The sequence below is a fragment of the Streptomyces sp. NBC_01092 genome, assembly GCF_045039535.1.
GTDB lineage: Bacteria > Actinomycetota > Actinomycetes > Streptomycetales > Streptomycetaceae > Streptomyces.
Genome location: NZ_CP108659.1, coordinates 1,940,112 through 1,997,782 on the forward strand (window position 1 = coordinate 1,940,112; position 57,671 = coordinate 1,997,782).

The 57,671-nt window shown below is 68.8% G+C and carries 47 protein-coding genes and 3 rRNA genes (2 of these 50 cut by a window edge); 22 read left to right on the forward strand and 28 right to left on the reverse strand.

Annotated elements, in window-relative coordinates; genetic code table 11:
* From OG254_RS08520 to OG254_RS08580, 13 genes are all read right to left on the reverse strand, one after another.
* Positions 1–968, reverse strand: the 5' portion of a protein-coding gene (locus OG254_RS08520) for a DNA polymerase IV (RefSeq protein ID WP_405579066.1). 454 nt of this gene lie to the left of the window's left edge; only the first 968 of its 1,422 coding nucleotides appear in the window; it begins with the start codon at positions 966–968; its stop codon lies off the left edge, out of view.
* Between the two features lie 121 nt (positions 969–1,089).
* Positions 1,090–1,752 (reverse strand): MerR family transcriptional regulator, encoded by a 663-nt coding sequence (locus OG254_RS08525; protein ID WP_351201681.1) that lies wholly within the window; start codon positions 1,750–1,752, stop codon positions 1,090–1,092.
* Positions 1,753–2,017: 265 nt separating this feature from the next.
* A complete protein-coding gene (locus OG254_RS08530) occupies positions 2,018–2,491 on the reverse strand; it encodes a bifunctional nuclease family protein (RefSeq protein WP_004002801.1) in 474 nt (157 codons plus the stop codon).
* Between the two features lie 85 nt (positions 2,492–2,576).
* Positions 2,577–3,314: a MerR family transcriptional regulator gene (locus OG254_RS08535; RefSeq protein ID WP_405579070.1), complete on the reverse strand. Its 738-nt coding sequence runs from the start codon at positions 3,312–3,314 to the stop codon at positions 2,577–2,579.
* 42 nt (positions 3,315–3,356) lie between these two features.
* Positions 3,357–4,262, reverse strand: a complete 906-nt coding sequence (locus OG254_RS08540) for an FHA domain-containing protein (protein ID WP_351201677.1) — start codon at positions 4,260–4,262, stop codon at positions 3,357–3,359.
* A 61-nt stretch (positions 4,263–4,323) separates the two neighbouring features.
* A complete protein-coding gene (locus tag OG254_RS08545) occupies positions 4,324–5,175 on the reverse strand; it encodes a DUF881 domain-containing protein (RefSeq protein ID WP_405579073.1) in 852 nt (283 codons plus the stop codon).
* Positions 5,176–5,180: 5 nt separating this feature from the next.
* Positions 5,181–5,513 carry a small basic family protein gene (locus tag OG254_RS08550; protein WP_003988855.1) on the reverse strand — a complete coding sequence of 111 codons (333 nt, stop codon included), beginning with the start codon at positions 5,511–5,513 and terminating at the stop codon, positions 5,181–5,183.
* Positions 5,510–6,412 (reverse strand): DUF881 domain-containing protein, encoded by a 903-nt coding sequence (locus tag OG254_RS08555; RefSeq protein WP_405579076.1) that lies wholly within the window; start codon positions 6,410–6,412, stop codon positions 5,510–5,512. The genes OG254_RS08550 and OG254_RS08555 overlap by 4 nt, the downstream gene beginning before the upstream one ends.
* 109 nt (positions 6,413–6,521) lie before the next feature.
* A complete protein-coding gene (locus tag OG254_RS08560; RefSeq protein WP_405579079.1) occupies positions 6,522–9,017 on the reverse strand; it encodes a sugar phosphate nucleotidyltransferase in 2,496 nt (831 codons plus the stop codon).
* A 115-nt stretch (positions 9,018–9,132) separates the two neighbouring features.
* On the reverse strand, positions 9,133–9,741 hold the full coding sequence (locus tag OG254_RS08565) for a CDP-alcohol phosphatidyltransferase family protein (protein ID WP_405579081.1): 609 nt from the start codon (positions 9,739–9,741) through the stop codon (positions 9,133–9,135).
* A gap of 109 nt (positions 9,742–9,850) precedes the next feature.
* Positions 9,851–9,967, reverse strand: a 5S ribosomal RNA gene (gene rrf, locus OG254_RS08570).
* A gap of 86 nt (positions 9,968–10,053) precedes the next feature.
* Positions 10,054–13,173 (reverse strand): 23S ribosomal RNA (locus OG254_RS08575).
* A gap of 310 nt (positions 13,174–13,483) precedes the next feature.
* Positions 13,484–15,009 (reverse strand): 16S ribosomal RNA (locus OG254_RS08580).
* The 16S, 23S and 5S rRNA genes sit together here, the layout of an rRNA operon.
* A 558-nt stretch (positions 15,010–15,567) precedes the next feature.
* Here OG254_RS08580 and OG254_RS08585 point away from each other — a divergent pair.
* Together OG254_RS08585 and ptsP are read left to right on the forward strand one after the other, a co-directional pair.
* Entirely contained in the window at positions 15,568–16,017 is a 450-nt protein-coding gene (locus OG254_RS08585; RefSeq protein ID WP_405579084.1) for a PTS glucose transporter subunit IIA, read from the forward strand.
* An 81-nt stretch (positions 16,018–16,098) separates the two neighbouring features.
* A complete protein-coding gene (gene ptsP, locus OG254_RS08590; protein ID WP_405579087.1) occupies positions 16,099–17,769 on the forward strand; it encodes a phosphoenolpyruvate--protein phosphotransferase in 1,671 nt (556 codons plus the stop codon).
* A gap of 79 nt (positions 17,770–17,848) precedes the next feature.
* On the opposite strand, the gene OG254_RS08595 is transcribed toward ptsP, so the two are convergent.
* The 3 genes from OG254_RS08595 to OG254_RS08605 form a co-directional block, all read right to left on the reverse strand.
* The gene (locus OG254_RS08595; RefSeq protein ID WP_405579090.1) at positions 17,849–18,736 is read right to left on the reverse strand and encodes a hypothetical protein; all 888 of its coding nucleotides are present in this window, start codon (positions 18,734–18,736) and stop codon (positions 17,849–17,851) included.
* Positions 18,737–18,920: 184 nt separating this feature from the next.
* Positions 18,921–20,888 (reverse strand): acetoacetate--CoA ligase, encoded by a 1,968-nt coding sequence (locus tag OG254_RS08600; RefSeq protein WP_405579092.1) that lies wholly within the window; start codon positions 20,886–20,888, stop codon positions 18,921–18,923.
* A 177-nt stretch (positions 20,889–21,065) separates the two neighbouring features.
* Positions 21,066–21,470: a tyrosine-type recombinase/integrase gene (locus tag OG254_RS08605; protein ID WP_405579095.1), complete on the reverse strand. Its 405-nt coding sequence runs from the start codon at positions 21,468–21,470 to the stop codon at positions 21,066–21,068.
* Positions 21,471–21,487: 17 nt separating this feature from the next.
* Here OG254_RS08605 and OG254_RS08610 point away from each other — a divergent pair, with 17 nt between their 5' ends.
* The 6 genes from OG254_RS08610 (at position 21,488) to OG254_RS08635 (ending at position 23,607) form a co-directional block, all read left to right on the forward strand.
* Positions 21,488–21,772: a WhiB family transcriptional regulator gene (locus OG254_RS08610; RefSeq protein WP_405579098.1), complete on the forward strand. Its 285-nt coding sequence runs from the start codon at positions 21,488–21,490 to the stop codon at positions 21,770–21,772.
* A complete protein-coding gene (locus OG254_RS08615; protein WP_405579101.1) occupies positions 21,769–22,077 on the forward strand; it encodes a hypothetical protein in 309 nt (102 codons plus the stop codon). The genes OG254_RS08610 and OG254_RS08615 overlap by 4 nt, the downstream gene beginning before the upstream one ends.
* 80 nt (positions 22,078–22,157) lie before the next feature.
* Positions 22,158–22,334 carry a hypothetical protein gene (locus tag OG254_RS08620; protein WP_405579103.1) on the forward strand — a complete coding sequence of 59 codons (177 nt, stop codon included), beginning with the start codon at positions 22,158–22,160 and terminating at the stop codon, positions 22,332–22,334.
* Between the two features lie 230 nt (positions 22,335–22,564).
* On the forward strand, positions 22,565–22,732 hold the full coding sequence (locus OG254_RS08625) for a hypothetical protein (RefSeq protein WP_405579106.1): 168 nt from the start codon (positions 22,565–22,567) through the stop codon (positions 22,730–22,732).
* A gap of 93 nt (positions 22,733–22,825) precedes the next feature.
* A complete protein-coding gene (locus OG254_RS08630; protein WP_405579109.1) occupies positions 22,826–23,329 on the forward strand; it encodes a hypothetical protein in 504 nt (167 codons plus the stop codon).
* Between the two features lie 5 nt (positions 23,330–23,334).
* Entirely contained in the window at positions 23,335–23,607 is a 273-nt protein-coding gene (locus OG254_RS08635; protein ID WP_405579111.1) for a hypothetical protein, read from the forward strand.
* A 296-nt stretch (positions 23,608–23,903) separates the two neighbouring features.
* On the opposite strand, the gene OG254_RS08640 is transcribed toward OG254_RS08635, so the two are convergent.
* Complete coding sequence (locus OG254_RS08640; protein WP_405579113.1) at positions 23,904–24,236, reverse strand: DUF6233 domain-containing protein; 333 nt, start codon at positions 24,234–24,236, stop codon at positions 23,904–23,906.
* 225 nt (positions 24,237–24,461) lie between these two features.
* Here OG254_RS08640 and OG254_RS08645 point away from each other — a divergent pair, with 225 nt between their 5' ends.
* From OG254_RS08645 to OG254_RS08665, 5 genes are all read left to right on the forward strand, one after another.
* Positions 24,462–24,998, forward strand: coding sequence for a hypothetical protein (locus OG254_RS08645; protein WP_405579116.1), 537 nt, complete (start codon positions 24,462–24,464; stop codon positions 24,996–24,998).
* 555 nt (positions 24,999–25,553) lie between these two features.
* Positions 25,554–25,802 (forward strand): hypothetical protein, encoded by a 249-nt coding sequence (locus OG254_RS08650; protein WP_405579119.1) that lies wholly within the window; start codon positions 25,554–25,556, stop codon positions 25,800–25,802.
* 604 nt (positions 25,803–26,406) lie between these two features.
* The gene (locus OG254_RS08655) at positions 26,407–26,601 is read left to right on the forward strand and encodes a hypothetical protein (protein WP_405579121.1); all 195 of its coding nucleotides are present in this window, start codon (positions 26,407–26,409) and stop codon (positions 26,599–26,601) included.
* Positions 26,602–27,544: 943 nt separating this feature from the next.
* A complete protein-coding gene (locus OG254_RS08660; protein WP_405579124.1) occupies positions 27,545–27,928 on the forward strand; it encodes a hypothetical protein in 384 nt (127 codons plus the stop codon).
* On the forward strand, positions 27,888–28,283 hold the full coding sequence (locus tag OG254_RS08665; RefSeq protein WP_405579127.1) for a phage minor capsid protein: 396 nt from the start codon (positions 27,888–27,890) through the stop codon (positions 28,281–28,283). The genes OG254_RS08660 and OG254_RS08665 overlap by 41 nt, the downstream gene beginning before the upstream one ends.
* A gap of 364 nt (positions 28,284–28,647) precedes the next feature.
* On the opposite strand, the gene OG254_RS08670 is transcribed toward OG254_RS08665, so the two are convergent.
* The gene (locus OG254_RS08670; RefSeq protein ID WP_405579130.1) at positions 28,648–28,881 is read right to left on the reverse strand and encodes a helix-turn-helix transcriptional regulator; all 234 of its coding nucleotides are present in this window, start codon (positions 28,879–28,881) and stop codon (positions 28,648–28,650) included.
* Between the two features lie 473 nt (positions 28,882–29,354).
* On the opposite strand from OG254_RS08670, the gene OG254_RS08675 reads away from it, so the two are divergent.
* A complete protein-coding gene (locus OG254_RS08675) occupies positions 29,355–31,733 on the forward strand; it encodes a TIM-barrel domain-containing protein (RefSeq protein ID WP_405579133.1) in 2,379 nt (792 codons plus the stop codon).
* On the opposite strand, the gene OG254_RS08680 is transcribed toward OG254_RS08675, so the two are convergent.
* The gene (locus OG254_RS08680) at positions 31,724–32,260 is read right to left on the reverse strand and encodes an NUDIX domain-containing protein (protein ID WP_405579136.1); all 537 of its coding nucleotides are present in this window, start codon (positions 32,258–32,260) and stop codon (positions 31,724–31,726) included. The two genes, OG254_RS08675 and OG254_RS08680, sit on opposite strands and share 10 nt — an antisense overlap.
* 47 nt (positions 32,261–32,307) lie before the next feature.
* On the reverse strand, positions 32,308–33,117 hold the full coding sequence (locus OG254_RS08685; protein ID WP_405579139.1) for a M15 family metallopeptidase: 810 nt from the start codon (positions 33,115–33,117) through the stop codon (positions 32,308–32,310).
* 168 nt (positions 33,118–33,285) lie between these two features.
* Here OG254_RS08685 and OG254_RS08690 point away from each other — a divergent pair, with 168 nt between their 5' ends.
* The 5 genes from OG254_RS08690 (at position 33,286) to glpK (ending at position 39,475) form a co-directional block, all read left to right on the forward strand.
* A complete protein-coding gene (locus OG254_RS08690) occupies positions 33,286–33,711 on the forward strand; it encodes a Zn-ribbon domain-containing OB-fold protein (protein WP_405594901.1) in 426 nt (141 codons plus the stop codon).
* A complete protein-coding gene (locus OG254_RS08695; protein WP_405579142.1) occupies positions 33,708–34,898 on the forward strand; it encodes a lipid-transfer protein in 1,191 nt (396 codons plus the stop codon). The genes OG254_RS08690 and OG254_RS08695 overlap by 4 nt, the downstream gene beginning before the upstream one ends.
* A 167-nt stretch (positions 34,899–35,065) precedes the next feature.
* Positions 35,066–36,715: an EAL domain-containing protein gene (locus OG254_RS08700; protein WP_405579144.1), complete on the forward strand. Its 1,650-nt coding sequence runs from the start codon at positions 35,066–35,068 to the stop codon at positions 36,713–36,715.
* Positions 36,716–37,215: 500 nt separating this feature from the next.
* The gene (locus OG254_RS08705; protein WP_405579147.1) at positions 37,216–37,941 is read left to right on the forward strand and encodes an MIP/aquaporin family protein; all 726 of its coding nucleotides are present in this window, start codon (positions 37,216–37,218) and stop codon (positions 37,939–37,941) included.
* A gap of 22 nt (positions 37,942–37,963) precedes the next feature.
* Complete coding sequence (gene glpK / locus OG254_RS08710) at positions 37,964–39,475, forward strand: glycerol kinase GlpK (RefSeq protein WP_405579150.1); 1,512 nt, start codon at positions 37,964–37,966, stop codon at positions 39,473–39,475.
* Between the two features lie 125 nt (positions 39,476–39,600).
* Here glpK and OG254_RS08715 read toward each other — a convergent pair whose 3' ends face one another.
* Genes OG254_RS08715 through OG254_RS08735 form a run of 5 tightly spaced genes read right to left on the reverse strand, consistent with a single transcriptional unit; the run spans position 39,601 to position 47,556 of the window.
* Positions 39,601–40,206: an ATP/GTP-binding protein gene (locus OG254_RS08715; RefSeq protein ID WP_351196454.1), complete on the reverse strand. Its 606-nt coding sequence runs from the start codon at positions 40,204–40,206 to the stop codon at positions 39,601–39,603.
* Entirely contained in the window at positions 40,187–43,837 is a 3,651-nt protein-coding gene (locus OG254_RS08720) for a hydantoinase B/oxoprolinase family protein (RefSeq protein ID WP_405579154.1), read from the reverse strand. The genes OG254_RS08715 and OG254_RS08720 overlap by 20 nt, the downstream gene beginning before the upstream one ends.
* Before the next feature lie 24 nt (positions 43,838–43,861).
* The gene (locus OG254_RS08725) at positions 43,862–44,257 is read right to left on the reverse strand and encodes a DUF742 domain-containing protein (protein WP_405579157.1); all 396 of its coding nucleotides are present in this window, start codon (positions 44,255–44,257) and stop codon (positions 43,862–43,864) included.
* 9 nt (positions 44,258–44,266) lie between these two features.
* Complete coding sequence (locus tag OG254_RS08730; protein WP_147997260.1) at positions 44,267–44,704, reverse strand: roadblock/LC7 domain-containing protein; 438 nt, start codon at positions 44,702–44,704, stop codon at positions 44,267–44,269.
* The gene (locus OG254_RS08735) at positions 44,701–47,556 is read right to left on the reverse strand and encodes a nitrate- and nitrite sensing domain-containing protein (RefSeq protein ID WP_405579160.1); all 2,856 of its coding nucleotides are present in this window, start codon (positions 47,554–47,556) and stop codon (positions 44,701–44,703) included. The genes OG254_RS08730 and OG254_RS08735 overlap by 4 nt, the downstream gene beginning before the upstream one ends.
* Positions 47,557–47,978: 422 nt before the next feature.
* Between OG254_RS08735 and OG254_RS08740 the strand changes: the two genes are divergently transcribed.
* The 3 genes from OG254_RS08740 (at position 47,979) to OG254_RS08750 (ending at position 51,543) form a co-directional block, all read left to right on the forward strand.
* Entirely contained in the window at positions 47,979–48,626 is a 648-nt protein-coding gene (locus OG254_RS08740) for a hypothetical protein (protein ID WP_405594903.1), read from the forward strand.
* Positions 48,627–48,723: 97 nt separating this feature from the next.
* A complete protein-coding gene (gene solA / locus OG254_RS08745; protein ID WP_405579162.1) occupies positions 48,724–49,884 on the forward strand; it encodes an N-methyl-L-tryptophan oxidase in 1,161 nt (386 codons plus the stop codon).
* Positions 49,885–49,962: 78 nt separating this feature from the next.
* A complete protein-coding gene (locus OG254_RS08750) occupies positions 49,963–51,543 on the forward strand; it encodes an APC family permease (RefSeq protein WP_405579165.1) in 1,581 nt (526 codons plus the stop codon).
* 61 nt (positions 51,544–51,604) lie between these two features.
* On the opposite strand, the gene OG254_RS08755 is transcribed toward OG254_RS08750, so the two are convergent.
* The 3 genes from OG254_RS08755 to OG254_RS08765 form a co-directional block, all read right to left on the reverse strand.
* Positions 51,605–56,329 (reverse strand): hypothetical protein, encoded by a 4,725-nt coding sequence (locus tag OG254_RS08755; RefSeq protein ID WP_405579167.1) that lies wholly within the window; start codon positions 56,327–56,329, stop codon positions 51,605–51,607.
* Positions 56,330–56,400: 71 nt separating this feature from the next.
* A complete protein-coding gene (locus tag OG254_RS08760; RefSeq protein WP_351196439.1) occupies positions 56,401–57,282 on the reverse strand; it encodes a hypothetical protein in 882 nt (293 codons plus the stop codon).
* 145 nt (positions 57,283–57,427) lie between these two features.
* A protein-coding gene (locus tag OG254_RS08765; protein ID WP_405579170.1) for a hypothetical protein crosses the window boundary here: on the reverse strand, positions 57,428–57,671 show its end. 1,283 nt of this gene lie beyond the right edge of the window; the window shows 244 of its 1,527 coding nt (coding positions 1,284–1,527); its start codon lies off the right edge, out of view — the gene reads right to left on this strand; it ends in the stop codon at positions 57,428–57,430.

The window sequence follows — 57,671 nt, forward strand, 5'->3', positions numbered from 1 at the left end:
CGCGCAGCAGCCTCCCGGACCACAGCCGGATCATCCGTCGGCCCCCGCAACGTCTCGGACCGCGTCAAGGTCGAAAAGTCATACCGCCGCACCTTCAGCACGATGGTCCGCCCCGACAACCCGGCCCCCCGCAACCGCCGTACACACCGATCGGCCAGCCGCTGAACCTCCACCCCCACCCGAACCCGGTCATGAATGTCCACGTCATACGTGTCCTCGACGGACACCGACTTGGCCTCCCGCTCGGCCACGACGGGCCGCTCGTCATGCGCCAACGCCATCGCGTACAGCGCATGCCCATGCGCCTTCCCCAGCATCCGTACGAGCTCGTCCTCACCCGCCTCAGCGATCTCCTCGACCGTATGGATCCCGGCCCGCCGCAGATGGTCCCCGGTCGCCGGCCCCACCCCCGGCAACGTCCGCACCGACATCGGCCCCAGCAACGCCCGCTCGGTCCCCGGCTCGATCAGCACCAGCCCATCGGGCTTGGCCTGCTCCGAGGCGATCTTCGCGAGCATCTTGGACGCGGCCAGCCCCACCGACCCGGCGAGCCCGCTGGCGGCCCGTATGTCGGCGCGCAGCTTCGCGCCCACCAGCCGCGCCGACGCCTCGTCCCAGGCCGCTTCCCCGGCCTCCAGATCCACGAACGCCTCATCCAGGCTCAACGGCTCCACCAGCGGCGACAGCTCCCGCAGCAGCCTCATCACCAGCTCGCTGATGTCGCGGTAGATCCCGAAGCGCGGCACGAGATACGCGGCGTTGGGCGCCAGCCGACGCGCCTGGGCCATGGGCATCGCCGAGTGAACCCCGAAGACCCGGGCCTCGTAGGACGCCGTGGCGACGACTCCCCGCGGTCCGAGCCCACCCACGATCACGGCTTTCCCACGCAGGCTCGGCTTGGATGCCTGTTCCACCGAGGCGTAGAAGGCATCCATGTCGAGATGCAGGATCGTGGGCGCGTTTCTCACATCTCCGATGCTGCCTCACGCCACTGACAATGCCCCGCCACGACCACCTGTTTGCGGCCACCAGCCGCCCGGCCGCTCCCGCCCGACGACCACGAGGAGCTCCAGGCGGGGCGAAGCCTGCTCAGACCGCCCGGTTACGCCGCCGAGCCAGCTCGTCCGCCGGGTTGGGCCCGACGAGCGTCTCCCCGGTGTCGATCCGCTCCCCGTGCAGCTGCGACAACGCGCTCTCGACGTCCCGCCACACCACGCCCACGGCGATCCCGAAGATCCCCTGCCCACCCTGGAGCAGCGCGTGCACCTCGTCCGGCGAGCTGCACTCGTACACGGTGGCGCCGTCGCTCATCAGCGTCATGCGCTCAAGATCGCGAAAGCCCTGCTGCCGCAGGTGCTGTACGGCGGTACGGATGTTCTGGAGCGACACACCGGTGTCGAGGAACCGCTTGACGATCTTCAGGACGACGACGTCCCGGAAGCTGTACAACCGCTGCGTCCCGGACCCGTACGCGGGCCGCACGCTCGGCTCGACGAGCCCGGTGCGCGCCCAGTAGTCCAGTTGGCGGTAGGTGATGCCGGCGGCCGCACATGCCGTCGGACCTCGGTAGCCGATCTGCTCGGACTCCATGGACGCCGCCCCTCCGCCGCTGCTCGGCGCGACCGTCGGCCGCTGCAGAGCGTGATCGGCAGCACCGCCCTGAACAGCGCTGCTGTGAAGCGGGTACGGACCGCTCGCCCCGAGACTGCGTCCGGGGGCACCCCCAGCCGTACCGTCGCCGCTGCTTCTCACGCCGACCTCCGTCCTTGACCTGCCTTCTCGACGGTAGGCAGTCACCAGGGGTGCGTCAACGATCGCCACACTCGGCACGCCGAGTGATAATCACCCTAGGAGTGGTTTCCCGCACCCCACCGCGGGGAAAGGCTAGCCGAATGCGCTCGGAGCGGGCTTCGGGACGCTCTCGCTCGCCGCTGGCAAATGCCGGCATTTGAGCCGTAACCGGCTGTGGGCCGGTCCTCCACGGACCGCGAGTCCGCCAGGCACCGCCCACACCGCCTCACTGACTGCTGGTGCCGAAGTCCTCGGGCGAGATCTGGTCGAGGAACTCGCGGAACTTCTCCACCTCGTCCTCCTGCTCGTCCGGGATCGCAATGCCGGCGTCGTCGAGCACCCCGTCGCTGCCGTAGATGGGCGTTCCGGTGCGCAGGGCCAGCGCTATGGCATCGGACGGACGGGCGCTCACCTCGACGCCGCTGGCGAAGACCAGCTCCGCGTAGAAGACGCCCTCACGCAGGTCCGTGATGCGTACTTCGGTGAGCTCCTGGCCGACGGCCTCCAGCACGTCCTTGAACAGGTCGTGGGTCAGCGGTCGCGCGGGGGCCATGCCCTGCTGGGCGAAGGCGATCGCCGTCGCCTCCCCCGGCCCGATCCAGATGGGGAGGTAACGGTCGCCTCCCACTTCGCGCAGGAGCACGATCGGTTGGTTGGAGGGCATTTCGACCCGGACACCTACGACATCGAGCTCGTTCACACAGCAACCCTAGGCCGTGCTCGGGACGTTTGGGTAGTCGGGCCGGGAACGGGTGGCCGATCCGGCCTTTCCGTGCATGCCCCGCTCAGGGCAGCCGCACCCCGAGCGCCGTCTGCACCAGCGCGGCGTGCAGCTTCACCGTGAGCCCCGCGAGCTCCTTGGCGCGCGCCTCGGCGTGAGCCCTGGTCTGCGGGTTGCGGTGCCGCCTCAGCGGCGCCACGACCTGGTCCACGAGTCCGGCCTCACGGTCGGCGGCGGCCTTCATCACCCGAAGGTGCCTCGGCTCGATCCCGAACCGCCCCAGCTCGGCCACGAGCGCGGCCACGGTGACGGTCTCCGCGTCGTAGACCCCGTCCGACAGTGGAGCGATCAGGCCGTACGACTCCCACTCCGCGAGCTCCCGCTCGTCGAGCTCGGCCGCGGCCAGCAGCTCGGCCCGCCCGATCCGGGCCGCTGCGGGGGCCTCCACGGGCTCCAGGACCGTTTCTCCATCCCGCTGCCGACACACGGTCGGAAGCGGTGCCGCCTCGCCGCGCTCCATGGCGTCCAGATGCTCCCGGATCACCTTGAGCGGCAGATAGTGGTCCCGCTGCATCCGCAGGACGTGACCGAGCCGCTCAACGTCCTGCGCACTGAACTTGCGATACCCCGAGGGGGTTCGCTGTGGCTCCACGAGACCTTCCGACTCCAGGAAACGGATCTTGGAGATGGTGATGTCAGGGAATTCCTCGCGCAGCACCGTCAGCACCCTGCCGATGCTCATCAGCCGACCGTCCGTGGCGGCGGCGCCGTAGCCGGCACCGCCGCTCGGTGTTTTCAGCATGGACCTTCCCTGGGTCTCCCCGGACGGGCTCCGGGGGAGGGATCAGTAGCCCCGCTGGCTCGCGTAGAAGACCAGCCGGTACTTGCCGATCTGCACCTCGTCGCCGTTGTTCAGAGCGACCTGGTCGATCCGCTCACGGTTGACGTACGTGCCGTTGAGGCTGCCGACGTCGGCCACCGTGAACGAGCCGTCCTGAGCGCGACGGAACTCCACGTGACGGCGCGAGACCGTCACGTCGTCCAGGAAGATGTCGCTCTGCGGGTGGCGACCGGCCGTGGTCAGATCGCCGTCCAGGAGGAATCGGCTGCCCGAGTTCGGCCCGCGGCGCACCACCAGGAGCGCGGAGCCCAGCGGCAGCGCGTCGACGGCCGCCTGAGCCTCGGGCGACAGCGCCGGGATCGCAGTCTGACCGGTGGCCTCGGCGTCGTAGGCCTCAAGACCGGAGATGGAGATCGTGGACGTCGTCTCGGACGGACGCTCGGGCGTCGCACCCGCCCGCAGCGGGGCGCCGCAGTTGGAACAGAAGCGGCTGTTCTCCGCGTTGCGGTTACCGCACCTCGTACACACCAGGGCCGACATCGGGGAAAACCCTCCACCCGTACTTGAGGTTGACGGTTGCCCGAAACCTATGCCGCCGGACTGCCCAGGGTCAACTGACGGCGCGCCCTGACCTCCGGAAATGTCACCGCCCGGCCCAGGCACCTGGTCCCTGAACAGCGGGCGCTGGCCCTCATCGTCCCCCTGTGCGCGGTGCCGAGCGGTCGCGTTGTCGCTACCCTCTCGCGCGCTCTTGCCGAACAACTTCGCAAACAACTTCACGGGCGATTCCCCTTGACCGAAACAGACCCGCCCGTGGGGCAGGACGAACCCTGACTGCTCTTTCTGGCCGACTCGGACATACTCACAACGTCCGTCTGCACCAGACAGTTTCCACCACGCACCACCCATTCGGTGCGCCGACCCCCCGCAACCTCATGCCCTCCCCGGACGACCCCCATGCACCGCCGGTTCACTGGGAGGACGACCGAGCGTAGTCAGGGCGCTCCGCCGCTCGCAAGGCGTCCACGACGATCTTGTCCGACCGCTCGATGGTCACGGTGGCCTGCTCCTTCTCGAGGGTCTGCACCACGCCTCCAGGGATGTTGAGCGCTGGTTCGAGGTCCTGCGGCTTGCCGATGACCTTGAAACGATAGGGCGCGTTGATCTTGTTCCCGTCGACGCTCACGCTGTTGCCGGAATCGGTGAGGTAGGTGCCGGCGACGACGCGTACGCCGTTCACCTGGATCGCCTCCGCGCCGGCGGCGCGCAACTCCTGGATCGCGTCGAGCAGCATGTCCGCCTCGACCGTTCCCTTCGTGTCGTCGATGGTCATCGTGATGCCAGGCCCTTGAGCGGCCACGGTGCCCGCCAGAATGCCGAGTTGCCTCTCCTTCTCGACCGTCTGCTTGCGGGCCTCCTCGGCCTGGTTCGAACTGTTCTCCAGCTCGTCACGCTGCTTCTCGAGACCTTGCTTCTCGTCCTCTAGACGCTGAGTACGGTCGTCCAGTTCATCGAGGATGCGAACGAGATCTTCCTGACGTGCGCCACGCAGGGCACTGTCGCTGTCGCTGTTCGACGCGACCTGGACGGCCAGACCGAACCCGAGGCCGAACAGCAGCAGGGCGACGATGAGTTGGGCCCGGGTGACGCGAGGCGGCCACAGCCCCTGCGCGAGCCGCTGCCGACCGGTGAGCCCTGTTCGCTGGTCCTCGGGCGCGACCGCGCTCTCAGGGGCGTCCGAGGCCTCGCCCGCGCCCGCTGCCACCTCTTCGGGCAGCTCCTTGCGCAGTCGGTTGTCCGGGGTCTCTTCCTGGTTGCTCATCGGCCTCACGCCCGGAACACGTGCCGGCGAATGGCCGCGGCGTTCGAGAAGATCCGGATGCCGAGCACCACGACGACACCCGTGGACAGCTGGGCCCCCACGCCCAACTTGTCGCCCAGGAAAACGATCAGCGCGGCCACGACCACGTTGGACAGGAACGACACGACGAAGACCTTGTCGTCGAAGATGCCGTCGAGCATGGCCCGCAGACCTCCGAAGACGGCGTCCAGAGCCGCCACGACGGCGATCGGCAGGTAAGGCTCGACGACCGCCGGAACCTCAGGCCGGACCAACAGTCCGGCCACGACTCCCACGACGAGGCCCAGTACGGCGATCACGATGTGCCCTTCTCGGTTTTCTCGGTGTTCGGCTGTGCTGTACGTACGATCACACTCGGTGCCGCGGGCAGCCGGAGGTCTTCCTGCACGGAAATGCTGGTCCGGATGCCGAAGTTCTCCTGCAAGGCGTGCAGGTACAGCCCGTCGGCACTGTCCTGGAACCTGGCGCTCAGCCGCTCCCCGTCCCCCACCGCGAGCACCGTGTACGGCGGCACCAACGGCTTGTTGTCGACCAGTATTGCGTCACCCGCCGCCCTGATCGCCGAAAGGGCCGTAAGCCGCTGTCCATTGATCGAGACGGCTTCCGCGCCCGACTCCCACAGCCCGTTGACCACACGCTGCATGTCGCGGTCGCGCACCCGCCCGGTGTCGGTGAAACCGGTCGCCCCTCGTGGGTCGGCGTCGCCGTCCGTGCCCGCTTCCTTGGCGTCGTTCACGACCAGCTTCACGCCGGGTCCGTGCACCTCGACCGCGCCCGCGAGGATGCCCACGAGCTCGGCCTGATCGCCCCCGGTCGTCTTCAGGGCCTCGCGCTGCCGTGCGCTCACATCGGCGCGCAGATCGTCGACGGTCTCCTCCAGCTCGTCCGCCGCCGTTGTCTCACGGTCGATGCGGTCGATCAGCTCTTCGCGCTCCTTGGCCACGACGGGCGCCGCCACGCGCGCCTGCGCCGCTCCCACGGTCACCACGAGCGCCGCGAGCACCAGCCCGGCGGCGAGCCCCAGCTTCGCCCTCAGCGTCTTGGGCAGACCCCCGTCACCCGCGGCCTCCTTGCGGGCGGCGGCCTCGGCGTACCCCTCGTCGAGGCTGTGATCCATGACGTTGGTGAGCAGCGACATGGAGGCGTCCGGGCGCGCAGGGGGCGTAGATGTGCTCCGAACGGGGGGCGGCTGCGGCATGCCGCACATCGTCGCACGTCGCGACCACTACCTCCGAATGGCCCCACCGGCGTGCCGGACAGGCCCCTTTCGGGGACACCTGCCCGGCACGCGCGTGTGGTCCGTGCAATTACCGGCCGGCGCTGTCCACGACCGCCGACCACTCGTCGAGCAGTTCCTGGGCGGACGCGTCGTCCGGCCCTTCGGCCCACAGATGGGTGACCGCCTCAGCCGGGTCAGGCAGCACCATCACCCACCGCCCGTCGGTCTCCACGACCCGCACTCCGTCGGTCGTGTCGACAAAGCGATCTCCGGCCTCCTCGACAACCCGCCGCATGACGAGTCCCTTGACGGCCCACGGGGTCGCAAGATCGCGCTTGATGACATGCGCCCGCGGAATCCGCGCGTCGATCTGGCTGAGCGTGAGCTGCGTCCGCGCCACCAGGCCGATCAGCCGTACGAAGGCCGCCGTACCGTCGAAGACGCTGCTGAACTCCGGGATGATGAACCCGCCCCGGCCGTCGCCACCGAAGATCGTCGTGTCGTCGCGACCGACACGGGTCAGGTCATCGGGCGAGGTCGTCGTCCACTCCACCTGCGTCCCGTGATACGCCGCCACCTGCTCGGCGATCCTCGTGGTGGTCACCGGCAGCGCCACACGCCCGCTGCGCCGCTCCGCGGCCACCAGGTCGAGCATGACCAGCAGGGCCCGGTCGTCCTCGACGATCCGTCCCTTCTCGTCCACCAGCGACAGCCGCTCGCCCACCGGGTCGAACCGCACGCCGAACGCGGCCCGCGCGGACGCCACGATCTCTCCCAGCCGCACCAGCCCCGACCGCCGCGTGTCCTCCGACTCCGTGGGCCTGGACTCGTCGAGACCGGGGTTGATGGTCAGCGAATCCACGCCGAGCTTGCCGAGCAGACTCGGCAGCACGAGCCCGGCACTGCCGTTCGACGCGTCGACGACGACCTTCAACCCGGACTCCGCAATCCCGGTCGTGTCGACATTCCGCTGCAACGACCCGGTGTACGAATCGAAGACACTGGCCGGGAAATGCAGATCCCCGATCTCGCCCGGGAACGCACGCCGGTACTCCTGCCGCGCGAAGACCCGGTCCAGCTTCCGCTGACTGGCCTGCGACAGGTCGGCCCCCTGCCCGTCGAAGAACATGATGTCCACGGAATCCGGCACTCCGGGCGTCGTCCGGATCATGATCCCGCCGGCACTGCCCCGCGCGGTCTGCTGCCGCGCCACGGGCAGCGGTACGTTCTCCAGGTCTCGTACGTCGATGGCGCTGGCCTGGAGCGCCGAGATGACCGCCCGCTTGAGCGCCCGAGCACCACGGGAGTGGTCGCGGGCCGTGGTGACGGTGGAGCCCTTCTTCAAGGTCGTCGCATAGGCGCCGGCGAGGCGCACGGCGAGTTCCGGTGTGATCTCCACGTTCAGGATTCCGGAGACACCACGGGCACCGAAGAGATGCGCCTGCCCTCTCGACTCCCAGATCACCGAGGTGTTGACGAAGGCGCCGGCCTCGATGGTCTTGAACGGATAGACACGCACGTTGCCCTGAACGATCGATTCCTCGCCGATCAGGCACTCATCACCGATGACCGCGCCGTCCTCGATCCGAGCGGCGCGCATGATGTCGGTGTTCTTTCCGACCACGCACCCGCGCAGATTGCTGTGCTGCCCTACATACACGTTGTCGTGCACGACAGCCTTGTGCAGAAAGGCTCCGCTCTTCACGACCACGTTCGAGCCGATGACGGTGTGTTCGCGGATTTCCACGCCGGCTTCGACCTTGGCGTAGTCCCCGATGTACAGCGGCCCACGAAGCACCGCGTCGGGATGCACCTCGGCGCCTTCCGCCACCCACACACCCGGAGAGATCTCGAAGCCGTCGAGCTCGACGTCGACCTTGCCCTCCAGGACGTCAGCCTGCGCCTTCACGTAGCTCTCGTGAGTGCCTACGTCCTCCCAATACCCCTCCGCGATATAGCCATAGATCGGCTTGCCTTCCTTCATCAACTGCGGGAAGACATCCCCGGACCAGTCCACGGGTACGTCGGCCTCGACATAATCGAAGACCTCGGGCTCCATGACATAGATGCCGGTGTTCACGGTGTCCGAGAAGACCTGGCCCCAGGTCGGCTTCTCGAGGAAGCGCTCGACCTGGCCTTCCTCATCGACAATCGTGATGCCGAATTCCAGCGGATTGGGCACTCGGGTCAGACAGACGGTGACGAGCGCACCCTTTTCCTTGTGGAAGTTGATCAGCTCGGTGAGGTCGAAGTCGGTCAGGGCATCACCGGAAATGACGAGGAAAGCATCGTCCTTCAACGCCTCTTCGGCGTTCTTGACGCTTCCGGCGGTACCGAGTGGCTTCTCCTCGTTGGCATAGCTGAGCTCCATTCCGAGCTCTTCACCATCACCGAAGTAGTTCTTGACCAGCGAAGCCAGGAACTGAACGGTCACGACGGTCTCATTCAGCCCATGCCTTTTGAGCAGCCGTAGAACGTGCTCCATGATCGGCCGGTTGACCACCGGCAGGAGCGGCTTGGGCATGCTTGAGGTCATGGGGCGAAGGCGCGTGCCTTCGCCTCCGGCCATCACGACGGCCTTCATGTCGGAAGCGTCCTCCTCGAAGAGATGACGGTCTAGCCGACTTCACCCGTCCAGATTGTCCCGCACTTTTCCACCGCGGGCCATCGGGCCACTACGCCCGCTTCAATCCGCGAGTTCACTCGGCCATGGCGTCCGCACGGACCAGGCGGCGGACCTGAACCACGTAGAGAACTCCTGCCCACCAGTACAGCGTTGTACCCCATCCGGCGAACGCCCATCCGAAAATAGCAGCGAGTGACGGGATCCAACCAGTTCCGTCACTGAGCAGCAGCAACGGGAAGGCATACATCAGGTTGAACGTAGCTGCCTTCCCAAGGAAGTTCACCTGCGGCGGCGGATAGCCATGACGCCTGAGGATGCCCACCATCACCAGCAGAACCAGCTCGCGCGCCAGAAGTGCAGCGGTCAACCAGAGCGGCAGAATCTCGCGCCAGGTGAGACCGACCAAAGTCGAAAGAATGTAGAGCCGGTCCGCCGCCGGATCGAGGAGCCGGCCGAGGCTGCTGACCTGGTTCCAACGCCGCGCCAGCTTGCCGTCCAGGTAGTCGGTGACGCCGCTCAGGGCCAACACCAGAAGGGCCCAGCCATCACTCTTCGGCCCGCCGAACTCAGGCCTCAGAATCAGCCACAGGAACAGCGGCACGCCAAGGAGCCGCGCCATGCTGAGGATGTTGGGGATGGTGAGGACCCGGTCCGTCTGGACACGGGTCTCCTGGACCTCCACCCGGGAGCCTCCTGTGGGAAAAGTACCTACGATGCCCCCTGACCCTACCTCAACGCAAAAAAGCTCTGGCCCTCGGGCTAGTTGCCCAAGAGCCAGAGCTCTAAAAGGAGTTCGGCGGCGTCCTACTCTCCCACAGGGTCCCCCCTGCAGTACCATCGGCGCTGTAAGGCTTAGCTTCCGGGTTCGGAATGTAACCGGGCGTTTCCCTCACGCTATAACCACCGAAACACTATGAAACTGTGACCGGAAACCCCCAACCCTGGGGGGACGTCGGTCGTTGCTTCAGAACCAACACAGTGGACGCGAGCCTCTATGGACAAGCCCTCGGCCTATTAGTACCGGTCACCTCCACACGTTACCGTGCTTCCAGATCCGGCCTATCAACCCAGTCGTCTACTGGGAGCCTTACCCCATCTAGTGGGTGGGAATACTCATCTCGAAGCAGGCTTCCCGCTTAGATGCTTTCAGCGGTTATCCCTCCCGAACGTAGCCAACCAGCCATGCCCTTGGCAGAACAACTGGCACACCAGAGGTTCGTCCGTCCCGGTCCTCTCGTACTAGGGACAGCCCTTCTCAATATTCCTGCGCGCGCAGCGGATAGGGACCGAACTGTCTCACGACGTTCTAAACCCAGCTCGCGTACCGCTTTAATGGGCGAACAGCCCAACCCTTGGGACCGACTCCAGCCCCAGGATGCGACGAGCCGACATCGAGGTGCCAAACCATCCCGTCGATATGGACTCTTGGGGAAGATCAGCCTGTTATCCCCGGGGTACCTTTTATCCGTTGAGCGACGGCGCTTCCACAAGCCACCGCCGGATCACTAGTCCCGACTTTCGTCCCTGCTCGACCCGTCGGTCTCACAGTCAAGCTCCCTTGTGCACTTACACTCAACACCTGATTGCCAACCAGGCTGAGGGAACCTTTGGGCGCCTCCGTTACTCTTTAGGAGGCAACCGCCCCAGTTAAACTACCCATCAGACACTGTCCCTGATCCGGATCACGGACCCAGGTTAGACATCCAGCACGACCAGACTGGTATTTCAACGACGACTCCCCCTGAACTGGCGTCCAGAGTTCACAGTCTCCCAGCTATCCTACACAAGCCGAACCGAACACCAATATCAAACTGTAGTAAAGGTCCCGGGGTCTTTCCGTCCTGCTGCGCGAAACGAGCATCTTTACTCGTAGTGCAATTTCACCGGGCCTATGGTTGAGACAGTCGAGAAGTCGTTACGCCATTCGTGCAGGTCGGAACTTACCCGACAAGGAATTTCGCTACCTTAGGATGGTTATAGTTACCACCGCCGTTTACTGGCGCTTAAGTTCTCAGCTTCGCCATGACGAATCATGACTAACCGGTCCCCTTAACGTTCCAGCACCGGGCAGGCGTCAGTCCGTATACATCGCCTTACGGCTTCGCACGGACCTGTGTTTTTAGTAAACAGTCGCTTCTCGCTGGTCTCTGCGGCCACCCCCAGCTCACCGAGTAAATCGGATCACCGGACATGGCCCCCCTTCTCCCGAAGTTACGGGGGCATTTTGCCGAGTTCCTTAACCATAGTTCACCCGAACGCCTCGGTATTCTCTACCTGACCACCTGAGTCGGTTTAGGGTACGGGCCGCCATGAAACTCGCTAGAGGCTTTTCTCGACAGCATAGGATCATCCACTTCACCACAATCGGCTCGGCATCAGGTCTCAGCCTCATGTGCGACGGATTTACCTATCGCACGGCCTACACCCTTACCCCGGGACAACCACCGCCCGGGCTGGACTACCTTCCTGCGTCACCCCATCACTCACCTACTACAGGTCTGGTCCGTCGGCTCCACCACTCCCCTTTGCCCGAAGGCTCCAGGGCGGCTTCACGGACTTAGCATCGCCTGGTTCAATGTTTGACGCTTCACAGCGGGTACCGGAATATCAACCGGTTATCCATCGACTACGCCTGTCGGCCTCGCCTTAGGTCCCGACTTACCCTGGGCAGATCAGCTTGACCCAGGAACCCTTAGTCAATCGGCGCACACGTTTCTCACGTGTGTATCGCTACTCATGCCTGCATTCTCACTCGTGAACCGTCCACAACTCGCTTCCGCGGCTGCTTCACCCGGCACACGACGCTCCCCTACCCATCACAGCGGGCGTTGGCCCTCATGCTGCAATGACACGACTTCGGCGGTACGCTTGAGCCCCGCTACATTGTCGGCGCGGAATCACTAGACCAGTGAGCTATTACGCACTCTTTCAAGGGTGGCTGCTTCTAAGCCAACCTCCTGGTTGTCTGTGCGACTCCACATCCTTTCCCACTTAGCGTACGCTTAGGGGCCTTAGTCGATGCTCTGGGCTGTTTCCCTCTCGACCATGGAGCTTATCCCCCACAGTCTCACTGCCGCGCTCTCACTTACCGGCATTCGGAGTTTGGCTAAGGTCAGTAACCCGGTAGGGCCCATCGCCTATCCAGTGCTCTACCTCCGGCAAGAAACACACGACGCTGCACCTAAATGCATTTCGGGGAGAACCAGCTATCACGGAGTTTGATTGGCCTTTCACCCCTAACCACAGGTCATCCCCCAGGTTTTCAACCCTGGTGGGTTCGGTCCTCCACGAAGTCTTACCTCCGCTTCAACCTGCCCATGGCTAGATCACTCCGCTTCGGGTCTTGAGCGCGCTACTATATCGCCCTATTCGGACTCGCTTTCGCTACGGCTTCCCCACACGGGTTAACCTCGCAACACACCGCAAACTCGCAGGCTCATTCTTCAAAAGGCACGCAGTCACGAGATACGTGCAAGCACGTATCCGACGCTCCCACGGCTTGTAGGCACACGGTTTCAGGTACTATTTCACTCCGCTCCCGCGGTACTTTTCACCATTCCCTCACGGTACTATCCGCTATCGGTCACCAGGGAATATTTAGGCTTAGCGGGTGGTCCCGCCAGATTCACACGGGATTTCTCGGGCCCCGTGCTACTTGGGTGTCTCTCAAACGAGCCGCTGATGTTTCGACTACGGGGGTCTTACCCTCTACGCCGGACCTTTCGCATGTCCTTCGCCTACATCAACGGTTTCTGACTCGTCTCACAGCCGGCAGACTGTGAAAGAGAGATCCCACAACCCCGCACACGCAACCCCTGCCGGGTCTCACACGTATACGGTTTGGCCTCATCCAGTTTCGCTCGCCACTACTCCCGGAATCACGGTTGTTTTCTCTTCCTGCGGGTACTGAGATGTTTCACTTCCCCGCGTTCCCTCCACTTGCCCTATGTGTTCAGGCAAGGGTGACAGCCCATGACGACTGCCGGGTTTCCCCATTCGGACACCCCCGGATCAAAGCCTGGTTGACGACTCCCCGGGGCCTATCGTGGCCTCCCACGTCCTTCATCGGTTCCTGGTGCCAAGGCATCCACCGTGCGCCCTTAAAAACTTGGCCACAGATGCTCGCGTCCACTGTGCAGTTCTCAAACAACGACCAGTACACCGTCACACACCACTTTCGTGGTGCTACACCGGCGCCGGCAACTGAAGGCAGCCATAACGGCCGTGCCCTCAGACACCCAACAACGTGCCCGGCACACCCGCCTCTTCTTCATCCATTCCACGCCGAAGCAGTACTAGGAAGAGAAGACGATCAAGTGTGCCGAATAATCAACGTTCCACCCATGAGCAACCACCGTCGAACGTTTGCCGACGTAGTGGCCTCTGACCTCGTCCCGAAGGACTCGGTAAGAAGTGCTCCTTAGAAAGGAGGTGATCCAGCCGCACCTTCCGGTACGGCTACCTTGTTACGACTTCGTCCCAATCGCCAGTCCCACCTTCGACAGCTCCCTCCCACAAGGGGTTGGGCCACCGGCTTCGGGTGTTACCGACTTTCGTGACGTGACGGGCGGTGTGTACAAGGCCCGGGAACGTATTCACCGCAGCAATGCTGATCTGCGATTACTAGCAACTCCGACTTCATGGGGTCGAGTTGCAGACCCCAATCCGAACTGAGACCGGCTTTTTGAGATTCGCTCCACCTCACGGTATCGCAGCTCATTGTACCGGCCATTGTAGCACGTGTGCAGCCCAAGACATAAGGGGCATGATGACTTGACGTCGTCCCCACCTTCCTCCGAGTTGACCCCGGCGGTCTCCTGTGAGTCCCCATCACCCCGAAGGGCATGCTGGCAACACAGAACAAGGGTTGCGCTCGTTGCGGGACTTAACCCAACATCTCACGACACGAGCTGACGACAGCCATGCACCACCTGTACACCGACCACAAGGGGGGCACTATCTCTAATGCTTTCCGGTGTATGTCAAGCCTTGGTAAGGTTCTTCGCGTTGCGTCGAATTAAGCCACATGCTCCGCTGCTTGTGCGGGCCCCCGTCAATTCCTTTGAGTTTTAGCCTTGCGGCCGTACTCCCCAGGCGGGGAACTTAATGCGTTAGCTGCGGCACCGACGACGTGGAATGTCGCCAACACCTAGTTCCCACCGTTTACGGCGTGGACTACCAGGGTATCTAATCCTGTTCGCTCCCCACGCTTTCGCTCCTCAGCGTCAGTAATGGCCCAGAGATCCGCCTTCGCCACCGGTGTTCCTCCTGATATCTGCGCATTTCACCGCTACACCAGGAATTCCGATCTCCCCTACCACACTCTAGCTAGCCCGTATCGAATGCAGACCCGGGGTTAAGCCCCGGGCTTTCACACCCGACGTGACAAGCCGCCTACGAGCTCTTTACGCCCAATAATTCCGGACAACGCTTGCGCCCTACGTATTACCGCGGCTGCTGGCACGTAGTTAGCCGGCGCTTCTTCTGCAGGTACCGTCACTTTCGCTTCTTCCCTGCTGAAAGAGGTTTACAACCCGAAGGCCGTCATCCCTCACGCGGCGTCGCTGCATCAGGCTTTCGCCCATTGTGCAATATTCCCCACTGCTGCCTCCCGTAGGAGTCTGGGCCGTGTCTCAGTCCCAGTGTGGCCGGTCGCCCTCTCAGGCCGGCTACCCGTCGTCGCCTTGGTGAGCCATTACCTCACCAACAAGCTGATAGGCCGCGGGCTCATCCTTCACCGCCGGAGCTTTTAACCTCCACCCAGGAGAGTGGAAGTGTTATCCGGTATTAGACCCCGTTTCCAGGGCTTGTCCCAGAGTGAAGGGCAGATTGCCCACGTGTTACTCACCCGTTCGCCACTAATCCCCACCGAAGTGGTTCATCGTTCGACTTGCATGTGTTAAGCACGCCGCCAGCGTTCGTCCTGAGCCAGGATCAAACTCTCCGTGAATGTTTACCCGTAATCGGGTGCACACATCACGAGAGCGGAACAGTCGAGCGGAATAGGCCCGACCGTTCACAGCGTCCTCGCTGTGTTTATTTCAAAGGAACCTCGTCCCAACCGGAAGACCGGCCGGAGACGGGGTATCAACATATCTGGCGTTGATTTTTGGCACGCTGTTGAGTTCTCAAGGAACGGACGCTTCCTTTGTACTCACCCTCTCGGGCTTTCCTCCGGGCGCTTCCCTTCGATGTCCCAAACTCTATCAGTGTTTTTCCGACTCCCTGACCACCGTCCTGCAGACATGCAGAAGATGACCCCGAGATAGGATCTGACAAGTTTGGTACTGCTGGGCAAGGACGCCTAGTTGCGTCACTCAGTCCCAAGCAGGAGTACGACTGTACACGCGGCCGTCGAGCACGTGCAAATCGATTTGCGGTATGGTCTAGACCACTCTGGAGTGCCCACACGGAACCGGCACTTCATGTGACATACCCTGCTGAACAGTGTGCCGTCCGGCACAGGCAGCGACGGCCCATAACGATCTCCACCCCTGGGAGGTTTCCCATGACCAACGTGACGTCCCCACTGGCAGGACGCGCCGTCGGACTGGCGTCCGTACCGGATCCCGTCTTCTCCGGGGCCATGGTCGGCCCGGGCACCGCGATCGACCCCGTGCGTGAGCCCTCCGAGGCCGTGTCGCCCGTGGACGGGGTCATCGTCTCTCTCCACCCGCATGCCTTCGTCGTTGTCGACGAACAAGGTCATGGGGTACTCACCCACCTCGGTATCGACACCGTGCAGCTCAATGGCGGGGGCTTCGAGCTGCTCGTGAACAAGGGCGACACCGTGACGCGTGGTCAGGGCATCGTGCGCTGGAACCCGGCGGCCGTAGAGGCAGCCGGCAAGTCCCCGGTGTGCCCGATCGTCGCGCTCGAGGCCACGGCCGAGGCCCTCTCCGATCTGCGTGACAACGGCGATGTGAAGGCCGGCGACAGCCTCTTCATCTGGAAGTGACTTCGGTGCCGTCGTATGACGGTGAGTAGGAACGACAACCACCGCGGCGGCGGGACCCGCCGCACTATCGGAGACGGTGAGATGGAGACAACGCTGCGAGGCGTCGGCGTGAGCCACGGTGTGGCCATCGGCGAGGTTCGGCACATGGGAACGGCGGTTCTCGAGCCGCCTGCCAAGCAGATTCCGGCCGAGGACGCGGAGCGTGAACAGGGGCGCGCCCGCCAGGCGGTGGAAGCTGTGGCAGCCGACCTGATGGCGCGCGGCAATCTGGCGGGGGGCGAAGCCCAGGCGGTGCTCGAGGCGCAGGCCATGATGGCCCAGGATCCCGAGCTGATGGCGGACGTGGACCGTCGTATCGCTGTGGGAAGCACGGCCGAGCGTGCCGTGTACGACGCCTTCGCCGCGTATCGCGAGCTGCTGGCCGGTGCCGGTGAATACCTTGCCGGTCGCGTGGCCGACCTCGACGATGTGCGGAATCGTATCGTCGCTCGCCTGCTCGGGGTCCCGATGCCGGGTGTCCCGGACAGCGACGAGCCCTATGTCCTCGTGGCGCGCGACCTGGCCCCGGCCGACACGGCGCTGCTGGACCCGACCCTCGTGCTCGGCTTTGTCACCGAGGAGGGCGGGCCGACCAGCCACAGCGCGATTCTGGCGAGGGCGCTCGGTGTGCCGGCCGTGGTCGCGCTGCCGGGTGCCGGTGAGCTCGCCGAGGGCACGGTCATCGCGGTCGACGGCAGCACCGGCGACATCTTCGTGGACCCGAGCGCCGAGAAGAAGGCGGAGCTCCAGGCCGCTGCCGCCGAGCGCAAGGCCGCGCTCGCGGCGTCGACGGGGCCGGGTGCCACTGCCGACGGCCACAAGGTGCCGCTGCTGGCGAACGTCGGCGGACCGTCGGACGTTCCGGCCGCCGTCGAGGCGGGTGCCGAGGGCGTCGGTCTGTTCCGTACCGAATTCCTCTTCCTCGACGACAGCAAGAAGGCACCGTCGGAGGAGAAGCAGGTCGAGGCCTATCGGCAGGTTCTCGAGGCCTTCCCCGAGGGTCGGGTAGTCGTACGGGTCCTGGACGCGGGTGCGGACAAGCCGCTGGACTTCCTGACGCCGGCCGATGAGCCGAACCCTGCGCTGGGTGTGCGTGGTCTGCGGACGCTGCTGGACCACCCCGACGTGCTGCGGACTCAGCTGATGGCGCTCGCGAAGGCGGCGGAAGGGCTGCCCGTCTACCTCGAGGTGATGGCCCCGATGGTGGCAGACCGGGCCGACGCCAGGGCGTTCGCGGACGCGTGCCGTGCGGCTGGGCTGCAGGCCAAGTTCGGCGCGATGGTGGAGATCCCGTCGGCCGCGCTGCGGGCGCGTTCGATCCTTCAGGAGGTCGAGTTCCTGTCCTTGGGGACGAACGACCTCGCGCAGTACACCTTCGCCGCGGACCGTCAGGTGGGTGCGGTGTCCCGCCTTCAGGACCCGTGGCAGCCCGCGCTGCTCGACCTGGTCGCGCTGTCCGCGGAGGCGGCGAAGGCAGAGGGCAAGAGCTGTGGTGTCTGCGGTGAGGCCGCGTCCGACCCGCTGCTGGCGTGTGTGCTGACCGGTCTGGGTGTCACCTCCCTGTCCATGGGTTCGGCGTCCATTCCTTATGTGCGGGCGACGCTGGCGAAGTACACGCTGGCGCAGTGTGAGCGTGCCGCTGCTGCCGCGCGGGCGGCGGACAGCGCCGAGGAGGCGCGCAACGCCGCTCAGGCGGTTCTGTCCGGCGAATAGGGCGAGTAAGTCGGACTGCACGGCAACACGCAGTTTGTGTGGGGCGCTCCACCTGCGGGTGGGGCGCCCCTCCTGCGTTTCAGTGGTGGTGTCCAGGTGGCGCCTGCGTGCCTCCGAGGTCCGGAGGCACGCAGTAGTCGACGCCCGATTCCGGGGAGATCAGGTCTCCGGAATCGATGTCGGTGCAGTAGGCGTCGAAGACCTCGCCCGCGGTGAGGGGTTCCAGTCCATCCCCGCGCAGGCGCCATCCGTAGATGCGGTCGGTGGTGCCGGGCGCGCTGGTCCGCATCACGAGTCCGCCGGGACTCAGGGTGGCGAGTCCGAGGGCGAGAACGGTGGTGAACTCCAGGGCTTCGTCGAGGTGGGCCGCACCTTGGCCGTCCTCGTCGGCGTGCAGGACCGAGACGAGGGTTTCCGGGGGTCCGGTGACACTGCAGACGAGGTGCCGGCTGCCCGGTGGGGCCGTGTCGAGGATCCGTACGAGGAGGTCGGCGGCGCGTGTGAAGGCCGCGCGACCGATGTCCTCGCCGCAGGTCGCGCAGGCGCCGAGGCGTGCCAGGAGGATCGAGGCGTACTCCCACGTGGCTTGTCGGACGGCTTCGTCGACGAGGGCAGGGACGACATCCGACAGCGGCCGGCCGTCGTAGGGGATGGTGGGCCCGGTGGTCGCGAGTTCGGCTGTGAAGCGGGTGCGGCTAGACGGGGCGTCGGGGTCGAGGCCGGTTTCCGCGCAGAACTCCGCGTACTCCTGCGGGTCGAAGAGGGCGATCGTCGTATGGCTGCCTTGGGAGGCGCGGGTCCTGAGGAGTGCCTCCACCTGTTCCAGATAGATCTTGTGGTCGTCGAAGGTGAAGCTGCGGTAGCGCCGCATGGCACGGAAGTCGTGCTCGTCGGTGAGCAGGCCGATCGTGCCGGCGATCTCGCGGCGCAGGACGCGTCGCATCGTCAGGTGGTCGGTGTGTGCCATGTTTCCCCCTTGTGCGCAGTCGATCAATGCTCACTCACAGTAACCGGCGGCACTGACAACGGCGTCGGGGTGAGGTGCACATCGATCCGACCGGTACGCATTCGCGCAGGTCGGGGGATGGTTTTCGGTGCGGTCGGCCTCGGGTTTCGCCCGGGTGCGGTGGGTCCGAGGCCGCTCCGGTCGGTCAGGCGCGTTTGCGGGCGAGCTCCTCGTAGAAGTGGAGGAGGTCGAGGTTGTCGATGGAGCCCGGGTTGACCGCCTTGTCCAGGGGTGTGCCCTGGAGGAGGCGCTTGACGGGGACCTCGATGCGCTTGCCGGTGAGGGTGTGCGGGACCCCGGGGACTTCGATGATCTCGTCGGGGACGTGGCGTGGTGAGAGCTGTTCGCGGATGGTCTGCTTGATGCGGTTCAGGAGGGTCTCGTCGAGCACGGCGCCCGGGGCAAGGTGTACGAACAGGGGCATCCAGTAACCGCCGTCGGGCTGTTCGATGCCGATGACGAGGGATTCCTTGATCTCGGGGAGGCGCTCCACGGCTTCGTAGATGTCGGCCGACCCCATGCGGACGCCTTGGCGGTTGAGGGTCGAGTCGGAGCGGCCGTGGATGACGACGGACCCGCGTGAGGTGATGGTGATCCAGTCGCCGTGGCGCCATACGCCGGGGTAGGTGTCGAAGTAGCTGTCGTGGTACCGGCTGCCGTCGGGGTCGTTCCAGAAGTGGATCGGCATGGACGGCATGGGGTTGGTGACCACGAGCTCCCCGACCTCGTCGATGACGGGGTTGCCGCTGGGGTCCCAGGACTGGAGGTCGGTGCCGAGGCCGGGGGCCTGGAGTTCACCGACGTACACGGGCAGGGTGGGCACGGCTCCGGCGAAGCAGGAGCAGACGTCCGTGCCGCCGCTGACGGAGGCGATCCAGAGGTCGTCGCGGACCTCGTCGTGCAGCCAGCGGAAGCCGTCGGGTGGCAGGGGGGATCCGGTGGTGGCGACGCACTGCACCTTGCTGAGGTCGAAGTCGCGCGCGGGGTGCACGTCGGCCTTGCGGCAGGCCATGACGTAGGCGGCCGAGGTGCCGTAGAGGGTGGCTTCGGTGCGTTCGGCGATCCGCCACTGGGCTCCTGTGTCGGGATAGCCCGGGCTGCCGTCGTAGAGGACGATCGTGGTGCCGGTGAGGAGGCCGGAGACGAGGAAGTTCCACATCATCCAGCCGGTCGAGGTGTACCAGAAGAAGCGGTCCTCGGGGCCCAGGTCGCAGTGCAGGCCGAGTTGTTTGAGGTGCTCGACGAGGATGCCGCCCTGGGACTGGACGATGGCCTTGGGCAGGCCGGTCGTGCCGGAGGAGTAGAGCACCCACAGGGGGTGGTCGAAGGGCACCTGATCGAAGATGGGTTCCTCGTCGGCGGCTGTCAGGGCCGACCATTCCAGGGCGCCTTCGGGAGCCTCGGTGCCGAGGACCGGAATGTGAACCACCGCTCGCAGGGTCGGCAGTTCGCGACGCAGCTCGGCGACGATGTCGCGGCGGTCGTGCTCCTTGCCGCCGTAGCGGTAGCCGTCGACGGTGAACAGGACGACCGGTTCGACCTGCTGGAAGCGGTCGAGGACGCTGCGGGCGCCGAAGTCGGGGGCGCACGAGGTCCAGACGCCGCCGACGGCGGCCGTGGCGAGGAGGGCCACGACGGCCTCCGGGATGTTCGGGAGGTAGCCGCTGACGCGGTCTCCGGGGCGTACGCCGAGGGCGCGCAGCTCGGCGGCGAGGGAGCCCACCTGGCGGCGCAGCTCGGACCAGGTGACGGGGCGGGGCTCGTGGGATTCGTCGACGTGGAGGAGCGCGGGTTCGTCGGCGCGGGTCGTGGCGGCTCGCAGGGCGTGCTCTGCGTAGTTCAGGGTCGCGCCGGGGAACCATTGGGCGCCGGGCATCGAGCGGTCGCCCAGCACGCGCGCGTAGGGGGCGGAGAAGCGTACGTCGAACCACTCCGTGACGGCTTTCCAGAACGTTTCCAGCTCGTCGACCGACCAGCGGTGCAGGGCCGTGTAGCCGCCCTCGGAGGGGGCACCATGGTTCTCGGCGGCCCAGGCCTGGAACTGGGTGACCTGGGCTCCGGCGATGCGCTGCGGGTCTGGCTGCCACAGCGGCTGGGGGTTCACGATCGACATGGGGCGGCTCCCGGACTGTGCGCGTCGTGTGCGTCTTCCACGCACGGCGGGGGTGTGCGCGTGACGCGGATGACACGGACGATGCCATGTGATCGACTTCTACACCAGGGTCCGCCCCACATAGTCCGTGTCGTGAAGATGTGGCCGAATCATGTGGTCAGAGCGATTCTCGGGTGATCACATCTCACGTTCTCTCACAGGAGGGCCGTGGAGCCCCTCCCAGGTGGCGGCGGCAGCGCGCAGATCTTCCACGTCCGGCTTCACGTACCACTTCTTGGTGGTCTTCACGTTGGAGTGTCCGGCCCACCGGGCGAGGATGTGGTCCGGGACACCGTTGTTCGCGAGGTAGGTCAGACATGACGCTCGCGCGTCGTACAGACGCACCCGCCGTAGTCCAAGCTTGGCCATGAGGCGGTAGGCCTCCACACGAAGGTGGCGGATCTTCAGCGGCTGGCCGACCTCGTCCGCGGTCACGTAGCAGCTGTCGATGTAGTCGCCGCCGAGCGCCAACTTCTCGCGGGCCTGGCTGGCGCGCCTGTGGTGTCCGTCGACGGGTACGCCGGCGGCATCGCCCTCAGCCACGTCGACCCCACCCAGCCGTGACCACCGCCGCCCGCGACGCCGCGGAATGGCGCCTGCGGGCGGCCTGCCGCGGCCAAGACATCAGCCTCTGGTTCATCGACAAAGGCCACTACAGCACCGCCCTGACCATCTGCGGCAGCTGCGCGGTCCGCGCCGAGTGCCTCTACGACGCGCTCGTGATCGAACCGGCCTGGCACCGCTACGGAATAGCCCTCGCCGCCGCGTGCTGCGAGCTCTGGTGGACATCCGCCGACACCGACCACGACCCCGCCACCTGCACCAGGAAGGACCAGACCACGTGAACGACCGCCTGACCGTCGACACGATCACCAGCGACCAACTCGACGCCCTGTACGACCGGATCGCCACCCTGGAGCACGTGGCCCCGGGCAACAAGCGGCACCCGACCTGGAGCGCGCACAGGCGACCATCGCCCGCGGGCACGCCCTCGCGGACCGGTGGAACAACGCGCTCGCAGTCGACCAGCCCTACGCCCGTGCTCTCCTCGCCGCACTCGGCCCCGCCCCTCGATGCGCGCCCAAGACCGCTGGCCCCGAGCACCCCGTCCACGACGTCCGGGAAGCGCTCGTATCCGAGGCCGCCCTGACGTCCGAGGCGGCCGTCGCCCTCATTCGCCGCTACCACGACGCCATCCACGGCGCCTGCTGCCCGTACGACCACCGCCCGGTGCGCCCTGGCTACGCCGCGGCCGCCAACCGCGCGGCCCTGGACGAGATCCGCCAGGCGCCCGCCGAAGTCGTCCACCCCGAGTCGAACCCGCAGGTCAGCGAGCCGGACGAGGTGGACGAACAGCCCGCGTGCACCTGCACGTACGGCCAGCGCTGCCCCAACTGCCGCGACTGAACGAGGAGTCGACCATGCCCAAGAAGCCCACCGCCTCAGCTACTTCATCCAATCCCCCCCGCCTCGAGCCAACCGTGGCAGCGGGCGACAGGGGTCAACATCACCTGGGAGTCCAAGGCCAAGGCACTGGAGAAGCTCGCTGTTCGGCGCGCGATGCAACCCAGCTGGGAGCACCGGCTGATGGAGCGGATCACCACGGTCACCGAGCAGCCCGCCACGGAGGCCTGACCATGCGCATCGTCCGCCTCACCCCCGAGCAGGCCCGCGCCGTCAGCGAGCAACTGACCCGCGTCGCCGTGTTCGTCCTACAGGTCATCAACGCCTTCGCCGCGCTCGCCCGGACCGCTGGCGAGGCACTGGCCCGTCTCTGCGAGCTGCTCGCCGTCCACCACGCCTGAGCATGACGAAGGGGCGTGCGCGCACAGTTTGGCCGGACCGGCGCACGCCCCCAGGCGGGATCGCCGTACCGCCCCACGCACAACCAGGAGCCGATGACCACCGCCACCCACCTCCGCACCATCGCTACCCGCTGGACCGACCTCGCCGACGCCCTCGCCTCCACCGGCACCACCACATGGCCGCGCGCCGGCCGCATGTCGGACTACCTCAACGCCCTTGACCAGGCTGACGAGGAGCTCGCCGAAGCCGCGCGCTGGCAGGCCGCCTACAACCGCCAGTTCCTCGACCGCGACCCCACCCAGATCGGCGCCACCCGGCCCCCGCTCCGCATCGCGATCCTCGACACCATGCGCACCGTCGAAGCCGCCCTGATCCACACCGCCGACGAGGTGGCCCACACCGTCCAGCGAGAGCCCTTGGCGTTCACCCGGCCCGGAAGGTCGACAGCACCACGTACCCGAGCGCACGGCACGCTCGGATCGTGTCCGAGGACCGTCAGCGCCGCGACGCCCTCGCCAGGGCCGACGTCGCCGACCCGCGCCGCTGGAGGTACGGCGGACGGCACACCGCCCCGCACACCGCCCTGGGGCTCCTAGCCCGCGTGGAGGCCCGCCCGGGCCCGTTCCGGCAGTTCCCCGAGCGTGAGCACCTGCTGATCGCCAACGTCGCCTCGGAGGCCTGCGAGCGCGTTGAGCGGGCCGTCGACATCGCGGATCGCACCGCCACGCCGGCCATGCCCTGCCCGCGCATGATCAAAGTGGTGTACCCCTGCGGCGGCTGCATCGAGATGTACGGCGGCGCCGGCGCCGAACCGGTCGCCCACTGCACCGAGTGCGGGCACATCTGGACCGGGCAGGGCACCAACGCTGCATGATGCAAACTGAGTAAGTGGAGCCCCCAAACCAGAGCTAACTATCGGCATTCAGGAGTAACTATGAGTAATAGTGCACCTGAAAAGAAGGCGCAGGATGCCGCTCGCGAAGCCCTACTGCGGTGCATCGCCACCGCAGCGGAGCGCATCGCAAAGGCCGAACCAGCCAGCCAGAGCCACGCACTCAAAGACCTGGCCGAGGCGTATGCATTCGTCGTACACCCGTCACAGCCGCGGTGACCGGTGACCAACATCTGAGCCCCCTCACCCACCCGTGAGGGTGCTCAGCCACGCCCGTGTCAGTCCAGGTCGACGCCGAGTTCGGTGTCCGGTCGGCAGAACGCGCGGGCCTCGATGGTCGGGTCAGTGAGCGAGACCCGCGCGTCATGCTCCGTGATCCGGTGTGGCCTGCCCTCGATCATCGAGCAGTCGCCGAGATGGATGATCGAGGGCTCGGGCCCCCGGGACGTGCGCTTCTGCTGGACGACGAACTGCGGCCGGGGCACGATCTGCGCCACCGGGCCGAGGCTGGCACCACCCTTGGGCAGCTTCGGCCGCCGAGGGGGCGACGCCTCGGCCCGGGCGAGCGCGGCCTGGACGGCCTGTCGCTGGAGCCTGAGGTACGTGCCCACCGTCTCGTTCGCGGCGAGCTCCTTGTCCAGGTGCGCCAGGATCTCGCGCAGGCGCGGGGGATCCGATGGCAGCTCGTTCGCATGTTCGATTCAAACGCTGTGCACCCGCCTCGTCGAGAAACCGCCGACGCCCCCGCGTCTTGACCTACACTCTCGCCGGTCACTCCCCGTCACCAGCAGGTACTAGGAGTTGCGGGCCTCGATCGCCGCTCCGATCCTGCACGCATGGGCGATGAGGCCAGTGACGGCAGACACAAACACGCGCGGGAGTGGCTCACCTTCCTTGTCGCAGCCATGGCTGCGGTCGTATCCGTCCTGGGCTACATCCAGTCCAAGGCGGCAAACACCGACGCCACGAAGGCCCGGAAGGCGACAGAGCGGAGTACCGAGCGAGAGCAGGCGAGCCTGGTCGATTTCATCGTTTGGAACCGCGAGGGTGTACGAACTCTCAGCATCGCCAACCACACGCGGCAGACGATCAACGAAGTGAAAGTGATCTTCGACGACGAAAGGTATCTCGACGTCGGATCAGTGCCCGGCTGCGTCATGTGGTACATGGGCCCCCTGAAGACCACCGACGAATACGGAGAGGAACACGAAGTCATCCTCCCCGCTCGCCTCGACTTCACTGACTCGCAAGACCCCACCACCAAGTGGACTCTGACCCGGACCTTGGACAAACGGAAGCCCGAGCCCGAACTGACGGGGAATCTAACGGCGCTGTTCAGCGGACAAATGACGACCGTAACTACCGCGTGCTAGAAGCCGGCACCCATCCGGCGCGCCGTTCCCGCCTCGCGCTCCCCGCCAACCCGGCTACCCCTCGGCCTGATCCTTCTTCGGCCGCGCCGTCCCTGAGCCCTTGTAGCCGCGAAACACGTCCTGCACCGTGCTGAGCTTGATGCCGAGGTGGTCGGCAATCTCGGTGGCCCGAACGCGGCACGGCCCAGACGACCGTTCCTACCGCCTACTGGGCCCGAATGACGCCCGATCACACCCGCACGACGCCTGGTCATACACAGGGCGCCCACGGTCCGACGCCGGTACGACGAGACGCCTGATGAAGCCCACGCCCGACCCGGACCAGCCGGACGAGAAGCCGCCCTGGTGGTCCGTCCGCAAGGACCCCGACGCCGCCCCGTCGCCCGAGCAGGGAGAGTGAGCTGCCGCCCGGCTTCCACATCACGTTCCCACCTCCGCCCGCCCCCCGAGCCCGTCGACACCCGCGCCCAGAACCGCCGTGCCCGCGCGCGCCGCTGGCTCCTCATCCACGGCGCAGGCGCGGGCGTCGGATGGTCCTTCGGCCCATACGCCTCGATGGCCGCGTTCCTCGACACCCTCGGCCCCGGAGCACCGGCGGCCGACCTCGCGCTCGTCGGGTTCGGCTGGTTCGGCTGGTTCGGCTGGTTCGGCGCCGAGCTGATCGGCGAACGGTACGTGCGGATCCTGCCCTCCCGCCTACGCCCCGCCGCCCACGGGGCCCTGCGCATCCAAATGTCCACCGCCCTCCTCGCCACCGCACTCCACGCGCCCAACTCCCGCGCATTGCCCTGCTGCTCGCCCTGACGTGGCTGGTGACTGCAGTCGTGCTGGGGCTACGCCTGCCCGACCCCACCGCCCCTGCACAACCGGCGCCACAGCCGACCGACAAGGGCGCTGAGGATGGCTCAGAGGAGGCCGCCCCCCCCCAGCGGGATCACCCTCGAGCAGCTCGTCCAGGCCCTCCACACGGTGGGCGCCCCGCACGCCCACACCACCGCTCTCGCGGACCACTTGGGGACCTCCACCAGCACCGTCCGGGAGGCCCTCGCCGAGGCCCGTATCCCCCTCTCCGGTGGGGTGGGGATGGAACGCCGCCCCGTGCCCGTCTCCCCGGGCGTGAAGAAGGGTGACTTCCCACCGCTCCCCTCCCCCGACGAGGAGGGCCCCCAGGAAGGGGCGTTGACCAGCAACAACAACGACACCAACGCCGGGCTGGACTACGAGATGATCCCCGGCGAGGAGCGACCGGTCTACACGTTCGTGCGCTGGCCGACGAGGCAGCGGAAAAGGGCGAGGACAAGCCCATCAAGATCGATGACCACTCTTGCGACGCGCTCCGGTACGGCGTCCGTACGACCGAGGCCCTGTGGCGGCCGCACATCCCGATGCTCCTGGAGGTGGCCGCGTAATGCCTCTGCCCACGCGCGACGAGACATGGCCGCCCGTCGACTACCGCGTCCAGCACGCGCTCGCCGGCTGGGATGCCTGGTACTCCAGCGAGCCCGACCGGCTCGAAGCCCGCTGCTCCGGCCGCGGCTACCGCGAAGCCGTCGACCGGCCCTCGCAGCACCGCGGCGGCGTAGTCGGCCGTTTCGCCCGCTAGTTCTGGGGACAGCCCACCCCCGAGGGCGAGAAGCGCGACAAGCTCCACGTTCCCCTCGCCGGGGACATCGCCCGTACGAGCAGCGAGCTGCTGTTCTCGGAGGCACCGAAGCTCGTCGCCGTCGAGGGAGCCAGCGAAGCCACCCAGCAGGCCCTGGACGACCTGATGGAGGGCGGGCTTCAGCCGACGCTCCTGGAGGCTGGGGGAGATCTGCGCAGCGCTTGGCGGCGCGTACCTGCGCGTCGTCTGGGACGACGAGGTATCGGACCGCCCGTGGATCGACACCGTGGCCGCCGACCGCGCCGTCCCCGAGTTCCGGTACGGCCGGCTCGTCGCGGTCACCTTCTGGACCGTCCTGGAGGCCGAAGGCCGCAACGACCAACGGGTGTTCTGGCACCTGGAGCGCACGAGAAGGGCCGCATCTTCCACGGCCTGTACGAGGGCTCGTCGACGAGCCTGGGTGCCATACGGCCGCTCGCCGACCACCCCGAGACGGCGCCGCTCGCCGCGATGGTCGACGAGGAGGGGGGCCTCGACACCGGCGCCCCCGACAACCTCACCGCCGCGTACGTACCCAACGTCCGCCCGGCGCGCGCTTGGAGGCACATCCCCACCGCCGCCTACTGGGGCCAGTCGGACTTCCAGGGAAGGGCAAGGGCCGCATCGTCGTCCCCTCCTCGATGCTGGAATCCCTCGGCCCCGGCCAGGGCGCGGCGTGGAGCGAGGAGCGCAGGGTCTACTCGGGGCTCAGCATGCTCCAGCGGCCTGGCGATCCCAACCCGCTCACGGTGGTGCAGTTCGAGATTCGTGTGCAGGAGCACCGCGACACCTGTCAGGCTCTGGTCGAGCAAGCCGTGCGGCAGGCCGGCTACTCGGCCGGCTCGTTCGGCGAGTCCGACAGCCGGTCACTGCGACTGAGGTCAAGGCCCGGAATCGACGCTCTTTGGGGACCGCAGGCCGCAAGGGCCTGTACTGGAAGCCTGGCATCGCGGACATCACGGCCGCGTACCTGGCAGTCCTGACCGGGCCACGGTTCCGCGTGACCGGGCTCGACCTGGAGCCGCCGCAAGTGGAGCTTCAGGACGGCATCAGCGAAGCCCCCACCGAGCTCGCCACAACGGCCGAGCTCCTGAACCGGGCTGAGGCAGCCTCACGGGAGACGCTCGTACGGCTGGTGAACCCGGACTGGGACGACGACCGGGTGCGCACGGAGGTCGACGCGATCCTCGCCGAGACCGGACGTGCCGTCGCCGACCCGACGCTGACGGGCGCAGAGGGGGACGGAGATGCCGGTTTCCCCAGCGATGGCGGAGGACCTGGCGACTGAAGTCCGCCGCCTGTACGAGGACGCCGAGGCCTCGCTCCTGGAGCGCCTCGCCGCGGCCCTGGAAGCGGACATCGAATCGCCTCGGTGGGCGGAGCTCAAGCTCGCAGCCGTGGGCGACCTACGGCGCGCCGTGGAGACCATCTCCACAGCTCTGGAGAACGACGCCTCCGGAGCAGTCGCCGAAGCCCTCACCGAGGCGTATAACCGCGGCCGCCAGGCGGCCGTCGCCGAGGTGGGCGCCCTCGACATCGGCCGGGAGTTGGCCGCCCGCAATGCGCTGCCCAACGCGGCCGCGGTTGACCGGCTCGCCGCGAGCATGGCGGAAGACACACACCCGCTGCGTGACGACGCCTAGGAGAAGCTGACATGCCCGCTCGAAACGGCTACAGGACGCCAACCAAAAGCAACCTAGCCGAGGAGGAGTGGAGGCTGGACAACGTCCGGGGGCGTCGGTACTGCCCGGTCCACCCCACTCAGCAGATGATGCCCGTCCTGTTCGGGATGGACGTGTGCCCTCTTGCCCACGGGGAGGCGGAAGCCGAGCCGAGCGGTGGAGCCAGCGGCGAGTAGGTACTGGCGACAACGCCGAGACCTGATCCGCCGGGCGGTCCGCCTCAGCCGCGCGAGCAGCAGGATCAGCCTCAGCACCCGTGTCGGTAATCGGCCCGTGATCGGCCCCGCTCGTCCGCTGCCCCCGTGGCGGATGGGCGGGGCGCCTTTCACCGAACGAGGTCGGCGAGCGGGACGTCCAGGACGGCGGCGATGCGGAGCAACGTGTCGAGCTGTGGGTTGCCGCGCCCGGCTTCGATCTCCTGGAGGCTCCAGCGGCTGACGCCGGCAGCGAGGTGGAGAGCCTCTCGGGTCATGTTGCGGTGTGTGCGTGTTGTGCGGATGTGTTCGCCAATGGCGCGGCGGCGGTCGGTCAGCCAGTCGTCGTCATCGGGTACGTGCACTCGACAAAGGTTTTGGCGTGCGTGATCACAAGTCAGCCCGGCAAACCAGGCATTCTGTGATCATTGCGCGCCGCTCAAGCGCCCGCCCCGTCGGAGGACCGGAAACCTCCGGCGGGGCGGGTTCCTCTCGTGCGCTTCACGTAGGCATATGCCAGAATCGCTAGAAACTTTGTTCGAATCCAGCTAGCGTCTACACACGTCGGCCCCGGCTGGCGGAGGACCGGAAACTCCACCATCCGGGGCCGCTTCGTGCCGCCTAGGGCCATCGCCCTCTCACACACATCTCACAGAGGTCGTGTGAGACGGCTCCCGAACCGCCCTCTGTAGGTCTCTCCATGGACCACATGGAGGCGGTGGGACACCGTTGCCGCTCTCGACGGCATAGTCCGTGTCGTGAAGATGTGGTCCCGGCACGGGTGAACGGCAGTTGAACGGCACGCGCGTGTGGGGCGGTGAATGGCAGGCTGAGCAGCATGGACGGTCGTGACCTGGTGCGTTCGATGAAGGCGGTCGGTTCTGTGGGGGCGGCCCAGGGGTTGCGTACCGTACGAGCGGCGTGGCGCAGGAGGCGTGCGGACGCCGTGGGGCTGCCGCCCCGGGGTGTCGAGCGCGCCCGTGTGCCCGGGCCCGTGCAGGAGGTGCGGCCCGGTCCGGGCGGCGGTGTCCTGCGGTTCAGCCGGTCCGAGCTGCGGGTGAGCGTGACGGTGAACGGGGCCGTCTTCTGGGGCTGGGACGGGGCCGCTCCCGAGCCGTCGTACGCGCTCGCGGGCCGCTGTCCGGAACCGGATCCCCGGGCTGTCCTGGAGCCCGACAAGGACGGCGGCTGGCGGGTCGTGGCCGAGCGGGTGACGGTCGTCATCTCGCGGCACGGCGCCGTGGAGGTGAAGACCCCCGGTGGTGTGACGCTGCGGCGTGATCTGCCGCCGCGCTGGTGGGAGCCGGTCGCCGGCGGGCCTGCGCGGTGGATGCAACGGTCGGAGGTGGCGGCGGACGCGCGGTTCTTCGGGCTCGGAGGGCGGGCGTCGGGTCCCCGGCTCAGGGACGGCACGTACCGGCTGTGGAATACCGACCCCGGGCGTCCGTTCGGTCCCGGCGACGATCCGCTGTACATCACCATGCCGGTGCAGTTGGTGGTGGCCGACGCAGCGACGCATCTGGTGTTCCACGACACCTCGTGGGACGGCACCGTGACCCTGCGGGAGGGCGAGGAAGGCGCCGGTTCCGGCCATGACCGGGCGGGGGCGAGCGAACTGCGGATGGACGGCGGTCCGTTGCGCTGCTGGGTGATGGTGGGCACTCCCGCGCGCGTGCTGCTCGTCTGGGCGTCCTTGACCGGTGCGGCGGCGCTGCCGCCCGCGTGGGCGCTGGGGCACCATCACGCGCGGTGGGGGTTCGGCAGCGAGCAGGAGGTGCGGCGGATCGTCGCGGGTTACCAGGAACGGAACCTGCCGCTGGACGCGGTCCATCTGGACATCGACCACTACGACGAGCACCAGGTGTTCACGGTCGACCATGAGGCCTTCCCCAAACTGCCGCAGCTCGCCGAGGAGTTGCGGCGGGACGGGATCCGCCTGGTGTCGATCGTGGACCCGGCGGTGAAGGACGCCCCGGGCAATGCCGTGTACGACAGCGGCACGGCCGAGGACGCGTTCGTGCGGGACGCCTCGGGTGAACTCGTGCGGGGCGTCGTCTGGCCCGGGGAGGCGGTCTTCCCCGACTTCACGCACGCGCGCGTGCGGCGGTGGTGGGGTGGGCTGTACGAGGAGCGGCTGGCGCAGGGTTTCGCGGGTTTCTGGCATGACATGAACGAGCCGACCTCGTTCACCGCCTTCGGGGAGTCGACACTGCCGCGTTCGGCCAGGCACTCCCTGGACGGGCGCGACGGCGACCACAGGGAGGCGCACAACGTCTACGGCCTGTGCATGGCCAGGGCGGGCTACGAAGGGCTGCGTGAACTGGCGCCCGAGCAGCGGCCCTTCGTCTTCTCGCGCTCCGGATGGGCCGGCATGCAGCGCTACGGCGGCACCTGGTCCGGGGACGTGGCCACGGGCTGGCCGGGGCTGCGAGCTTCGCTGTCGCTGGTCATGGGGCTCGGGCTGTGCGGTGTGCCGTACTCGGGGCCGGACGTGGGCGGCTTCGACGGGAGTCCTTCGCCGGAGCTGTATCTGCGGTGGTTCCAGTTGGCCGCGTATCTGCCGCTGTTCCGTACTCACGCGAGCCTGCGTGCGGGGCGCAGGGAGCCGTGGGAGTTCGGGCCCGAGGTGTTGGAGCACGCGCGCGTGGCGCTCGTCGAGCGTCGGAGGCTGCTGCCGTACTTCATGACGTTGGCGCATCTGGCCCGGCGCACGGGGGCGCCCTATGTGCGTCCGCTGTGGTGGTCGGCGCCCGAGGACCGGACGCTGCGCGACTGCGAGGACGCCTTCCTGCTCGGCGACTGCCTGCTGGTGGCGCCGGTGCTGGATCCGGGCGCCGACCGGCGTGCGGTGCAGCTGCCACGCGGGCGTTGGTACGACACGGCGACGGAGCGGGCGTACGAAGGGCCGGGGCAGGTTCTCGTCGACGCGCCCATGTCGCGGATCCCGGTGCTGGTGCGCTCGGGCGCCGTCGTCCCCGTGCGTGGGGACGACGGCGGGCTTGAACTGGAGGTGTGGGCGCCCGCCCGGGGACGGACCGGGGGCGGGCTTGTCGTGCCGGACGCGGGTGACGGCTGGGACGAGCCGGAGATCGAGCGTTACGTCACGCGCTGGGACGGCAACAAGGTGGTCGTCGAGCTGGACCAGGATGACGGCGTGATTCCGTCACCCCGTCCGGTGCGCGTACGCGGGCTCGGCGAGCGTGGGGCTCAGATGTAGCGGCCCTCGAAGAAGGCCCGCGCGGCCAGCGTGTGCAGCGGGAAGGCCAGCTCCTCCGGCCTGCGCAGGAGGTGCCAGCCCTCGGTCTCGTCCGTGGCGGCCGACGTCGGCAGACGGTCGGCGGGCCGCTCCGGCAGGAGGCCGAACAGCAGCAGGTGCCCGTCCGGGGAGCTCATTGCGTCGACGAGGCGTACGTCGCGGCCGGCCGCGTCGATGCCGGTCTCTTCGTTGAGTTCGCGGACGACGGCCTGCCGCCAGTCCTCGCGGTCGTCGATGTAGCCGCCGGGCAGGGCGATGCCTCCGCGCGCGGGGGCGATGGTTCGGGTGACGACGACCAGGGCGGTGCCCTGCGTGTCGTACACGGGCTGGAGTGCAATGGCCACCGGCAGCGGATTGCGGTAGGCCACGGCGCCGCACACCGGGCAGGTGCGCGGCCAGCCGGAGACGCCCTCTCCGTAGGGCGCGCCGCAGCTCGAACAGTGTGAGCCCGCTGCGGAGTTGGGGGCGGAGGCTTGAGATTCGGACACGCGGCGGACTGTATCCGATCAGTGGAAGGACATCTTCCGGGGGTCGGTCACTTGTGCTTCGTGAGGGATTTCGAGGACACGGGGAAGTCGAAGAAGGTGTCCGGGTAGGGCTCCGGCTTGTACGTGTAGTGCCACCACTCCTCGGCGAGGTTCACGAATCCGAGGGCTTCCAGGGTGCTCTTGAGGAGCAGCCGGTTGGCGCGTTGTTCGCCCTGGATGCGCGGGTCGAGGGTGTGGGAGAGGGTGTCGAAGCAGTCGAAGCCGGTGCCCATGTCGACGGAGTTGTCGGGGAAGCGCTCGCCCTTGGGGGCATAGCAGGGCACCAGGGGCTCTCCGGGTAGGTACGGCCTGGTCGGCTTGGCCGGCAGCTTGACGATGGTCAGGTCCATGGTCGAGCCGCGGCTGTGGCCGGATTTCTCCGCGATGTAGCCGTCCAGGAACAGTCGGGTCTTGTCGACGTTCGGGTAGAACTCGTCCTTCATGGCCTCGTCGTCGAGGTCCTCCGCCCAGCGCACGAAGTGGTCGACGGCGCGCTGCGGGCGGTAGCAGTCGTACACCTTGAGCGTGTAGCCCTGGCGCAGCAGTCGCTGCTGGGCCTTGTGGAGCGCTTCGGCGGCGGGGCGGGTGAGGATGCACAGGGGCTGGCGGTAGCCGTCGATGCGCTCGCCGACGAAGTTGTGCGGGGTGAAGTACCGCATCTCCTGGACGATGGTGGGGTCCACGGTTCTCAGCGCGACGAAGTCCTTCGGCGCCTTGGGCTCGGTCTTCGCCTGGGCGGTCGCGGGGGCGACGGTCACGGCGAGCAGCGTGGCAAGCGTGACGGCCAGTCGCCGTGCCGTGGTCGAGAGTCGTGTCATGTCTCCTGCATCTATCAGGTCTGCGGTCCGGCGGGGAAGCGATCGGGCACGGTTCCTTCTGAAGACGGACATGACGCCCTGCCGCTGTGCGGTCGACCGTGGCACACTCTTCTGACGCTTCGTCAGATCTGTTGCCCGGGAGGGGATATGCCACGCACGCGTACGCCTGTGGTCGAAGGGTGGTTCGCCGGTGACGGGGAGGACTTCCGGCTCATCGGCACCCGCTGCTCTGCGTGTACCTCGGTCTTCTTTCCGCGTGAGGACGCCCACTGTCGCAACCCGGGCTGCGCAGGCGGTGACCTGGAAGAAGTCCCCCTTTCCCGGCGCGGACGTGTCTGGTCCTTCACAGACAGCCGGCACCGTCCTCCGTCACCCTATGTGACCGATCCGGAACTTCCGTGGGAGCCGTACACGTTGGTCGCTGTGGAACTGGAATCCGAGTGCCTCGTGCTGCTGGGACAGGCAGTTCCAGGGGTCACCGTCGCCGATCTGACGGTGGGCATGGACGTGGAGGTCGTTCCCGGCGTGCTCCATGAGGACGCGGAGACGATCTGGACGACCTGGCAGTGGCGGCCGACGGGGGTGACGGCATGACGGACGACGTGGCGGTGCTCGGCGCGGGGATGCATCCGTGGGGCAAGTGGGGACGCAACTTCGTGGAGTACGGGGCGGTGGCGGCCCGTGCGGCACTGGCGGACGCGGGACTGGAGTGGCGGGACATCGGGTCGATCGTCGGCGCGGACACCGTGCGAGGCGGCTACCCGGGGTATGTGGCCGGGGCGACGTTCGCGAAGGCTCTCGGCTGGCAGGGCGCCCGCGTCACGAGCGTGTACGCGGCGTGCGCGTCGGGGGCGCAGGCCGTCAACACCGCGCGGGCGCAGATACTTTCGGGGCTCGCGGACGTGGTGCTCGTAGTAGGTGCCGACGCGGCGCCGAAGGGCTTCTTCCGGCCGGCCGGCGGCGAGCGGCCCGACGACCCGGACTGGCTGCGCTTCCGCGTCCTGGGTGCGACGAATCCGACCTACTTCGGGCTGTACGCGCGTCGGCGGATGGCCGTGCACGGGGACACACGCGAGGACTTCGCTGAGGTCAAGGTGAAGAACTCCGCTGCGGGCGCACTCAATCCCCACGCGCGCTATCGCAAGCCGGTCACCGCCGACGAGGTCGCCGCCTCCGCCCTGGTCGCCGATCCCCTGCGACTGCTGGACATCTGCGCCACGTCGGACGGAGGTGCGGCGCTCGTGCTGGCCGGGATGGACTTCGCGCGTCGGCAGGGGGTCGCGAATCCGGTGCGGATCCGGGCGGTCTCCACGGTGACGCCGCGCTACCCGAACACCGTCCTGGACCTGCCCGACGTGGCGACGGACTCCGCCGTGGCGGTCCGACCGGCGGACGAGACATTCCGGGAGTCGATCGCGCGCGCGGCCTACGAGGAGGCGGGAGTCGGCCCCGAGGACCTCTCGTTCGCAGAGGTCTACGACCTGTCCACCGCGCTGGAGCTGCAGTGGTACGAGGATCTTGGACTGTGCGGCGAGGGCGAGGCCGCGAAGCTGCTGAGGGAGGGTACGACGGCACTGGGGGGACGGATACCCGTGAACGCGAGCGGTGGCCTGGCCTCCTTCGGCGAGGCGGTCCCGGCCCAGGCCATAGCCCAGGTATGCGAACTCACCTGGCAGTTGCGGGACGCCGCGGGCGACCGGCAGGTCCCCGGGGCCCGGGTGGGCATCGCCGCGAACCAGGGGCTGTTCGGGCACGGATCGGCGGTGGTCGCGGTGCGCTGAGCGCGGCCGTGCGACAGGCCCGCGGAGGCGGTCGCAAGGACGCCGCACCGCCCCCGCGCCGCCCATCGCGATCAGCATTTATCTACGCTGCGTGAGCGGCCCGGAATCCTGCGTGAACGTCTAATGAACTGGGCTCGGGCGCACTCCGGCGGCGCCATCATGCTGCCGTGCACTCCTGGACGGATACTCTCCGCTTCGCTTTCCAACCGGTGGTCAATCTGACGACCGGTGGAGTCGCGGGGCTGGAGATACTCGCCCGCCCGGAGACCGGTGACGTCCTGGCCGAGGCGCGCCGCGATCCCGAACTCGACGGCCAGCTCGCCGTGTTGGCGTTCCGTGCGGCGGCTCGCAAGGAGACACTGCTCCCCCTGTACGTCAACGTGTTCGCCGGCACCCTCGCCGACCTCGGCGGGCTGACACCGCTGCACGACGCCGTCCGCGCGGCGGGGCGGCTGCCGTGGGAGGTGACGATCGACATCGGTCCGCCCTACACGCACGTGCCCCAGCAGGCGCTTCTGGAGGCGGTCGGCGCCCTCCGGGACCAGGGGTTCCGGATCAGTGCGGACGGCGTGGGCGACGGAGACATCCCGCTGCGGTTACTGACGGACCTGACACCGGAGCTGGTGAAGCTCGACGCCTCGCTGCTGGCCCGGCCGGCGGCGATCGGGGCGATGCGGGCGCTGTGCGAGCAGCTGGGAGCGCTCGTGTGCGTCGAGGGTGTGGAGACGGAACTCCAGTGTGCGGCGGCGCGCTCCGCGGGTGCACAGCTCGCTCAGGGCGAACTGTTCGCTCCGCCGGCGCGGCTGCCCGCGGCGGAGGTATACGTTCCGCCGCGCACGCCCGGACTGGGGGTGACGCCTCCTTCGGGACCCTCGGTGCGGGAGTTCGTCCGGCCGGCCGCGTTGCTGCCCGCCACCGCGTCGGCGGGACAGGTGCGGGCGCTGCTGACCGGGTCGCCGGACGTGTCCGGGGTGCTCCTGGTGGACATGCACGGTGTCCCGGTCCGGTCGGTGCATCGTTCCCGGTTCCTGCTGTCGATGTCGGGCCGCTACGGCCACGCCCTGTACGCCGACCGGCCTGCGGCCAAGCTCGGTGATCCACCGCGCACGGTGGGCGTCGACGCCACCGCGTGGGAGGTGCTGGACGTGGTCGCGGACGGCGGCCGGGACCGCACCTCGGACGATGTGGCCGTGGTCGACCGGTTCGGCCGCTGCGTGGGCGTCGTACGGCTCGCGGACCTCGTTCGGGCACTCGCCGAGACCCGGGTCGAGGAGGCCGCCGGGCTCAACCCGCTGACCCGGCTGCCCGGTTCGGACGCGATCACCGGTGAGGTGGACCGGCGGATCGCCGACGGCCGGAGGTTCGCACTGAGCTGGCTGGACGTGGACCACTTCAAGCAGGTCAACGATGGCGCCGGTTTCGCTGCGGGCGACGAGCTGATCCGGTCGGTCGGACGGGCGCTTCAGCACGCGGCGACGGACAGCACCCGCGTGGGCCACATCGGCGGCGACGACTTCCTCGTGCTCGCGGACCCGGAGGGGCTGAATCCGGTGGCCCTCTCCATGCTGGACGCTCCCTGGTCGGCGGCCGGGCGTCCCGTCACGCTGTCGTTGGCGACGGTCCTGTGCGAACCCGGCAGTGTGGCGGACCATCGGCAGGCGGCCTCCTGTCTGGCGCCGTTGAAGAAGGCCGCGAAGTCACTGAGTGGGGCGAGCTGGGTGCTGGGGCGCGCGGGGCTGCCGGGGCATGAGATTCTTCGCGGGGCGGAGGCGGCCCCCGCGGCTGGGTGCGCGGTGGCGGAGCCCGGCAGGGGGTGAGACGATTTCCCACGAGATCGGCGGTGGCCGAAAGGCATCCGTGGGCCTCAGCACAAAAAGCACAACAATGGTCCTCGACCCCTGCAGGATCCAGCGGGAACTGGCCCGCCCGCCGGCATCGGCAGGGCCTCGGAGATCCGTCCCTGTCCCTACCCACTTCCAAGTCGGCGTGCCCCGAACACGGTCGGCGTGGGCCCGTGCCCCGTCGGCACGCCCCGAACCGTTGGCGTCGGCGACCTTGACGCCCCCTGGACGCCGGTGAACACTTCCCGGTGTCAGCCGACATCGCCGTACATTTTCGGCGTATCCACGCAGTGCGCCGCGCGGTTCCGCCTGTGCCAAGGCCTCCCCCACGGGCGATTCCGGCTGCGACGGCACGCTCGTCACGGATGCCGGGCGGGGCTCAGGACCCTCCCTGCCTTCGGCTGAAGTCGCCATGGGAAACGCACCCCGCACGAAGAACCGGGGCCGATCGTCCCGGCCAGGGCCTAGGAGCAGCCATGAGCAACGGAGACATCTTCCTCGGTGAGGTCATCGGCACCGCGATCCTGATCCTCTTCGGGGCCGGAGTCGTCGCCGCCGTCGTACTGAACTACTCGAAGGCGAAGGACGGGGGCTGGATCGTCATCGCCTTCGGCTGGGGATTCGGCGTGATGGCCGGCGCGTACACCGCGGCACCGCTGTCCGGCGGACATCTCAACCCGGCCGTGACCATCGGGATCGCCATCGACACCGGGGACTGGGACAAGGTCCTCATCTACATCGCCGGCCAGATGGTCGGCGCAATGCTCGGTGCCGTGCTGTGCTGGCTGGTCTACTTCGCGCAGTTCCAGGCCAACGCCGACAAGGAGATCGCCCAGCCAACGCTCGGGATCTTCTCCACCGCACCAGCGATCCGCAATCCCGTGGCGAACCTCATCACCGAGATCATCGCGACGATCGGGCTGGTGCTGCCGATCCTGGCGTTCGGCCTGACCAAGGGCCTCGTCCTGTCGGGCACCGCGATCCTGATCGTCTCGTTCCTGGTGGTCGGCATCGGTCTGTCGCTCGGTGGTCCCACGGGGTACGCCATCAACCCGGCCCGTGACCTGGGCCCCCGAATCATCCACGCCCTGCTCCCGATTCCCAACAAGGGCACCTCGGACTGGAGTTACGCGTGGATCCCGGTGGTGGGACCGCTGATCGGCGGGGCGCTGTCCGGGGTCATCTTCAACGCAGCGTTCTGAACGAACCGACGAAGGGGACGTCATGACGGACAAGTTCGTCGCCGCAATCGACCAGGGCACGACCTCGAGCCGTTGCATCATCTTCAACCAGGACGGCGCGATCGTGGCCGTCGACCAGCGCGAGCACCGCCAGATCTTCCCCAAGCCCGGCTGGGTGGAGCACGACGCCACGGAGATCTGGTCCAAGGTGCAGGCGGTGGTCGCCGGGGCGACCGCGAAGGCCGGACTGCGCACCGACCAGATCAGCGCGCTCGGCATCACCAACCAGCGCGAGACCACGGTTCTGTGGGACCGCGCGACGGGCAAGCCGGTGCACAACGCGATCGTGTGGCAGGACACGCGTACCGCGGCACTGTGCAACCAGCTCGGTGGCTCGGACGGGCAGGATCGATTCCGCGAGCAGACCGGACTGCCGCTGGCCAGCTACTTCTCCGGCCCCAAGGCGGCCTGGCTGCTCGACAACGTACCCGGCCTCAGGGCCCGCGCCGAGCGCGGCGAGATCGCCTTCGGCACCATCGACTCCTGGCTCATCTGGAACCTCACCGGCGGCACGGACGGCGGGCAGCACGTGACCGACGTGACGAACGCCGGGCGCACCATGCTGATGAACCTGGGGACCCTCCAGTGGGACCCCTCGATTCTGTCCGCCATGAACGTGCCCGAGGCCATCCTTCCGGAGATCAGGTCCTCCTCCGAGGTGTACGGGACCGCCGTCGGCCAGCTGGCCGGAGTGCCGGTCGCCTCGGCGCTGGGCGACCAGCAGGCAGCCGTGTTCGGGCAGGCCTGCTACGACGTCGGCAACGCGAAGAACACCTACGGCACGGGCAGCTTCCTGCTGCTCAACACGGGCAACCGGCCGGTGCCGTCGAAGAGCGGACTGCTGACGACGATGGGCTACAAGATCGGCAGCGAGGCGCCCGTGTACTGCCTGGAAGGGGCAATAGCCATAACGGGCGCGCTGGTCCAGTGGTTCCGCGACCAGCTCGGAATCATCCGCACCGCCGACGAGATCGAGCCGCTTGCGGCGAGCGTCGAGGACAACGGCGGCGCGTACATCGTGCCCGCCTTCTCCGGCCTGTTCGCACCGTACTGGCGCTCCGACGCGCGCGGTGTCATCACTGGCCTGACGCGCTACGTCACCAAGGCGCACCTAGCACGTGCGGTGCTGGAGGCGACGAGCTGGCAGACGCGCGAGGTCGTGGACGCCATGTACCAGGACTCCGGTGTCGAGATCACGACTCTCAAGGTCGACGGAGGCATGACGAAGAACAACCTGCTCATGCAGCACCAGGCGGACGTGCTCGACGTGCCGGTGATCCGGCCCAAGATCTCCGAGACGACCTGCCTGGGTGCCGCGTACGCGGCAGGACTGGCCACCGGAGTGTGGAACGACCTGGACGAGCTCAAGGCGCACTGGGCGAAGGACGTCGAGTGGACGCCGACCATGAACGCCCCGGAGCGGGACCGCGAGTACCACAACTGGCGCAAGGCGGTGGAGAAGAGCTTCGGCTGGGAGGAGGACGGCGAGAACTGAGCGAGGTCCCGGAGCCGAGAACGGTCCACGCGTGCGTGCGCCCCAAGTGAGCCACGCGCGCGTGCCCATGGCCCACGGCTCGTACCCCGGTCGGCGGGGGTACGGGCCGTGTCCGTACCCGGGCTTCAGGTGGTGACGGTCTCGCGGCGGTCCGCCTGATAGGCCATCGCGTGCTGGACGACGCCTATGAGGATCTCCTTGACGGACTCCCGGTCGCGGGCGTCGCACAGCAGCACCGGCACGTCGGCGTCGAGGTCGAGGGCCTGCCGGATGTCCTGCGCCGGGTAACGGGCGGCTCCCTCGAAGCAATTGACGCCTACGAGGAAGGGTATGGAGCGCCGCTCGAAGTAGTCGACGGCAGCGAAGCAGTCCTCCAGGCGCCGCGTGTCGGCGAGGACGACTGCGCCGAGCGCGCCCTCCGACAGCTCGTCCCACATGAACCAGAACCGCTCCTGGCCGGGCGTGCCGAAGAGGTACAGGACCAGGTCCTCGCGCAGAGTGATGCGTCCGAAGTCCATGGCCACGGTGGTGGTGCGCTTGCCCTCGATGCCGCTCGTGTCGTCGACCGGTCGTCCGGCCTCGGTGAGCAGTTCCTCGGTGCGCAGTGGCCTGATCTCGCTGACCGCGCCGACGAGGGTGGTCTTGCCCACGCCGAAGCCGCCGGCCACCAGGATCTTGAGCGTGACGGGCTCGACCGGAGGCTTCCCGCGCTCAGAACGCCCGAAGATCATCGATCTCTTCTCCTGCTTGATGGGGGTCGCGCGACGGTGGGCCGTAGCCTCCGCCGCCGGGGGTTTCGATGACGAGTACGTCGCCGGGGCCGACGTCCGCCGAGTCGCTTCCGCCAAGTGCGGTGACCGTGCCGTCCGCGTGTTCGACGCGGTTGGCGCCCAGCGCACCGGGCTCTCCGCCCGCCATGCCGTAGGGCGGGACCCGGCGGTGCTGGGACAGCGTGGAGACGGCCATGGGCTCGAGGAACCGGATGCGGCGTACGGCGCCGTCCCCGCCGTGCCAGCGCCCGGCGCCGCCGCTGCCGAGTCGTACGGCGAACTCGTCGAGTCGGACGGGCAGCCGCCACTCCAGCACTTCGGGGTCGGTGAGCCGTGAGTTGGTCATGTGGGTCTGGACGACGGGGGCGCCGGGAAACCCGTCGCCCGCGCCGGATCCGGAGGCCACGGTCTCGTAGTACTGGTGGCGCTCGTTGCCGAAGGTGACGTTGTTCATGGTGCCGGAGCCCTCGGCCTGGACGCCGAGGGCTGCGTAGAGGGCGCCGGTGATCGCCTGGGAGGTTTCCACGTTGCCCGCGACGACCGCGGCCGGCGGTTCCGGGGCGAGCATGGAACCGGACGGCACGACGATGTCGAGGGGGCGCAGGCAGCCGTCGTTGAGGGGGATGTCGTCGGCGACCAGGGTGCGGAAGACGTAAAGGACCGCCGCGTTGACGACCGAGAAGGGTGCGTTGAAGTTGGTGGCCAGCTGCGGGGACGTGCCGGTGAAGTCGACGGTGGCGGTGCGGCCCGCGCGGTCCACGCGCACGCGTACCCGGATCACGGCGCCGGAGTCGGTCTCGTAGGCGTATTCGCCGTCGTCGAGGGCGTCGATGACCCGGCGTACCGCTTCCTCGGCGTTGTCCTGGACGTGCCGCATGTACGCCTGGACGACGTCGAGGCCGAAGTTCTCGATCATGCGGGCGACTTCGTCGACGCCCTTCTGGTTGGCCGCGATCTGGGCGCGCAGGTCGGCGAGGTTGGTCCTGGGGTTGCGCGAGGGGTAGGGCGCCTCGGTGAGCAGGCGGAGGGTCTCCTCCTCGCGGAAGCGGCCGTCTTCGGCGAGCAGCCAGTTGTCGAAGAGGATTCCCTCCTCGTCGATGGTGCTGCTGTTCGCGGGCATGGAGCCGGGCGCGATGCCGCCGATCTCGGCGTGGTGGCCGCGTGAGGCGACGTAGAAGAGGATCTCCGGTTCACCCTCCGTGTTCGCCGCGCTTCCTGCGTCGAAGACCGGGGTGATCACGGTGACGTCGGGCAGGTGGGTGCCGCCGTGGTAGGGGTCGTTGACGGCGTAGGTGTCGCCGGGGTGCATCCGGGAGCCGCGGCGCCGGATGACCTCCTTGACACTCGTGCCCATGGAGCCCAGGTGGACGGGGATGTGGGGGGCGTTGGCCACCAGGCTTCCGTCCGGGTCGAAGAGCGCGCAGGAGAAGTCCAGGCGTTCCTTGATGTTGACGGACTGGGCCGTGGATTCGAGGCGGGCGCCCATCTGTTCGGCGATGGACATGAAGAGATTGTTGAAGACCTCAAGCAGAACCGGGTCGGCTTTCGTGTCGAGTTCGGAACTCTCCGTAATCGCCGCGCGTTCCATGACCAGATGCCCGTCGTGGGTCGCCACGGCTTGCCAGCCGTCGTCCACGACGGTCGTCGCGCCGGCCTCGGTGACGATCGCCGGGCCGGTGACGGTTTCGCCGGGAGGGAGGAACTCGCGGCGGTGCAGGGGCACGTCGCGCCAGGTGCCGCCGGTGTGGAGGCGGACGGCTCCCGGTGCGGCCGGGCTGCCTTCGGGGGCGGCCTCGTAGGGGGCGAGAGCGGAGAGATCAGGGGGTTCGGTGATGCCGGTGGCTTCGACGGAGAGCGCTTCGACGACGATCGGGCGGTCGAGTGTGAAGGAGTACGTGGCGCGATGACGTTCTTCGAAGGCGCGCCGCATCGCGTCGGGCTCGGTGAGTTCGACGGTGAGGGTGGTGTCGGTGCCGTCGTAGCGGAGTTGGGCGCGTCGGGTGATCCTGACGCGGTCCTCGGGGACGTCCTCGTCGAGGAGTTCGGCGCGGGCGGCGGATTCGAGGTCGCCAGCCGTCTTCCGGACCCCGGGCATCGAGGCGGCGTCCAGGGCTGCCTCGACGGACTGTTCGCGCATGGCGGTCGTGTCGGCGAGCCCGATACCGAGTGCGGAGAGGACGCCGGCCATGGGCGGCACGAGGACGGTGCGGATGCCGAGCGAGTCGGCGACCATGCACGCGTGCTGGCCACCCGCGCCACCGAAGGTGGTGAGCGCGTAGCGGGTGACGTCGTGGCCCTTCTGGACGGAGATCCGCTTCACGGCGTTGGCGATGTTGGCGACCGCGATCTGAAGGTAGCCCTCGGCCACCTGCTCGGGCGTGCGGTCGTCGCCGGTCTGCTCCCGGATCTCGCGGGCGAGGGCGGCGAAGCGGTCGCGGACGAGGGCATCGTCGAGGGGCTGGTCGCCCTCGGGGCCGAACACCTGGGGAAAGTGGGCGGGTTGGATGCGGCCCAGCATGACGTTGGCGTCGGTCACGGCGAGCGGACCGCCGCCCCGGTAGCAGGCGGGTCCTGGATCCGCGCCCGCCGAGTCCGGCCCTACGCGGTAGCGGGAGCCGTCGAAGTGCAGGACCGAGCCGCCGCCGGCGGCGACGGTGTGGATGTCCAGCATGGGGGCGCGCAGCCGGACTCCGGCGATCTGAGTGGTGAAGACGCGTTCGTACTCTCCCGCGAAGTGGGAGACATCGGTGGAGGTGCCGCCCATGTCGAAGCCGATGACCCGGTCGAACCCGGCGAGCTGCGACATGCGGGCCATGCCGACGATGCCGCCGGCTGGCCCGGACAGGATGGCGTCCTTGCCGCGGAACTGCCCGGCTTCGGCGAGACCGCCGTTCGACTGCATGAACATCAGCCGCACGCCTTCGAGTTGGTCGGCGACATGCTGGACGTAGCGGCGCAGCACGGGCGAGAGGTAGGCGTCGACGACGGCGGTGTCCCCGCGCGGGACGAGTTTCATCAGCGGGCTGACCTCGCTGGACAGCGAGATCTGCGGGAAGCCGATGCGGGCGGCGAGTGCGCCGACGGCCTGTTCGTGCGCGGGGTGGAGGTGGCTGTGCATGCACACCACGGCGACCGCGCGGATCCCGTCGTCGTACGCCTCCTGGAGAGGGCCGGCGAGGGCGTCCAGGTCGGGAGTGTGCAGGACGGTGCCGTCGGCGGCGATGCGCTCGTCGACCTCGACGACCCGCTCGTACAGCAGCTCGGGCAGCTCGATGCGGCGGGCGAAGATCAGGGGGCGGTTCTGGTAGGCGATGCGCAGGGCGTCGCGGAAGCCACGGGTGATCACCAGCAGGGTCCGCTCGCCCTTGCGCTCGAGGAGGGCGTTCGTGGCGACCGTCGTGCCCATGCGGACGGCCTCGATGGGGTCCGGGGAGCCGTCCAGCAGCTCGCGTACGCCCGCCACGGCCGCGTCGGAGTAGCGCGCCGGATTCTCCGACAGGAGTTTGTGCGTCAGCAGGCGGCCGTCCGGGCGTCGCGCGACGATGTCCGTGAAGGTGCCGCCACGGTCGACCCAGAACTGCCAGCCTGTCACGTCACTACCCCGCTTCCGCGCCGCTCACAGCGCCCGCAGGCCGTTGATCACGTCGCGCAGAATACTCTCGTCCACCAGCTCGGCAGGCGGTACTGGCCGGTTCACATGGACGAATTCCCCATCCACGAGATCCCCGATGAGGACGCGTACGACTCCGATGGGCAGATCGAGTTCGGCGGAGAGTTCGGCGACGGACTGCGGGGCGTCACGGCACATCTCGACGATGTCCACGTGTTCCGGGGACAGCGTCGAGTCGGCGTCCGGATCGTCCGCGTGCGATTGCGCGACGACCACCGCGATCAGGTCGAGGCGGTGCTGGGCAGCACTGGTGGTGCGGCCGCGTGTCATGGCGTACGGACGGACGACCGGCCCGGCCTCGTCGTCGAACCAGTGGCTTCTTCCCTGACCGTCAGCGCTCATGCCATCCCACTACCCGCCCGAGGACAGATCGGTGCGCGGAGCGGAGCCCAGATGTACGCCGACCCGCTTGACGAGGAGCGTCATCTCGTACGCGACCTGGCCGACGTCGGAGTCGGCGTCCGAGAGCACCGCGAGGCAGCTGCCGTCGCCGGCGGCCGTCACGAACAGGAAGGCGTCGTCGAGCTCGACGACCGTCTGCCGGACGTTGCCCGCCTCGAAGTGGCGGCCGACGCCCTTGGCGAGGCTGTGGAACCCGGACGCGACGGCGGCCAGGTGTTCGCTGTCCTCCCGCGTCAGGTCCTTGGACACACCCGTCGGCAGGCCGTCGCCGGAGAGCACGAGGGCCTTACGGATGCTGGCGACGCGGTCCACCAGGTCGTCGAGGAGCCAGTTGAGCTCCCCCGACTGGTCGGTCGCGGTGTGGCCGGTCGCCTTTGGTGCGGTCATCGACCGTCCCCCTTAGTCGTTCGTGGTGGTGCTGTGCCGCTGTGGGCGTCGTCGTCCGTGGCGTTCTCCTGGCGGCCGCGCTGCCAGCCGCGTTGGAGTGAGGCCATTCGGCTGCGTACCTCGTCCGCATCCCGCTCGACGGGTTCGGACTTGTCCTCGGTGCGCCGCGCGGGGTTCTGCTTGAGCTGTGGGGCCAGATTGGCCTGCCGTACGCGCCGGGGCAGCGGTCCCGTACCGGAGCCGGTCGACGGTCGCGGGTCGGTCGGGCTCGCTGCGGTGTCGTCGGTGCCGCTCGACGCGATCGCGGGGCGGTGTGTGCGTCTGGGGAGCGCCGGTGGCTCCGGCTGCTCACCGCGCTCGCGCCCTGCGGAGGACGGGATCCCACCGCGGTCTTCGGTGCGGTCGGGGCCGCCGGCCGCCTCGCCTCGGGGTCCCGTGCCGCGGCGGCGGGTCGGGAGTGGGGCGAGGCCGTTCGGCTGCGGACGGCTCGGGCCCTGCGAGGGCTCGGGGTCCGCCTTCTCCCGCCGGGAGCGCTGCTCGGTGACCGGGCGTCCGTGCGAGCTGACCAGTTTGGGTGCACCGCGGCGGGGCAGCGGCACCGGGGCGCTCACGTCGGCGCCTGGGCCCGCCTGGTCCGCGCCGCCGGGGAAGCCGGAGACCGGGTGCTGCTGCTCGCCGAGCGGGCCGGTCGTCTCGGTCTCCGTGGGGCTGAGGGCACGCCGCGGGTGGAAGAGGCCGCCGCGATCGCCGTCCTCGTCGTCGAGGGGGTCGGGGAAGTCGCCGAGCGCGTCGAGGTCCACGGGGGCTTCGAGCTCGACCGGGCCATCCAGGAGCGAGGCCGGCAGACCGGGCACGCGGACCGGCACCTGGGCGAGGGCGGCCCGGCGCGACTCCTCCAGTTCGGCTTCCTTGGAGGGCGTGGGGCGGTCGAGACGGAACCCGATGCCGTTGGTGTCGGGCACGTCGTCCGTGAGCAGCGCGTCGGGGATGAAGACGACCGCGGTGGTGCCTCCGTACGGCGACGGCTGGAGGGAGACGCGGACGTTCTGCCGCTGGGCGAGCCGGCTGACCACGAACAGGCCGAGCCGGTCGGTGTCGGACAGCTCGAACTCGGGTGTCTCGGCGAGCCTGAGATTGGCATCCAGCAGGGCCTCGGCCGCCATGCCCAGGCCGCGGTCGTGGATCTCCAGGGTGAAGCCGTTGGCGACGCGCTCGCCGAGAACCTGGACCGCGGTGTGCGGCGGGGAGAACACCGTGGCGTTCTCCAGGAGTTCGGCCACGAGGTGGGTGATGTCCGCGACGGCCGGGCCGGTGACGGCGACGCGGGGCAGGCGGCGCACCTCGATGCGCTCGTAGTCCTCGACCTCGGCGACGGCGGCGCGCACGACGTCCATGAGCTGGACGGGCTTGCGCCACTGCCGGGAGGGGGCGGCGCCGGAGAGGATCACCAGGCCCTCGGCGTGGCGGCGCATACGGGTGGTCAGGTGGTCGAGGCGGAACAGGTCGGCGAGTTCGTCGGTGTCCTCGGTCCGGCGTTCCATGGTGTCGAGGAGGGTGAGCTGCTTGTGCAGGAGGACCTGGCTGCGGCGGGCGAGGTTGACGAAGACCTCGGAGACGCCGGCGCGCAGTTCGGCCTGCTTGACCGCGGCCTCGACGGCGGCGCGCTGGAGGCTGTTGAGGGCCTGGCCGACGTCGCCGATCTCGTTCCGGTCGTACTCCAGGCGCGGGACCTCCGTCTCGACGTCGACCTGCTCGCCGGCGGAGAGGCGGCGCATCACGCTGGGCAGCCGTACGCCGGATGCCTCGTGGGCCTCCATGCGCAGCTGCCGGAGATCGCGGACGAGGCTGCGGCCGATGCGCACGGAAAGGATGAGCGAGAACAGCAGGGCGAGCAGGCCGAGGACGCCGGCGATGGCCGCCTTGATGATGACGCCCATCGCGACCGGGCTGACGCGGTCCTGGTAGCGGGTGCCCGCCTCGTCGTTGAGTTTGCTGAGCTCGTCGAGGACGCCGCCGGCGGCGGTGTCCCACGTCTTGGCGTCGACGGTGCTGGGCCGGCCGGCCTGGGTGGAGATGACGGCCTGTTCGGCGACGCGCAACGGAGCGGTGGAGGCGTTCTTCCAGAAGCGCTCGAAGCGTTCACGTTCGGACGAAGGCAGGTCCGTCAGGCTGACCTCGTACATGAGGGTGCGCTGTGCGACGAGGTCGGAGACGTCACGTGTCTCGTCGCGGGAGAGCTTTCCGACCACGAGGGCGGAACTGAGCAGCGCGTCCTCGCGGGAGAGCAGCTCGCGGGCGCGAGTGACGTTGAGGAGGGCGCGGGCCTGCTTGTCCATCTCCACGCTGTCGATCCCGTCGAGGGATCCCAGCAGGGCGTAGCAGGGGTCGACGAGCCGGTTGTAGAGGTCGAGGGCCTGGGATCGGGTGACCGTTCCGTCCTCGACGCTGCGGCGCAGTGGGTTGATGCCGTCGAAGGCGTCCAGGACGGCGGTGAGGCGCTCTTCGTCGCCTTCGTCCATCCCGTCGCGGACGTCGGGGTCCTTGGCGTTCTTGCGGATCTCGGAGACCGCGGCGTCGGTGGCGCTCCGGGTGACGCGCAGCGCCGTCAGCGCGTCCGAGGCCCGGGGGTCGGCGAGATAGACGAGCGCCTGACGGCGCTCCTGCTGGAGAACGCGGACGGCGTCCTCGGTGGAGTAACCGATCTTCTCGACGAGGGACGACACCGTGAACAGCTGGGCCACACCCCGCCCCGTGAGTACCGTGGCGAAACCCCAGATCGCGGTCAGGGACACCAGCGGCACGAGAAGCAGCGCCACCATCTTCCGGCGGATCGACTTCCCGCGAAAGCGCATGGCCTCCCCCAGCTCAAACCCCCCACCGGTCAGGGGGGCACATCTGTGCGTCAACAGTCGGCGCGAGCCTACTACCGACGCACAGGTAACTCGAAGAGCCATCCGGAACCTGAACTTCCGCACCGGCGGCGAGACATGGGGAGTTGTCCGGCCATTGCGGGAGATTGCCTACCGCGATCACCCGACGCCCGGGCGGAGGGAACCAGCCGGATTCTCTGGCCAGTTGGCCGGAATTTTATCCTTCCCGGGAATCTTCCGGCCGCGCCGTTCGTCCTTCTGTACGGGAAATGGGGGCGGAATGGGCCACAGGAGCCGCATCCTGCCCCTGGGCGGGGTAAAACAGCGCAAGCCGGGCAGCCACTGGGGAGCCGAGTCTTCAGACACGGGCAAGGGGTCTACTGGCGGTGGGGAGTGACACGGTGATGGGCACGGCGGAGCGGAATGAGGCGCGCGAGGACGGCGCTACGGCGCACGAGGGAGCGCGGCGCGGTCCCGAAGCGCGGGATCGCGACATTCCGGCGGGCGCTCGCAACGGGGCGGGGAGTCGCGAGATTCCGGAGGGCACGCGCGTGGTGACGGCGGACGGGGATGACGTGGTGGCCGGCTCCGGCGGCAGGGTGACGAAGGACGAGATCGGTGCCGCGGCTGTTGCCGACCGAACGGCCCAAGGGTGGTCGAGCTACCGGCCCTTGTGGGTGGAGGAGCCCGCGCGGCGCCGCCGGATGCCCGATCCGGTGCGCAGGTCGGCGGTGCGGGCGGTGCTGATCATCGCGCTGACGTTGATACAGGCGATGGTGGCCTTCCTGTGCACGCTGGCGGGATCGTGGCTGGCGTTCCCCATGGTGATCAGCAGTGTCGTCAGCACCGTCGTGGCCACCTGGGGCGCCGTCGACGTCTGGGTGACCCGCCAGGTGTGGAACCAGCGCAACGGCGTGGTCTCGGCACCGAGCAGCACGGCGCGCTCCCTGCGACGCGAGCGGCGCCGGGCGCGACAGCAGGCGCGGGAGGCGGAGCGCACGCAGGAGCGAATAGGTCAGCGGGGCGGGACCGGGCAGTTGTCGCATCCCTGAGCGTGGTCGACCGGCGGGCAGACTCGGAGGCAGGGACGGCTGAGCCGTCCTCGCTGGGCGTCTCAGAGCACCCCGCATTCGCCGACAGGAGAGGCCCGTGTCCCCCACCTACGACGTGATCGTCATCGGCCTCGGCGGCATGGGCAGCGCGGCCGCCCACCACCTGTCCGCGCGCGGCGCCCGTGTGCTGGGGCTGGAGAAGTTCGGCCCGGTGCACGACCGCGGCTCCAGCCATGGCGGTTCGCGGATCACACGGCAGTCGTACTTCGAGGACTCGGCATACGTCCCGCTGCTGCTGCGCGCCTACGAGCTGTACGAGGACCTGGAGCGGGCCGGCGGCCGGGACATAGCCACCCTCTGCGGTGGCGTGATGGTCGGCCTGCCGGATTCACGCACCGTCTCCGGCTCGCTGCGTTCGGCGCAGGAGTGGGATCTGCCGCACGAGATGCTGGACGCGAAGGAGATCCGCCGCCGCTTCCCGATGCTCACGCCGAAGGACGACGAGGTGGCGTTCTACGAGAGGAGGGCCGGTTTCCTGCGGCCGGAGAACACCGTCGCCGCGCATCTCAAGCTGGCCACCCGGCAGGGCGCCGACCTGCACTTCGAAGAGCCGATGACGCGCTGGGAGCCGTACCGGGACGGCGTACGTGTGCACACGGCCGAGAACACCTACACCGCCGGCCAGCTGGTGATCTGCCCGGGCGCGTGGGCGCCGCGGCTGCTGGCCGATCTAGGGGTGCAGTTCTCCATCGAGCGGCAGGTCATGTACTGGTTCCAGCCGAAGCAAGGCACCGGTCCGTTCCTTCCCGCACATCACCCCGTCTACATCTGGGAGGACGCCGCCGGCGTCCACGTCTACGGATTCCCTGCCATCGACGGACCCGACTCCGGGGCCAAGGTCGCTCTCTTCCAGAAGGGCCAGGTCACGACGCCGGAGACGATCGACCGGACCGTCCACGAGGACGAGATCCAGACCATGGCGGACCACCTGTCCGACTGTGTCCCGGACCTGCCCGGGACCTTCCTCAAGGCCGCGACCTGCATGTTCTCCAACACGGCCGACGAGCACTTCGTCATCGCCCGCCACCCGGCGCACCCGCAGTCGGTCACGGTGGCCTGCGGGTTCTCCGGGCACGGTTTCAAGTTCGTGCCCGTCGTCGGCGAGATCCTCGCCGACCTCGCCCTGACCGGCGGCACCGCGCACCCCATCGGCCTGTTCGACCCGACTCGCCTCATTGACACTGTCCTGCCTCACTGACACTGTCCTTGATCCAGCAGCCGCCCGAACCCGCCCGAGCCGCTCCCTCCCCCTCCCCGGCCCACGAGGAGTCCGCGCATGTCGAAAACGGAGCAGTCAGCCGGTCCGCACAGTCATGACGACGCCGAACTCGCCGAGTTCGGCTATAAGCCCGAACTCAAGCGCACCCTGGGCAACTTCCACACCTTCGCCGCCGGGATCAGCTACATCTCGATCCTCACCGGCACGTTCCAGCTGTTCTACTTCGGCTACGGCAGCGGCGGTCCCGCCTACTGGTGGTCGTGGCCGATGGTGTTCGTCGGCCAGTTCATGGTCGCACTCTGTTTCGCGGAGCTCGCCGCCCGCTATCCCGTGGCGGGCTCGGTCTACAACTGGTCGAAGAAGATAGGCAATCCGCACCTGGGCTGGCTCGCCGGCTGGATGATGCTGATCGCATCCATCGTGTCGATCTCGGCCGTGGCGCTGGCCTACCAGTTGACGCTCCCCCAGATCTCGTCGGCCTTCCAGCTCGTGGGGGACGGCACCGGCAAGTACGACGTGGCGACCAACGCGGTCATCCTGGCCGCGGTGCTGATCCTGTTCACCACCGTGGTGAACGCCTTCGGCGTCAAGCTGATGGCGAGGATCAACACGGCGGGCGTGTTCATCGAGCTGATCGCTACCGTCGTACTGATCGTCCTGTTCGCCGTCCACATCACACGCGGCCCGCAGGTCGTCCTGGAGACGAACGGCACCGGCGCGGACTACGGCACCGGGTACCTGGGCGCGTTCCTCGTGGCCTCGCTGGCGTCGGCGTATGTGATGTACGGCTTCGACACGGCGTCCTCCCTCGGTGAGGAGTGCCTGGACCCGTCCCGCAACGCACCGCGCGCCATCATCCGCGCCATCGTGGCCTCGTTCGTCCTGGGCGGCCTGATCCTGCTGCTGGCGCTGATGAGCGTGTCCAGCTTGAAGGGCGAGAAGCTGTCGACGGACGGACTTCAGTACGTCGTGCTCAATGTGCTCGGTCCCACGGCCGGCAAGGCGATGCTGTGGTGCGTGCTGATCGCCGTCACTGTGTGCGCGCTGGCGGTGCACACGGCGGCGATCCGGCTGGCGTTCGCGATGGCCCGGGACAACAACCTGCCGGCCTCCTCGCGGCTGGCGCGGGTCAGCCCGCGCTTCCAGACGCCGGTGCTGCCGACCGTGATCATCGGGGTCCTGGCCCTGGCCATCCTGGTGGTCAACATCCGGCAGCCGCAGATCTTCACCGTCGTCACGAGCATCGGCATCATCATGATCTACCTCGCCTATCTCGGTGTCACCGCGCCGATGCTGGTGGCGCGGCTGCGGGGCAAGTGGCAGCCGGCGGGCGACGGGAAGTTCTCGCTGGGAAGGTGGGGGCTGCTGGTCAACATCGTCGCCGTGGTGTGGGGCGCGGGCATGACGATCAACCTGATCTGGCCGCGCGCCGCGGTCTACAACGCGGCGGCTCCGTATCACTGGTATCTGCGCTGGGGCGCGGTGCTGTTCGTCGCCGTCATCGCGGGCGGCGGTTTCGCCTACTACTGGTTGGTCCAGCGGCACCGGACGGGCGTCCTCGCCGAGCACAGCCTCGGGACCACGGCCACACCGAACGCACCCGCCGCAGGCCCTGCCGTCTCACCGACGGCGGAATGAGCCCGCCTTCCTCAGCGACCCGCCCTCCTCAGCGACCCGCCCTCCTCGGTTGTCGCACCCCTCACGGCGCCGCCGGTGCCGGGCGCTTGAACATCCGTGTCGCCGTGATCTCGCTGTGCCCGGCTTCCCCGGCCTGGGGCTGCTGCGGTAGCCCCGGGCGGAGGTGTTCCTCGACGCTGATGTACTTCAGGCCGGCCCGGAGGTCGGCGTCGTTGCGCAGGCGGATGACCAGCGGGAACTCCGCGAGTGCGGTCGTGTCGAACAGGCCGGTGGTGTAGAGGAGTTGGACGCCGAGCGCGTCCGACACGGCGCGCTGCAACTCCAGCAGATAGGTGGCGTTGGCGCGTCCGATGGGGTTGTCGAGGAACAGCGTGCCGGCGTGCCGGTGCTTGTCGCGGCCTCGGTCGTTGCTTCTGAGCGCGGCCATCGTGCAGTACAGCGCGATGGCCGCCGTGAGCAGCTGACCACCGGAGAAGACGTCGCCCATCTGCCCCACGGGCACGCGCTCGGCGCGCAGTACGGCGTCCGGCTTGAGGATCTCGACGGCGACGCCCTTGGGCTGGAGGGCTGCCGCGACTCCCCTCAGGAGCAGGGACATTCCGTCGCGCCGCAGGTCGGAGTTCTTCTTCACGGCCGCGCGGGTCGCCTCGTCGACGACCTCGCCCAGCCGTTCGGTGAGCGTGGCCTGGTCCGGCTCCTCGAAACGGATGCGCAGGAATTCCTGCCCGGACCACTCGCCGAGCCCTTCGGGCAGCCGGGACAGTCGCTGGGCGGACCGCAGGGTGGCCAGCGCGGATTCGACCAGGCCACGCAGCCGGTCCACGATCGAGTCGCGGTTGCGCTCCAGCTGCGCCAACTCGTCGGTGAGCACGCGGAGTCGGGGCGCGAAGGCGTCCGCCCACTTCTGCGCGTGCTCGGGCAGCGCGGAAGCCGGCAGCTCGCGGATCTGCTGGCGGGCGGGGGTGCGGACCTGCTCGTAGCGAGTGGAGTTGGCGTGCCGTACGAGTACGTCGCTCGCCTCGCGCACGGCGGCCTCCGCGGCGGAGAGGTCGGCGGCGCAGCCGCGCAGCGACCGGCGGGCCTCGGCCGCGGAGTGCCGGGCCTCCTCGGGGCTGGCGGGGTACGGCTCGGGCTCCTCCTGTTCCTCGTCGGAGACGTGCTCGCGCAGCAGGTCGCGCAGCATCGCGGCGATCTCGTCGAAGCCGCCGGCCGCGTCCTCGGCGCCGCGGTGGGCTTCCAGGAGTTCGGCGTGCGCCTCGCGGGCCTGCGTCAACGCCTCGGTGCGGGAGGCGAGTTCGGCGGTCGCGGTACGCAGCAGCGCCTGCGCGTGCTCGGCGTCGCGCGGCTGGAGTTCCTCGGACAGCTCGGTGTGCGCCTCGCCGTCCTCGGGAGCGTGCCGTTCGGCCTCGCCGCGCAGCCGGCCGAGCTGCTCGCTCGCGCTGGACATACGGGTCTCCAGGAGCTGGACCAGCTCCTCCGCGCGCGCGGCGGCCGCCTGCCGGGAGGGGCTGTCGGAGCCGTCGGGCGATTGCAGGAGCTGTTCGGCCCGGTTACGGACCTTGTTGCTCAGCCGGTCCAGCTCCGTGCGCGCCGCGCTCTCGTCGCTCTCCGCGCGGGCCTGCTCGGCGCGCAGGTCGGCGCCGACGCCGACCTTCTCGTACAGCTGGGAGGCGGCCCGGTACGCCTCGCGCAGCGCGGGCAGGGACGCCTTCGGGGCACCCGCGTCGGTGTCCGTGTCCGGTACGTCGTCGGGGGCGCCCGCGATCTCCGAGCGCTCGGCGCGCAGGGCACGCGCGGTGCGGCGTGCGTCGTCGGCGCCGCGCTGGGCGGCGCGGCGGTCCTCGTCGGCGGCGCGGGCACGTTCCAGGCAGGTCTGGGCGCGGGCCTCGGACTCGACGGCCTCGTCGGCGAGTTCGCGCAGCTTGACCTGCCAGCCCGACCGTTCACGCAGCCGGAAGGCCAGCCCGGCCAGGGCGTCGGCGGAGCGCCGGGCCTTCTGCGCGGCCTCCTGTCGCTCGTCGCGGACCTGCGCTGCCTCGGCGGCCGCTTCGTCGGCCTCGGCGCGCACGGTCCGTGCCTCGGCCAGCTCGGCTTCGGACTCCTCGGCGAACGCGCGCGTTTCCCGGGCGGCCTGCGCCAGCTCCACCAGCCGTCCGTCCGGGCAGCCGGTCCGCCAGGAGGCCAGCCGGGCTGCCAGCTCCCGGTCCTTGCCAAGCCGTGCGGCGAGGCTGCGGATCTCCTCGTCCCGCTCGGTGGCCCGCGCGCGCAGCGTCTGCCGCTCCTCGTCGGCGGCGTGCTCGTCGTGCATGGCCGGGTTCGGCGGTACGAGGAAGACGTCACCGCTCGACGCGTCGGCGGCCGGGGTCGGGGCGAGCAGGGCGGCGGCCGTGCCCACGGCGACGGCGGAGCGGGGCAGCAGGGCCGCGTCGCCCAGGACCTCGCGGGCACGCGCGTGTGTGTCGGGGTCGGTGATGATCACACCGTCGACCAGCTCGGGCCGGGCGGCCAGCACGCGCGCGTGGTCGGCGGGGTCGACGGCCTGGGCGAGATAGCGCCAGCCGGGCAGCGCCGGGATGCCCTGCTCGCCGAGGAACTCCACGGTGGCCAGCACGTCCGGGCCGGGCGGCAGCAGCCCGCCGTCACCGAGCGCGCCCAGGATCCGGGCGTCGTCGGCGGCGGCCGTACGCAGCTCGAAGAGCTGACGCTCGGCGGCGGAGACGGCGTCGTCGAGAAGCTCACGCAACTCGTCCGCGAACCGGTCGAGCTCCTCCGGCGTGAGGGCACCTTCGGTGGCGGCGCCCGACGCGGCGGCCTCCGTGCCTACCCGCGCGGGCGTAGCCGCCTTGCCGTCGTCCTGTGCGCCGGGCCGCGCGGCGGCACTCGCCCCGCCGTCGTCCCCCGTGCGCGGGCCGGGCACGGATCCGCGCTTCACACCCGGCTCCCCGGTCAGGCTGAGCAGTTCGGCGAGCCGCTCCTCCCCCGCCAGCCCCTCCGCGAGCCGGCGCTCGGCGTCGTAGGCACGCTCCGCGGCGGTGGCGGCGTCCGCCGCGCGGGCCGCGGTCAGCTCCGCGCGGGACTCCGTCGAGGCCGCTTCGCGCGCGTGCTCCGAGGCGCGCCGGGATGCCTCGCGGGCGGTGTCCCAGGCGGCGACGGCCGTCTTCTCGGCGTCGCTCGCCGCGAGGGCCGCACGGGCCGGGTCGGCGTCGGGCGCGCTGTCGTCGAGCCAGCCCGCGCGGACGGCCTCGGCGGTCTCCTGCTCGACCTCGGACAGTCGCTGCCGCAGATGCCCGGCCTCGCTGCGGGCGCGCTGGGCGTCGGTGGCGGCGGCGGTGGAGTCGCCGTAGGCGGACTCGCTCACCTCCTGGAGCGCGGCGGAGCGCTCCTCCCCCTCGTTGGCGAGCGTCTCGGCGCTCTCGGCGGCCGCGTGCAGCGCTCGTACGAGATCGACGGCGGCCTTGGCTCGGGCGGCCAGCGCGGGGGCGGCGTCGCGTTCGGCCTCCTGGATGGCGGCGGCCACGCGCGCGACGCGGTCGGATGCGGCGCGGTGCCGCAGGGCGGCCTCGGCGGCCTGCCAGGCGGAGTGCAGGGTGCGCGCGTCCGCGAGCTCGCGCTTCTGGGCGGCTGCCGACTTCTCGGCTGCTGCGAGCGCCAACGAGGCGTGCCGGTATGCCAGTTCGGCGGCGATCAGCGCGCTGCGCTCGCGGCCCGCCTCGGCATGGGTGACGGCGTACGCGGCGGCGGTGACTCGCTGGGCGAGGTCGGCGGCCCGCACCCGTTCCTGGACGCCGCGCGCGGACAGCCGCCGGGCCAGGGTCCGGGTGCGCCGCTCGGCACCGGCGTGGATGTCTCGCGCACGCGCACGTGCCTCGGCGGCCTCGACGATCCGCCCGAGCAGGTCGACGGACCCGGCCGTGAAGTCCCGCTCGGCCATCAGCTCGGCACGTCGGCCCAACTTGTTGCCGAAGCCGCCGACCAGGTCGGCGAGGCCGTCGGTGTCGCGGGTGTCGGTCACGGCCCGCAGCAGCAGGTCGGTGAAGTCGGAGTCCTTCTTGACGGCGAAGAGGCCGGCGGCCTCACCCTCGTCGGCGTTCATCTCCCGCTGGTAGCGGAACAGTTCGGGGTCGAGGCCGAGATCGCCGAGGTGCTCGATCCAGCGGTCGTGGATCTCCTCCCAGTGCACCTCCAGATGCGGATACGCCTTGCCCGCCTCCGTGATCGCGTCCCGGAACCCCTTCATCGTGCGCCGGCGGCCCTGCGCGCCCGACTGGCCCTCGACGGACGGCCGTACGGCGGTGGACTCGGCGACCGGCAGGTTGTCCAGGGACAGTCCGGGTCCGGGCCGGAAGGAGTACCAGGCCTCGGCGAACTTCCGTGGGTCGTTGGAGACCTGGCGCCCGCGCCACTCGCTCACCTTGCCGACCACGACGCACTCGCCGGTGAGCGTGTGCTGCCACTCCAGCGCGACATGTCCGCAGTCGTCGGCGAGCAGGAACTTCCTGAGCACGCCGGAGCTGGCGCCGCCGAGGGTGTTGCGGTGGCCGGGCAGCATCACCGAGAAGATCAGCTTGAGCAGGACCGATTTGCCGCCGCCGTTCTCCAGGAAGAGCACGCCCGCGGGTGCGGGCCGGCGCGGCGGGCCGACGGGCTCCTCCTCGAAGAACTCCGCCTGCGTGGGCGCGGGGTCGGGCACGGGCTCGCCCACACCGCGCAGGTCAAGCACGGTGTCGGCGTAGCGTGCACCGGCCGGTCCGATGGAGTAGAGGCGGACCCGGGACAGCTCGTACATGGCGGACTCTCGTAAGTCTTCGGCAGATCAGGGAAGTGCAGATCAGGGAAGTTCGGGGAAGCGCGTGCGCTTCAGGCGGAGTGGAACGGCAACCCGGCGTCGGCCACCAGCTCCAGGTCGTCCGTGGCCTCTGCCGGCAGCAGGGTCGGCGTGCCGTCGGTGACCGGGACCACGCCCAGCTCCAGCAGCTCGGCCATGGCGGCGCTGCCGGCCATGTCACGCACCTGGAGCTGGTAGCGGGCGGTCGTCCGGTAGGTGCCGCCGTTGTCGTCACCGGTCCGCTGGAGGAACCCGGAGTCGGTGAGGAAGGCGACGGCCTTGCCGACGATGCCGGTGGTCGAGCCCGCGAGCCGGCGCGCGTCCTTGGTGGCGCCGGTCGCGCTGCGTCTCACCCAGATCCGCCAGGCGGCCTCCAGTCCGGGCGCGTCCGTGGCGGGGTCGGTGTTCTCCCCCTGCTCATCGGCACGCTCCTCCAGCCGACGGCAGGCCTGCCGGACGAAGGCGTCGACGCCGTTGACGCTGACGCGGCCGATGTACCCGTCGTCGGCGAGGTCCTCGGGCCGAGGGAACGCCATGGCGGCGACGGCGAGATGAGCCAGCCCGTGCAGGAACCGGTCGCTGCCGTCGGCGGACGTACGACGCGCGTAGTCACCCATGCGGACGGCGAACACGGAGTCCTCGGCGGCGGTCACCGCCATCCCTGCGCGCGGGGACACCTCCAGCACGACCAGCCCGAGCCCCGCGGCCACGGCGTCCGCGAGCCGCGCGAACGGCGGGTCCTCGCGGTACCGGCGCAGCAGGTCGGCGTACTCCTGGTCGCGCGCGGGCTGCAACTTGGGCTGCAGCCCGAAGGCGACGAGCCGCGCCGCGTCGGCGGCGTCGGCGGGGGTGACGGCGGCGGTCGCCGACGGGGCGGCGGCCTCCGGCTCACTCCACTCGACGTGCTCGGTCACGGTGTCGGCTCCTCGATGTGGTGCTGCTGGAGGTTCATACGGTTCACGCAAATCACAGGGTCCATGCAGGTCACAGGGTTCATGCAGTGCATGCAGGTCACAGGGTTCATGCAGTCCATGCAATTCACGCCGTGCTCGGAGCGGCTCATGCCGCTTCCGTTCTGTCGGCCGCCATTCCCACGGCGTCCAGCAGGGCCGTGCCGACGATGAGGTCGGCGCCGCCGAACCCGGGGTCGTCCAGCTCGGTCCCGTCGTCGACGGCGAACAGCAGTTTCTGCTCGCCCTGCCGATAGGCCGTGCCCACCGGTGGGCTGGCCGCGTGCACGGCCAGCAGCGCGACCAGGTAGGGCAGATCGGGATCCCGCCGCCGTGCCTCGGCCAGCAGGCCC

Bases quoted from the DNA above. Each gene is read 5' to 3' on its own strand.
- OG254_RS08540 (WP_351201677.1), bottom strand. From the start codon at position 4,262: ATGGGTGGTGCGTGGTGGAAACTGTCTGGTGCAGACGGACGTTGTGAG.
- OG254_RS08750 (WP_405579165.1), top strand. From the start codon at position 49,963: ATGTCGAAAACGGAGCAGTCAGCCGGTCCGCACAGTCATGACGACGCC.
- ptsP (WP_405579087.1), top strand. From the start codon at position 16,099: ATGGAGACAACGCTGCGAGGCGTCGGCGTGAGCCACGGTGTGGCCATC.
- OG254_RS08730 (WP_147997260.1), bottom strand. From the start codon at position 44,704: ATGACCGCACCAAAGGCGACCGGCCACACCGCGACCGACCAGTCGGGG.
- OG254_RS08545 (WP_405579073.1), bottom strand. From the start codon at position 5,175: ATGAGCAACCAGGAAGAGACCCCGGACAACCGACTGCGCAAGGAGCTG.
- OG254_RS08665 (WP_405579127.1), top strand. From the start codon at position 27,888: ATGCCGGTTTCCCCAGCGATGGCGGAGGACCTGGCGACTGAAGTCCGC.
- OG254_RS08725 (WP_405579157.1), bottom strand. From the start codon at position 44,257: ATGAGCGCTGACGGTCAGGGAAGAAGCCACTGGTTCGACGACGAGGCC.
- glpK (WP_405579150.1), top strand. From the start codon at position 37,964: ATGACGGACAAGTTCGTCGCCGCAATCGACCAGGGCACGACCTCGAGC.
- OG254_RS08600 (WP_405579092.1), bottom strand. From the start codon at position 20,888: ATGTCGATCGTGAACCCCCAGCCGCTGTGGCAGCCAGACCCGCAGCGC.
- OG254_RS08630 (WP_405579109.1), top strand. From the start codon at position 22,826: ATGACCACCGCCACCCACCTCCGCACCATCGCTACCCGCTGGACCGAC.
- OG254_RS08650 (WP_405579119.1), top strand. From the start codon at position 25,554: ATGGCCGCGTTCCTCGACACCCTCGGCCCCGGAGCACCGGCGGCCGAC.
- OG254_RS08535 (WP_405579070.1), bottom strand. From the start codon at position 3,314: ATGCTGAAAACACCGAGCGGCGGTGCCGGCTACGGCGCCGCCGCCACG.
- OG254_RS08715 (WP_351196454.1), bottom strand. From the start codon at position 40,206: ATGATCTTCGGGCGTTCTGAGCGCGGGAAGCCTCCGGTCGAGCCCGTC.
- OG254_RS08695 (WP_405579142.1), top strand. From the start codon at position 33,708: ATGACGGACGACGTGGCGGTGCTCGGCGCGGGGATGCATCCGTGGGGC.
- OG254_RS08755 (WP_405579167.1), bottom strand. From the start codon at position 56,329: ATGTACGAGCTGTCCCGGGTCCGCCTCTACTCCATCGGACCGGCCGGT.
- OG254_RS08555 (WP_405579076.1), bottom strand. From the start codon at position 6,412: ATGCCGCAGCCGCCCCCCGTTCGGAGCACATCTACGCCCCCTGCGCGC.
- OG254_RS08675 (WP_405579133.1), top strand. From the start codon at position 29,355: ATGGACGGTCGTGACCTGGTGCGTTCGATGAAGGCGGTCGGTTCTGTG.
- OG254_RS08595 (WP_405579090.1), bottom strand. From the start codon at position 18,736: ATGGCACACACCGACCACCTGACGATGCGACGCGTCCTGCGCCGCGAG.
- OG254_RS08560 (WP_405579079.1), bottom strand. From the start codon at position 9,017: ATGAAGGCCGTCGTGATGGCCGGAGGCGAAGGCACGCGCCTTCGCCCC.
- OG254_RS08740 (WP_405594903.1), top strand. From the start codon at position 47,979: ATGGGCACGGCGGAGCGGAATGAGGCGCGCGAGGACGGCGCTACGGCG.
- OG254_RS08585 (WP_405579084.1), top strand. From the start codon at position 15,568: ATGACCAACGTGACGTCCCCACTGGCAGGACGCGCCGTCGGACTGGCG.
- OG254_RS08685 (WP_405579139.1), bottom strand. From the start codon at position 33,117: ATGACACGACTCTCGACCACGGCACGGCGACTGGCCGTCACGCTTGCC.
- OG254_RS08655 (WP_405579121.1), top strand. From the start codon at position 26,407: ATGCCTCTGCCCACGCGCGACGAGACATGGCCGCCCGTCGACTACCGC.
- OG254_RS08625 (WP_405579106.1), top strand. From the start codon at position 22,565: ATGCGCATCGTCCGCCTCACCCCCGAGCAGGCCCGCGCCGTCAGCGAG.
- OG254_RS08645 (WP_405579116.1), top strand. From the start codon at position 24,462: ATGGGCGATGAGGCCAGTGACGGCAGACACAAACACGCGCGGGAGTGG.
- OG254_RS08705 (WP_405579147.1), top strand. From the start codon at position 37,216: ATGAGCAACGGAGACATCTTCCTCGGTGAGGTCATCGGCACCGCGATC.
- OG254_RS08735 (WP_405579160.1), bottom strand. From the start codon at position 47,556: ATGCGCTTTCGCGGGAAGTCGATCCGCCGGAAGATGGTGGCGCTGCTT.